Raw genomic sequence first — 57,671 nt, 5'->3', positions numbered from 1 at the left:
AGCAGCGTCATTTGTGTCATTTCTCCTAATACCCTCATTATCTCAGTTAAACACCTGCACGGCAATTCTTCCGGGCACCCAAACAATCGATTGACTATTTTCTGCTCATATGGATAGAATGGTTGTAAAAAGCGAGGTCCTTATGCTAACTCTTATTGGCGCAAAGCTGCTGCGACTCCTGCCTGATCCGTCATTAAAAAATCCTACGATTCCTCCACAGCCTGTAAAAACGAAAAAAGATTTTCTTGTTGATACGTCCGTCCAGCCAACTTACCTGTCTTTCTACTATCCGTTGGATACCGAAAAGGAAAAATTTCCTGTTTATATCAATTTCCACGGCGGGGCATTCATCATGAATGATAAAGAGCTGGACGACCCGTACTGCCGCTTCCTGGCGAATAGGACAGGTTGTGTAATTCTTAATATCGGCATTGCAAAAGCTCCGGAGTATCCGTTTCCAAAACCGATTGAACAAAGTTACGAGATTCTTCAATGGATGAAGAACAGAGCTGACGAGTTGAACATCGACCCGGACCAGATCATGGTGGGCGGGCAAAGTTCAGGTGCGAATATTGCAGCAGCCTTGTGTCTTTACCTTGAAGAGAAACCGGGCGATCAGCCTCTTCTACAAGTATTGTCTTGCCCGATGCTCGATTTTGTCACGCCGCACGCTGACAAACCCGAACCAAAGTGGCTGCGAGCCCGGTATCCTCAAGTCGCGAACTTTTTGAACATGTGCTACCTGCCTGACCCGGCCCAAGCTTCCAATCCGCTCGCTTCTCCTGTCTTCGCTGATGTTAGGAGCGGCTTAGCCCCGGCACTTTTTCTCATTGCTGAACACGACGCATTCAGACCGGAAGGCGAAGTCTATGCCAAAAAGCTAAAAGCTGCCGGGATCAAAGTCCATGTTGAGCTATTCGATGGCGTTTCTCATGCCTTTACACATATAGGCCCGAATGATAAGGCTGAAAAAGCTTGGAAACTTGTAGCAGAAAAGATCAAGGAAACGATTGCTTCCTATGAGGATCAAAAAATTACTTGAATAATTATTAGCAGGATACTCCTTTATGCCATTCAAATAATGCTCCTTCTTTTTTCAGCAATTAAAAATAGCCGTCCTCAGAATGGATTGATTCCACTGAGGACGTTTTTATAATTTTGAACCTCTTCACGTCACAACCTGCAGCGTTTACTTTACACTGACCCGCTTATCTAGCTAAACAAGTTTTTCGCGTCGCCTAAACGGAGCTGATAAAAATGCAGGCAGAGACTCCATCCACTTTTGGAATAGCCCTCCATTTTAAATCCTCTAAATTTCAGGCCTCATCCGGTATGTTAATCCCAGGTGCATAACGGGTATAGCATATTCAGAACGTCATCAAAATGGAGGAGGAAGCAAAATGAGCTCGACGATCTGGCTATACATAGCGCTCGCAATCTTCATAGTGGCGCTAATCATTGCAATTATCGGAGTCGTAATTTTTGTAAAAGGAATTAAGGAACCAATCAAGAAAATGAAAGGCTCTGCAGACAACTTAAAAGGCCGTATGGCCAACCTCCAACTGGAGACAACGAGTCTGCAGCATCGTGCAAATGAACTGAAAGAAGACATGGCAGCGAAATCCGAAAGAGTCAGCATACTGATTGATGCAGCAAAAGGCACAAAGAATTCGGTCCTCGACTTGAATTCGTCGGTCCGTGTGATTACAAGCGGCATTGCGACTAACGTGAGCCAGGATAGAAGAAATGTTGCACAAGTCAACCAATTGAGCAACTTGACAATCGGCCTTCTCGATTTAGTGAAAGATTTAAAATATGTCAAAGAAGACGTCACCCACCCTTCACAACCACCTATGCTTGGTAACGAAAGACGGTAAAAACCTGGAAAAAGAGCTGTTCCGAAAGGTTATTTCTTACAACCTTTCCGAACAGCTCTTTTCTTTATTCTTTATTTTTTATATTATTAGAGCCGCATAGTTGAATAGAATGAACTCGGTTGTTTTAAATCATGCTTTTACTAAAGAAACGATTTCCAAAAGTCGAAAGGTACGGTATGGAATTTTTTCAAACAAAAAAGCAGATGGTTCAATTAACACCATCTGCTTTCTTTTAACCCCAGTATTCCATTAAATTATTTTGCTAACTTACTCTTCATTTTCTTTGTCTTCTTCATCTTCTTTGTCTTCTTTAATTTCAAACTCTTCTTCTACCTCGAGTTCTTTCCCGTTCATAAATTCAACTTCAATTTCCAGCTCTTCAAACTCCGTAACACCGAAAACTTCTTTTACTTTTAACGTCAATTCTTCTGCTGTAATGCCGTAGGACAATGACAACCGTTCAACAATTGTTCGAGTATCGGCAATGCCTATGCCGTCTTTGATATCCACTGTCATTTTATGTTTCTTCAACTTGTATTTTAGCTTAAATTTATCGCCTTCTGCGTCTTTTAATGCAATAGATAGCTTTTTCACTTCATTGGCATTAACAATTCCATCACGGTCTTTGTCTTCTTTGCTGTCTTTGATTCCGTCGCGGTCGCTGTCAGCACTGACCGGATTGTAATCAATAGCGAATTCAAGTGCATTTCCAAGCGAATCTTTGTCTTTATCTTCTTCGCCGTCCACTATGCCGTCCTTGTCTGAATCGGCCACCAGCGGATTTGTCCCTACAATATACTCTTCCTTCGTATATAATTCATCATGGTCGTTGTCCTCGTTTGCATCTTTGATGCCATCTTTGTCCGAATCCGCTTTTTTAGGATTCATTTTCGCTTGAATTTCTTCGAGGTTGGTCAACGAATCTTTATCATAGTCTTCTTTTCCATCAAGCAATTTGTCTTTATCGGTATTTTTGGAATTCGGGTTCAGATTAAGCTGATATTCCTGCAAATTGCTTAATCCGTCTTTGTCTTTATCTTTTGACGCGACATTTTTCCCGTACCCAAGATTGTATTTTTTCTGCCAGCTATCCGGGATCCCGTTCTTGTCTTTATCCGCTTGAACAGCTTTTGCGTTTTTAACTGGTTGCGCCGCTTTATCAGCAGCACTTGCGATACTCACCCCTTGTGACAAAATCAGCGAGGTCGCCAAAGTAACTCCTACAATTTTCTTCACTTTCATCCACTCCCTTTTGTTTTCAAAAACATGGCAACTGGCTGGCATAATAGGTCTTGTTCGATGGCCCATCGCTTTACCTTTCGTGTTTTACATCGTACGCCATTAACAAAAGTATAGCTTTCTAAAGGAAAGTTAGATATCGACTATATATCTATTATTAAGTAATATGTTTACAAAAAAATATTACTTATTCTGTTTTAGTTGTGTAATTTTGCCTACCACGCAAAACTTTTTACTTAGCCTTTTATTGTTGTGGATTCCGGGTATAAATGCAGTTAACAATAAACGTGAATTGCTTTACTTCAATTCCAGTAAAGGGTATGGTATTTATATAAGTGCACTTTAACAATTCAAGCGGCTTCTTTACATCACGGTTATAAGCTGCTATGAAAATATCGGTAAAATATTCCAGACTTTAGCGCTGGCAATAACGCCAAAAAGAATGATCATTCTTTTTGGCGTTATTTTTTACTTCTTTATGATAAAGATAGAAAAAGGCTTCCTTTAAACGGAAAAATTTCTAACGTTTTGCAAGTCTTCATTTGCCTTTCTTTTGTATAAACATAAAAACGTCTTTGTTTCACATTAGAAGTAAAAGGAGTGTTCCCGATGTCCAAGAAGCAAAATATTCAAAGTACTATTTCCCGCTATATGGAAGATTTTTTTGAAGAGAATTTCGGCGAGAAGCCGGACGAAATAGCAGTGACCTTTCATTCGCCCTTCCTTCTTATCCACTTGTCGGGATTTTTGCTTGCCTCTGAAAGACTGTTCGTCGAACGCCAAGAGTTGAATCGAGTTCTTGAAACCCGGGATTTGCTGATCCTTTCTCTAAAAGATGAATTGATGGCGGGGCTACAAGAACAGATTGGCCAAAACATAACGGAGTTGTATGCGGATTGGAACCTTTCCAAAAAGAGCGGATTGCTGATTGCCACACTGGAAAAGGACCGTGCACAAGAGGAATTTCCCTGGCCAGAAGCCGTGGATCAGGATATCCTCCGGGAAATTATTCTGTTAAACAGCATGCGTACCCAAAAGCAGCCGGACCAGACAGCGTTCTACTGGCTAAGCGACCAAATCCTCCTGATCGAGCGTTTTGGCATCCTTGTGGATATTGAAAAACAGTTGATCCAAAATGGAGTCATCGAAGAGCTGCGTTTAGCGAAACGGCCTCTGGAACATCGGATCACCCAATTGTTTAATCTGGAATCTCTGTTGAGAGGCCAAGTGAAGGATTTGTTTGTAGATTGGAACTTTCAACAGGATTCGAGTTATATGGTCCTTTTATTGGAAAAGCAGCAGACCTGAATTCACTTTGAAATCAAAACATTCTTGTACATGGCAGGCTGCCATCCAACCGAGAAGGAGCTGCTCGTTATGCCCAAAGAAAGAACCATACAAACCGAGCTGGGCGGTTACATTTCTACCGTATTGCGAAAGCATTTTGGTAAAGGGCCCACCTCTGTTTATGTGACTGTCCAACGGCCTTACCTCGCTATTCACTTTAGAGGATTTATCAGTCCGATTGAAAAGATTCTGCTCAAGCAAAATGAATGGAAAAGGGTATTGAAAACCAGGGATCTGTTGGTCAATGAATTAAAACCACAAATACTAGCGGAAATTCAAAAAGTTACGGAACTGGAATTCAAGGAATTGTACGCGGACTGGAACCTGCCTTTAGAAACCGGGATGTTTCTCGCTATTTCGGATGAAAAGCCTGCTTCCAAAAATCTTGAATGGCCAAAAGATCTCAACAAGAAACTTTTCCATCAAAAAATCGAACAAATCAATGAAACTGCGGAAAAAAAGCCTGGATATATTGAAAGCTATTGGCTAAGCAACCGGACATTGGTCATGAAACGGTCCGAAATACTTGTCGGCATTGAGAAAGCATTAATCGATGAAGGATACACTGAAGTTCTAAAATTAGCTAAACGCCCTCTTGAACGGTCTCTTTTGGAACAGGCCGGTTTAGAGAATGTTTTGCGGCGGGACATAATAGAAACTTTTATGGATTGGAATTTTGATCAAGACGTGGGTTTTGTTCTATTTCTATTAGAATCGGAATTCCGCGGTCAAAAATAATTGGGAAGACACATAAAACAGCCAGCACTCCAATAATGGAATGCTGGCTGTTTTTAATGCTTCGCTTTTTATGTACGAGTCCCTTTCAAGCTAAAGCCTCTATCCTTGAAAGGAAGATTGCTTCAACATTTCTTTAAAGGCATCCAAATTCTTTTCCATCAACGAGAAATATGTTTCATCCTGATTATTTTTTCATGGAAGCCTCCTTCTATCGAACCCGTTTCTCTTGCTCGAACCTTTTCAAGGCTAATTCTTCACGGCTTCTTTTCTTCCAAAAATAGTGGACTGCTGCTCTACCAGCTGGCTTTTCTCACGCCAGGGAGCTGGCCTTTATGGGCAAGTTCCAGGAAAAATCGATATTCACTTCACTCATGTCATTGACTATGACAGCAACTTTCAGCCCTTGCCTGTTATTTAAGATATTATTCAACAATGTGGTCTTTCCTGAACCCAAATAGCCGCTTAACACGGTTATAGGAATTTTGTTTTTCATGTACATTCCCTCCTTCTGAGTAAGTTTTTATAATATAAATAGTAATTATTACGTTTTATAGCATACTGCTTAATCGAAATATCTGCAAGTCTTTTTATCAGTTTTTATCAGTTGCCTCTTTCATTGAACAGCAAAACCTATGAGATCACTAGAATCCCTCCTTTTTTGCTGATATAAAAGCTGGTATACTGCCAGTATAAAAGTGATTTTCCTAGCACCAATGAAACAGTTAAAACTATGTTCAGCAGCGGATTTGAGTAATTTCCTGTTTCTGATTTGATGTATGAATTAAAAAATCGAATATGTTTTTGGAGGTGCATCTATGGACATCTTGATCATTGGAGCCGGCATTGCCGGGTTAACATTGGCCGGTGAGCTTGAACGGAGCGGACACGCTGTCCAAGTGGTTGAAAAAGCGCCTGGCCTTCGGACTGAAGGCTATATGATTGATTTTTTCGGCGCCGGTTACGATGCGGCGGAACATATGGGCTTGCTCAAAGAGCTTGAAGAAATCCATTACCCGATTTCGGGGCTGTCGATCAAGCGGAGCGACGGCTCTACACGGTATTCCGTTCCTTATCCAAAACTCCGGAAACTGGCGGATGGCCGCCATTTCAACTTTATGCGCGGAGACCTGGAACATGTGCTGTTCAAGCGCCTTCAAGGACGCGTTCCTGTTTTATACCGCGCGACAATCCAATCGTTCCAGCAAGACGACCATAGTGTTTACGCCCAACTCTCGAACGGCAGCGAATGGAGTGGGGACTTGCTTGTGGGAGCAGATGGCATCCACTCCAGAGTCCGAAAGCTTGTTTTTGGGGAACCGGAGGGGTTTATCCGCTCTTTGAAGCTTTGGACGGCCGCGTTTACGTTCGAACGGACAGCCTTGTATGCAGATATTCAAAATAGCTTTGACCTTTTAACGGAACCCGGCCGCCAAATAAGCATTTATCCCTTGACCGGAGACCGGATCGCGGTATTTTTCCTGCTCCGAAGCAACAAGTTGAATGCCCGCCCTACGCGGGAAGAGGCACTTCACGAACTCGCAACTCGTTTTGGCGATATGGGCTGGCTAGTTCCGGACATTCTCCAAAGGAGCGGAACCGCAGCTGACTTTTATTTTGATGCCGTGGCGCAAGTGGAAATGCCCCAATGGACAAAAGGCCGCGTTGCACTTGTTGGAGATGCTTGCCACTGTGTCTCCCTTTTGGCCGGCCAAGGCGCTTCGTTAGCGATGGCCGGGTCTTATACGTTGGCACAGTGTCTAACGGAAAATGATGCTATGACTGCTTTAACAGTTTACGAAAATAGCCTAAAACCCCAAATTACCGAGGTGCAAAAGTCAGCCAGGAAAGTTGCCAGCTTCTTTTTTCCAGATACCAAGTTCCAACTGCTCCTTCGGGACATCAGCATGCGGGCATCTGTCGTTCCTGTCCTTCAGCCGTTCTTTAAGTTCAAAAGCATCCGCCTTCCCGCTCATTCCAGCAAAACCTATACCTAAGGAGATGTGTAACTTGCCTTTTTCTGCAAATAACAGTGAGATTGAACCAAACCCTTATCAAGCTGACTGCATGAATTGTTTAGGCTTGTGCTGCGTGGCGTTGCCTTTCGCCAAATCCGCAGATTTCGCATTCACCAAAGCTGGTGGCACACCTTGCCACAACCTGCAGGAAAATTTCCTCTGCGGAATCCATGAAAACCTTAGAGAAAACGGATTTCGGGGCTGTACCGTCTATGAGTGCTTTGGCGCTGGACAAAAGGTCTCACAAATCACATATAACGGCATCGATTGGCGGAATAACCCGTTATCTGCGCATGAGATGTTCCAAGTGTTGCCGATCATGCAGCAGCTGCACGAAATGCTATATTATTTGGCTGAAGCGCTAAGGTTGGAAGATGCAAAGCCTCTCCACAATGAACTGCAGGAAGCGCTCGTTGAAACGGAGCGCCTCACCTTGCTCGAGCCGCATGCGGTTATGGCCATTGACATTCCAGCTCACCGCTTCATCGTCAACCGCTTGTTTGTTAAAACAAGCGAACTGGTGCGCTCAAGCACTCCACGTTCTTTCACTCCACAGCGAAAAAGCACAAAAAAGACGACCATCAAAAGCAACATGATGGGCGCAAAATTAAAAGGAGCCGATTTGCACGGAGCTAATTTGCGCGGTGTTTTCTTGATTGCAGCCGACCTCAGCGGTGCCGATATGAGAAAAACCGATTTGATCGGCGCTGACTTGAGGGACGCCAATTTAAGCGGCGCTAACCTTACAGGTTCTCTTTTCCTAACCCAAGCCCAAGTCAATTCGGCAACCGGCGATTCCCAGACAAAACTGCCTTCAGGCTTGGCGATTCCCCGCCACTGGTCGGGGAAATAAAAGATATAGTTTACCTTATTTAAAATCCATAATTGGTGGAGCCGAACCGGCATCTCCTTTGGAAATGTCCTGTTCCACTTTATTAAATAGTTAGCGCAATAAAAGCCTTCCGCTTTGGAAGGCTTTTTTATACTTGAACCCAATTGAAGTTACTTAGATTACATAATTAATATATTTTAGATATAAGTGCATGATTATATAACAAAAATAAACTGAGTTTTATTTTCACTATTTTAGTTAACATAACTATTTTATTTATTATATAAGTATCTTCTTATATATTAACGAAGTGCGCCATACCTAGGTTAAGTTCAGAATTCTCTCCTCCCTTCCCTTTCTAGACAAAGAAAAAAGCGGATCCGAAATAGGGATCCGCTTCTGTATCTTTATTAGATTTCTTTTCCAGGTTCATCTTTTTTATAGACAGCTACGACTTTTCCATCTGTCCCTTCATCGAGAACAAACGAGCCATTGGAGTATCGATCGACCGGTTTCAGGTTGTTGACGGCAACTGTCAGCCGGACGCCTTTCTCGGTAACAAGAAGCACTTCATCTTTTCCAGTCGTGTTGACTACAGCGACTACCCGGTGCGGGTTCGATTTGATTTCCCGCAACATGATGACGCCGCGTTTTGCACGGCTCCCTGTTTCAAATTCTTGAAGCTTCATTTTCTTCGCAGCTCCACGATGCGTCACCAGAACCAAGTCTTGCTTTTCTTCCAGGTTTAGCATTGCCGCAGAAACGACAGCGTCGCCTTCTTTTAAATTCACGCCTTTTACGCCTCCGGTCCGAAGCCCGGTAATCGGAATTTCATCAAGTGGGAACCGGACACCATATGCATGGCTGGTTGCCACAAACAATTCAGTTTCGTTTGTCATGACACCGGCGAATATCATTTCATCGCCGCTTTTCAAGTTCATCGTCTTGATGGCGCGCGAATAACGTTGGACATGGTAATCTTTCAACGCAGATCGCTTAGCCTGTCCGAATTTCGAAACAGTGACAATGCTTGCCTCCGCTTCAAAATTTTCAAACGGATACACAGCAAGGATGGATTCATTCGGCTCTAGCGGTACGATACTCGATAAATGCTGGCCCAGGTCCTTCCATTTGATATCCGGCAATTCGTTGATCGGCTGATAGACAAAGTTGCCCGCCGTCGTAAAGATAAGGATGGTGTGCTGGGTATTCAAGTTCCCTTCAAAGAGCAGATGATCCGTTTCTTTCATCGCGAAATCCTGGCCGTTTGATGCAGCATGTGAACGGATGCTTGTACGCTTCACATACCCTTCTTTTGTTACCGATACGACCACTTCTTCACTCGGAATCATGACTTCGCGCGTGATGGTGATTTCTTCGATTTTGTCTTCAATTACCGAACGGCGTGGTTCTGCAAATTTCTTGCGAATGCCCGCGAGTTCTTTTTTGATGACGTTTTTCAGTTTCGTTGCACTTGTCAAAATCCCAGTCAACTCATCGATGAGCTTTCTCAGATCATTTTCTTCTTTCCGAAGATCGGTGATGTCTGTATTGGTCAACCGGTAAAGCTGCAAGGAAACGATTGCTTCCGCCTGCGCTTCCGAAAAATCGAACGATGATATCAAATTGTTTTTAGCGTCGCGCTTGTCTTTTGAAGCGCGGATTGTCCGGATCACTTCATCAAGGATCGACAACGCTTTGATCAAACCTTCCACAATATGCATGCGGTCGTTCGCTTTTTGCAAATCGTATTCTGCCCGCTTTGTAATGATTTCTTTTTGGTGGCCGATATATGCATCAAGCAGCGTCGGCAGCGTCATCATCGTCGGACGGCGTTTATAGATGGCCACCATATTGAAGTTGTAGCTGACTTGAAGATCGGTATTTTTATAAAGATAGTTCAAGATACCGTTCGCTTGGACATCTTTTTTTAACTCGATGACGATTCGGAGTCCGGTGCGGTCGGATTCATCGCGAACTTCTGAAATTCCTTCAAGCTTGCGGTCAAAACGGAGATCGTCCATTTTTTTGATCATGCTCGCTTTGTTGACTTCAAATGGAACTTCCGTGATGACGATTTGTTCTTTGCCGCCTTTGAGCGGTTCAATTACAGCTTTTGAACGGACGATGATTTTCCCTTTGCCCGTTTCGTAAGCTTTTTTGATGCCATCGACACCTTGGATAATGCCACCGGTCGGGAAATCCGGGCCTTGGATGACAGTCATCAGTTCTTCAACGGTCGCTTGCGGATTGTCGATGCGCATCAAAACCGCATCCAGCACTTCATGCAGCGCATGCGGCGGAATATCCGTCGCATACCCTGCAGAAATCCCAGTTGACCCGTTCACGAGCAAGTTCGGAAAATGCGCCGGCAGAACGGTCGGTTCCATGTCGGAATCATCAAAGTTCGGAATAAATTCCACTGTGCGCTTATCGATATCACGCAGCAATTCAGATGAAATCGCCGACAGCCTAGCTTCCGTATAACGCATCGCAGCAGGCGAATCGCCGTCCATCGAACCGTTGTTGCCATGCATTTCAACGAGCATATGCCGGATTTTCCAATCCTGGCTTAAGCGGACCATGGCTTCATAAACGGAACTGTCCCCGTGCGGGTGGTAATTACCGATAACGTTCCCGACGGTTTTCGCCGATTTCCGGAAAGCTTTGTCGTTTGTATTGCCTTCGCGGTACATGGCATATAGAATCCGGCGCTGAACCGGCTTTAAGCCATCGCGGGCATCCGGCAGCGCACGGTCTTGAATAATATATTTACTGTAGCGCCCGAACCGATCGCCGATGACTTCCTCTAATGCTAAATCTTGAAAACGTTCGGTTGGTGTCATACAAGTTCCTCCTCAGCGTGCAACAATTCATTTTCGAGAATATTGTCGTCTTCTTCCAAGCCGAAGTCCACATTCTTTTCGATCCACTTCCGTCTTGGTTCCACTTTATCGCCCATAAGCGTTGTAATGCGGCGCTCTGCACGCGCCCCGTCTTCTATCGTCACGCGGATCAATGTCCGTGTGTCGGGATTCATGGTCGTTTCCCATAATTGGTCGGCGTTCATTTCACCAAGTCCCTTGTAGCGCTGGAGCATATACCCTTTGCCGACTTTTTTCGTCGCCGCTTCAAGGTCCGCTTCTGTCCATGCATACTCGATCACTTCTTTTTTGCCCGCACCGCGGGAAACTTTATACAGCGGTGGAAGGGCGATGAAAATTTTCCCTGCTTCAATCAGCGGTTTCATATAACGGTAGAAGAACGTCAAAAGCAGTACCTGGATGTGCGCCCCGTCCGTATCCGCATCGGTCATGATGATGACTTTGTTGTAAGCGATGTCGTCAATCGAAAATTCTGGCGACACCCCTCCGCCAATGGCATGGATGATGGTCGAAATTTCTTCGTTCTTCATGATCTCTTCCAATTTCGCTTTTTCCGTGTTGACAACTTTACCGCGCAGCGGCAAAATCGCCTGGAAGGTACGGTCGCGCCCTTGTTTTGCCGAGCCGCCGGCCGAGTCGCCCTCCACTAGGTACAATTCGTTCTTTGCCGCATTGCGGGACTGTGCAGGCGTCAATTTTCCGGACAATAACACATCCGATTTTTTGCGTTTTTTGCCGTTCCGCGCATCTTCCCGCGCTTTTCGCGCGGCGAGGCGGGCCTGTGAAGCGCGTATCGCCTTGCGCACAAGCGAGGCGCTCAGTTCCGCATTTTCTTCCAGGAAATACATCAGTTTCTGTGATACAACCGCATCCACGATGCTCCGTGCTTCGCTTGTTCCGAGCTTGCTTTTCGTCTGCCCTTCAAATTGCAGAAGCGCTTCCGGAATACGGACCGAAACGATGGCCGCCAATCCTTCACGGATATCGGAGCCTTCAAGGTTTTTGTCTTTGTCTTTCAATAGATTGATCTTCCGTGCATAGTCGTTGAACACACGGGTCATAGCCGCTTTGGCGCCGGTTTCGTGCGTACCGCCATCTCGTGTCCGGACGTTGTTGACGAACGACAAGATCGTTTCGGAATAGCCGTCGTTAAACTGGAACGAAAACTCCACTTCCAGCTCTTCTTGCTTGCCTTCAATATATGCGACCGGATGCAGCACGTCTTTTTCTTCATTCAGATAAGTGACAAACGCTTCGATGCCGGTTTCATAGAAAAACAGGTCTTGCTGGCCCGTGCGTTTGTCAGCCAGTTCGATTTTCAGGCCTTTTAACAGGAACGCCGATTCGCGGAGCCGTTCGCTGAGTGTGTCGTAATTGTATTTGGTTGCCGAGAAAATCGTATTATCAGGCAAGAAATGGATCAATGTGCCGGATTCTTTTGTCGCCCCGATTTCTTCAAGCGTAGTGACCGCTTTGCCTCCGTTTTCAAAACGCTGGCGGTATTTCCGGCCGTCGCGGTGGATCGTCACTTCCAAAAAGCTTGAGAGCGCGTTCACGACCGACGCCCCTACACCGTGCAAGCCACCGCTTGTCTTATAGCCGCCTTGGCCGAATTTTCCGCCCGCGTGAAGCACTGTCAAAATGACTTCCGGCGTCGGTTTTCCGCTGCGGTGCATCCCGGTTGGCATCCCGCGCCCATAGTCGCGCACGCTGATGCTGTTGTCTTCATGGATGGTCACGCTGATTTTGTCGCCATATCCGGCCAATGCTTCATCGACGGAATTGTCGACAATCTCATAGACCAAGTGGTGGAGCCCACGGGTATCGGTCGAGCCGATATACATTCCCGGACGCTTTCTCACGGCATCTAAGCCCTCGAGTACCTGGATCGCTTCTTCGTTGTATGCCGTATTTTGAATTTTAGCCATCAATTTCCCTCCAACAAACATTTGTTCGTATTTGTTCTCTTATAATCGTATGCCATAACGCGCCCATCTGTCAATAATCATAGAAAAAGAGCGCTAGGCGCCCTTGTTCTAAGAAATGCCTTATTATTTCAAGATGGCGTGTTCCACTTTGATGCAGCGGTCCATAATGACTGTATAGCCTGCATCGGCCAACTCGTTGAAAACTTCTTCGTCCACTACGTTCAATTGTGTCCAAAACACCGGACACTCGATTTTTTTAAATTCTTCGGCGATGCCTTTTAAGAACTCACTGCGTCTGAAGACATTGACGATATCCACTGGATGCGGAATTTCAGCCAGCGATGCGTAGCTCTTTTCACCGAGTATGCTTTCCGCTTGCGGATTGACCGGAATGATCCGGTAGCCGGCTTTTTGCATCGCTTCCGATACCATATGCGATGTCCGGTCCGGATTTGGGCTAAGGCCGATCACAGCGATCGTCTTCGCTTCATCTAACACTTGTTTGATTTTTTCGCGGCTTGGATTGTTCATTGCAATCACCTATCCTTTTCATTCTATCATATTTGAAGTTTTCGTGTTTGTGCCGAAAGAAATTGCTTCTATTGTTTAACGATTGCCCTTCATGGTAAACTTGAAACATAAATATCAAAGTTTCAAAGGAGTTCAATATGGATATACTGCTTCCCGTAATTATAGCTTATTTGCTTGGCTCAATTCCATCTGCTTTGTGGATTGGGAAAATTTTTTACAAAACGGACATCCGGACGAAAGGAAGCGGAAATTTAGGCGCCACCAATACATTCCGGACACTCGGCGCAAAAGCCGGCATTGTCGTTACGGTATTGGATATCTTAAAAGGGACGGCCGCTACCCTCTTGCCCATGGCAATGGATACGCCGGTCCATCCGTTAATTCTTGGATTGATTGCGGTTATCGGACACATTTTCCCTGTGTTCGCAAAATTCAAAGGCGGAAAAGCTGTGGCGACATCCGGAGGCATTTTGCTTGGCTACCAATGGCCGCTGTTTTTAGTGGCGGTTGTGGTGCTGCTGATCGCATTGAAAATCACCAAAATGGTGTCACTTTCTTCTATTATCTTAGCAATTGTATTCATCATTTACACCACCATTTACGCAATTAACACCGGAGATTATCCGTTTATGATCGTCATCATCATTTTGGCGTCATTTATTATTTTCCGCCATCGGGCAAATATTTCCCGAATACGGAACGGCACAGAACCAAAAGTGAAGTGGTAACCAACAGATCGGAAGGGTGTGCAGCGAGTGGAGATTATTATAAGCGAAGATGCAATGCAGTGGTTCAAAGAGGAAATGGAAGCAACGGCTGGCGAACAGGTCCGATTTTTCGTCCGCTATGGCGGCGCGAGCAAATTGCAGCCAGGATTTTCACTTGGTGTGACAAAAGACCAGCCGCATGAATCGGCAGTCGAAACTTCCCATGACGACATCACGTTTTTCATCGAGAAAAGCGATATCTGGTATTTCGATGGCCACAATCTGCATGTAACCGTGGACGATAAACTGAATGAATTGGCGTATGCATATGAAAAAGCGTGAGTTTCCTCACGCTTTTTTTATATTGAATTTTTTCAGTTGTTCCGTTATGCCTTCAGCGGCCAAGATTTGGCTTTGCCGATCCCCGAACAAATCAAAATGCGGATAATCCCCCCGCAAATCCATCCATTCCGGACGCAAGCCGTATTGCCGCCCCCACGCACCGAGCTTCTCCAAATCACTGCAGCCGACTTTTGTGACGGTGTTGCAGCCCGGGAACCGCTCATCAACCCAATAATGCGTCAAAAAGGCAATCTCCCCGGCTTCCACCGACTGTTTCCAGCGCTGCACTTCATCGCGTTTAACTCCGAACGCCATGGGAATCCTTCTTGATTTCTTCATATTTTGCATGCCATTCCGGATAAACTTTGCTGAGCGACACCGGACGGAACGAATCTTTCTTGACTACTACGTGTTCGGACGTCGCTGTCGCCGAAACTGTGCCATCTTCATGCAGTATTTCGTAGCCATATGTGGTCCGCAGCCGGCCATGGTCTTCCACCCAAGTCCGAACGATGGCTTTTTGGCCGTAGCGAAGCGGCGCTTTGTATTGAACGGAAATGTCGGTAACCGGAGACAAATAGCCTTGGTTTTCCATTTCTGCATACGTAAAACCGACATCTTCGATTAACTTGGTGCGTCCAAGTTCCAGCCAAATTACATAATTGGCGTGGTAGACAACCCCCATCTGATCTGTTTCCGCATAGCGGATTTCAACTTCTTTTTCACTAATATACATTTCTTCTTTCACCTCTATGTAAGTATACAAAACATTGCCCGATTAATAAAAAATAAAAGGCTGTACAATGGCAGCCTTTTATTTAGATTGTTCTATATAGAAAGTTTTCTTAATGCTATTTCGCAAAACAGCTCCGCTTTCCGCGGGCTTGCGCCGAACTAACTTAAAACAGGTGCTCCTGTCTCTGCACCGCTCCGCTAGCTTCGAGACATGAAAAAGCGCTGTATCGCTGCGCTAGCTTCGTCGCAAACGATTCGCGCAAGCGCAAATCGCTTCCTGAGACCCCACAAGGAGCGCAGCGACTGAGGAGGCTCAGGCCACGCCCTGGCTGCTGTTATCGCGACGTCCTGTCGCAACAGCTGCATGACCCACATCCTGTGGGCCCGAAAGTGTCCGCCTGGAGCGAAATAAAAAAAAGGCTATTGAGAATTTCTCAATAGCCTTTTCATCATTATTTATCTTACGCTTCCACTAATTTTCTGCGTAGTACCATTTGAAGGATACCACCGTGGCGGTAGTAGTCGACTTCCACTTCGGAGTCAAAACGTGCAAGTGCTTGGAATTCAGTTACTTTTCCGTCTTCAGCAGTTGCTGTCACTGTCAGGATGTCGCGTGGTTTCACGTCATCCGTCAAGTTAACGGAAATGGTTTCGCGTCCTGTAAGCCCAAGTGATTCAGCGTTTTCTCCGTTGATGAATTGCAACGGAAGAACACCCATCATCACAAGGTTTGAACGGTGAATACGCTCATAGCTTTCCGCGATAACTGTCTTGATGCCAAGAAGGAAAGTACCTTTGGCAGCCCAGTCACGTGAAGAGCCCATGCCGTAATCTTTGCCGGCTAAAACAACTAGGCCAGTGCCACGGTCTTGGTAACGCATCGCTGCGTCGTAGATTGCCATTGTTTCGCCAGTCGGCCAGTAAGTTGTGTAACCGCCAGTTGTACCTGGTGCGACTTGGTTACGGATACGGATATTCGCGAACGTTCCGCGCATCATGACTTCGTGGTTACCACGGCGCGATCCGTAAGAGTTGAAGTTGCGAGGCTCTACGCCTTTTTCACGAAGGTATTTCCCTGCAGGTGTATCTTTGCCGATTGCGCCTGCCGGTGAAATGTGGTCAGTCGTGATGGAATCAGCGAATTTCGCAACTACGCGCAATCCTTCAAGCGGCTGGATCGCTTTCGGTTCTGCTGAAAGCCCTTGGAAGAACGGCGGGTTTTGGATGTAAGTCGATTCGTCATCAAATGCGTAAAGTGAATCGTCATTTGTTTCGATCGCATTCCATGTTTGGTTTTCGTCAAACACACGCGCGTATTCTTTGCGGAACAATTCAGGTGTAACCGTGCTTTTCACCACTTCGTTCACTTCTTCAGTTGTCGGCCAAATATCGCTCAAGTAAACGTTATTGCCTTCTTTGTCTTGTCCGATTGGATCGTTTTGAAGATCGATATCGACTGTTCCGGCAAGTGCGTAAGCAACAACAAGCGGCGGTGAAGCCAAGTAGTTTGCTTTCACTAGCGGGTGGATACGGCCTTCAAAGTTACGGTTACCGGAAAGGACAGAAGTCACCAACAAGTCGTTGTCCAAAATCGCATCTTCAATTTCAGGAAGCATCGGGCCTGAGTTTCCGATACATGTTGTACAGCCGTAACCAACCAGGTTGAAACGGATTTGCTCAAGGTATTCAAGCAAGCCAGCTTGTTTCAAATAGCCTGTAACGACTTTTGAACCTGGAGCCAATGAAGTTTTCACGTAAGCAGGCGGCATTAAGCCTTTTTCAGCCGCTTTTTTCGCAACTAAACCAGCGCCAAGCATTACGTATGGGTTTGATGTATTGGTACAAGAAGTGATTGCCGCAATACCGATTGCGCCTGTTTTCATAACGGCAGTAGAGCCGTCTTTGAAGTTAACAGTAGCAGTTTTGTTGATTTCGTCTTCGCTCAAAGCGAAACCGTGAGGGCCTTCAGGTGCAGTGACCGCTTTGTTGAATTCTGTCTTCATTTGTGACAACGGAATCAAATCTTGCGGACGCTTCGGACCTGATAGGTTCGGCTCAATTGTTGAAAGGTCAATTTCAACTGTGTCCGTGTAAACTGGATCTTTTTCTGCATCGAAGAACATATCGTTCGCAATTAAATAAGCTTTCACGATTTCGATGTGGTCTTCTTCGCGGCCAGTCAAGCGCAGGTAATCCAACGCTTCTTCGTCAACCGGGAAGAAACCGCAAGTAGCGCCGTATTCAGGAGCCATGTTGGCAATTGTCGAACGGTCAGCAAGCGGCAAAGTTGTAACGCCAGCTCCGTAGAATTCGACGAATTTGCCGACTACGCCTTTTTGGCGAAGCACTTGTGTAACTTTAAGAGCCAAATCCGTCGCAGTCGCGCCGTTTGGTAATGCGTTCGTCAATTTAACGCCGACTACTTCCGGAATTGGGAAGAATGAAGGCTGTCCAAGCATACCAGCTTCCGCTTCGATACCGCCAACGCCCCAGCCAAGTACACCAAGGCCGTTGATCATTGTTGTATGCGAGTCAGTTCCGACTAGTGTATCTGGATACGCTTCGAATGTTCCGTCTTCGTTTTGGATCGCATGGACAACGCTTGCCAAGTACTCAAGGTTAACTTGGTGGACAATTCCGGTTTCAGGCGGAACCGCACGGTAGTTGTCGTATGCTTTTTGAGCCCAGTTCAAGAACTGGTAACGCTCTGCATTCCGTTCAAATTCAAGTTTCGTATTGATTTTAAGTGCTTCGTTTGTTCCGTAGCTGTCTACTTGTACAGAGTGGTCAACGACCAAGTCTACTGGAACATCTGGATTGATTTTGTTTGGATCTCCACCCATTTCAGCCATTGCTGAACGAAGTGCAGCCAAATCAACTACTACTGGAACTCCTGTGAAATCTTGAAGGATAACGCGTGAAGGTTTGAACGGAACTTCCGCTTCCTCGTTCGCGTGCTCTCCCCATTTCGCTAGGTCTTCAACGTGCTCGTCTTTGATAACATAGCCGTCATGCTGGCGAAGTACAGATTCCAAAAGAATTTTAATGGAATAAGGAAGGCGTGATACTTTCGCGATTCCTGCTTCTTCTAACGCTGCTAAACGGTAGTAGTTGAACGTTTTGCCATTTAGCTGAAAAGAAGTGCGGCTGTTGTGCAAACTGCTTTTTGCCATGATCATGTTCCTCCTTTAAATCTTCTGAAAAGGCTCGGTAATAGCGTCTTTTCTCCTCTTCTATCATAACGAAAAGTAAAGCATAAGTAAATTACATTAAAATTATAGAATGTGATAAGTTTTTCGAATTACTCCATTCCAATCAAGAAAGTTGCTTTAATGTTTTTTCAAGCTGTTTCAAATGCCGTTTCTCATGCAAGCCAACAAATGGAAACCATTGCGATAAAGGGACTTTCCCAAAAACCGGATGAGGCATCGACTTTTGGTCCAGCATTTCTTTTTCTGCTCCATCATACACGCCATTCAAAAAGATGCGCGAAGCTGCCAAACGTTTTTTCATCTCTTCCAAGGAAATAAACTCCTCACCGGGAACAACATGTTTCGGCGCATCCACCTTGATCATTCGGCTGACTGTCAGCCCAATTGGTTTTTTTGAAGCTTTTTCAGCCGTTTCGCTTGCCAACTGTTTGGAAATACTTTTAGCAATGGCGGTCTCCATCAATTGCAGATGATCAAGAATTTGTATCGGAGTCCAAGCGCCTGGCGACGGTTTTTGGTTCAGCAAGCTGTCCGGCTTTCCTTCAACCGCATTCAGCACAGCTTTTCTAATTCTGTCATTTTCTTCTTTGAACACAGTTATTCACACTCCCTAACTTCAAAGCACTTTCTTTAATGGAATACCCTCTTTTTCTTTTTTCAACGCTTCCTTTTTTCCAGAACTTTTCATTCTATATTATCTTGTTGCTTCTTTGGTTTTTTATATTTCCTTATGTAAAATACTACATTTGCTAAGAAAAACAATGTTTCTTGCTGGTTTCGCGAAAAGCCCATCATAAAGAGGTTTATAAAGGGAAAGTACGTTCTACTCTGGCCAAATAATGGTATAATTAATTCAGAATCTTAAGAAGAGGTGATGCTTTATGCCATACGGTTACGAAAAATATCGATTAGATAAAGGCATCAGCCCCAATACGGTGGTTCATGAAGTTCAACTGATCCGGGCGCTTTTTGCCTATCTTCGCAAGACTTACAAAAAACAGGTCGAACCGCACGAAATTCGTCCATCTGATATACAGAAATTTTTGTTGCAGCAACAGGAAACTGGCATCAAAGACAGTACGCTCAACCGCAAGCTCAGCTATATCCGCCAATGGTTCGATTATATGTGGCGGATCGGACGCGTTCCTGTTGATTTTATGCCCAAATTCCAGTTTTCCGAGAAACTGGATTTGACGCCAGCCGATATCCATTTGGACTATGAGGCATTGTTGGCAAAAAAACCGGCCGTCCTTGAAACAGATGAGCTTTCACTGACTGCCAAAATCCTATTTCTTCTTTATATGCGCGGACTGCGCCTCCGGGATATGATTGCCATTGAAGTGGATAATTTCGAGGATCACGGCGATAAACTGACGCTTCTAGTCGAAAAGAAAGACGGCTTTACCTGCCATCTTGAGTTTACCGGCCAGGAAGTGCCGGTGCTTCGCGACGGCATCAACCGGGCAATTTTCCGCACTACCCCGTATCTTTTGTCGTCCAAAGTCAAAAACGATTATACGGTATTCCAACTCGGTTCCCTTTCCGATTATACCGAGGCCTTATCGGCGTTTGTCGGTGTGCCGATGCGCTCCGGTAATATCCGTTTTGCTTACGTCCATTATTTATATTCGGTTGAACGCAAAAACTTGGAAGACATCCAGCGGATTCTGGGCGTCAGCCTTGATTCCGCTTCCCGGATTTTAAAAGAGTCGCTTACACGCCTGAAAGCTCCAAAAGAATAAAAATAAAAAATAACCTGCCCCCTTTTACTGGGAGCAGGTTATTTTCTTTACATGAATACATTAAAGTCGATTGCCAGGTTAAAGATGATAAGTGTGTGGATGATTACAAAAATCATCCCTTGCCGGTTTAATTGTTCGACGTTTTCGTACTTCATCATTATCATCTCCTTTCTTTTTATTATACTGAATTGTCAGTCTATTTTCAATATTCCTGTAACGTGTTTGTAATATTTTTTTATTCTTTAATAGTCCTTTTCCCGATTTTCTTCTGTTCCACTGCTAAATTACTTTTTCAAATATAATTTTTTTCTTTTTTATTTTCCCCAAATTCCCTTGGTACACCGGCACTTTCAGCTGTTATCGTATAAGGAATCGGAAACAAAAGGCCTATGTTTTTTTAAGTTTATGTTTTAAAAAAATGAAATGAGGATATATCTAGAGTGTAGCACTTATAACTTACTAAAAAGGAGATGGATCACATGGGCTTTATTCTTTACTTAATCGTAGGCGGTATCATCGGATGGTTAGCCGGCCTTATTCTTGGAAAAGACATTCCAGGCGGCATCATCGGTAACATCATTGCAGGAATCATCGGAGCTTGGCTCGGTGGGGAATTGCTTGGAAACTGGGGACCTTCATTAGCAGGTATCGCTATAATTCCAGCTTTAATCGGCGCTTTAATTCTTGTTTTCGTCTTGAGCCTTATTCTTGGGTCAATGCACAAAGGCAGAAGAAGAGCATAAAAAAAGAGGACCCTATGGGTCCTCTTTTTTTATGGCGTTTTAAATTCTTTTTCGTATAGGCGATAATAATGTAAAATGTCGTCGACATAGCGATCGCTGTGATTGTATTGATAGATAGCTTTTTCCAAATCGCCATCAGCCGCCCCGTTTTGAGAAAGATAGTTGGCGGCGCTGTAGAGTGCATCTGTTAAATTGTATGGATCAGCTTTTCCATCACCATTTCCATCGACCCCATATCCACCGTACGCACTGATTACTGCCGGATCAGTTTTTTCTTTCTCCGGAATATCCCCTTTGCCAAGACCTGAACAGCTCGGATAGGTCCAGCCGACAAACGTGCAAGGCATGAATTGCATATGCCCTTCTGCCCCGACAGGAGATAATAGCGGATCCATAGTCGAAAATTTCGTTTCGACCCGATGGTGCGCTGCCAACAGCGTCCACGGAACTCCGTACTCTTCTGCTGCTTCTTTGTATAGCGGGACATATTCCGCCGGCACTTCCATTTCGAATAACCCTTTTGGCGAGTCTTTGAGTGTTTCCAAAAGTTCTGGCGGCTTTATTACATAAAATACTGCAATTAAAACTGTCGCCAATACCAAAAATGCCGGAAGCACAAAAAGCGCCATGAGCACTCGTCCCCACCTAATTCTTTTGGTGTACTTCTTTTTCTTCATCGCTTCCACACCTAATAATTCATTTTTCACTATTCTACCATATCAACTAAAACTTTACTGTTTTCTATTGAAAGCAACGATGCTATTTTATTTTGTTGAATTGCATCACTTTTACTGAAGGGGTTTTATTCGAGGGGCGGTAAATGTACACTGAACTTTAGGGAGGTGAACAAGTGTGTGGAATGAGTTCAAAAAATTCGCCATCAAGGGCAACGTTATCGATTTGGCGATTGCGGTAGTTATTGGTGCCGCTTTCGGGAAAATCGTCACTTCTCTTGTTGAAGATTTGATTATGCCGGCTGTCGGCATTTTGCTTGGCGGCTTCAGCGTTGCACAACTTTCTTATTCTTTCGGGGATGCAGAACTCCGGTACGGCGAGTTTTTGCAATCGGTCATTGATTTTTTCATCATATCATTTTCTATTTTCCTTGCGATCCGGTTGTTCTCGAAATTGCAGTTTAAGCCAGAAACCGAAGAAGAAGAAGAAGAAGAACCTTTGCCTGTTCTTGATGCAAAAGAACAGCTGCTTACGGAAATACGCGATTTACTGGCAAAAGAAAAAACCGGTCAATGACCGGTTTTTATTGTTCCTCTATTAGTTTCTCCAGTTCGGTGATAATGTCCTCCACCGGAACGTGTTGGTAGCCGTCGTAGTTTGCACGGACCTCACCTTCTTTATCGACCAGGTAAAACGAAGTGCCGTGAATTACTTGATCGCTGTTCGGGTCATTTTTGATGAACGTATTGAAATTGTCTTTTGCATACAAGGCAATTTCTTCTTGTCCGTAGCCCGTCAGCAAATTCCACTTGGATTCATCCGGAACGGAGTAGTTTGCCAAGTACTCTTGCATTTTTTCCGGAGTGTCCGCTTTTGGGTCCACGCTGAACGCGACGATTTTATAGCCTTCTATCCCTTGTTCCACTAACTCTTCTTGAATAGCCGCCAGATTGAAGGTCATCGGCGGACAGACCGTTTCGCAATTCGTAAACACAAATGTTGCAAGCCAAGGGGTCCCTTTCAAGCTTTCGGATGAAACAGTTTCTCCTCTATGGTTTGTATATGAGAAATCCTCAATGCTGTCATTGCTGCACGCTGATAGGATTAACACTAGCCCCAGCACCATTGCCGCTAACTTTCGTTTCATGCTGTCGCCTCCACTCTTTCGTAGCCTTAATGTTATCGAAACGGGCGCATGAACACAACATGGAAAAGAGCCGTCTTTGTCACAAATCTGTGAATCCAGGGCTATATTTTCATCGTCACGAGCGCTTCGTGAATGGCCACAAGTTTCGTTTCGACCCGGTGCATCAAATAAAAAGACACAAACATCGGAAATCCCACTTCTTGGACCAATCGCATCCATTCATCCATCTTCTTCACCTCCTATTTAAAAAAGCTCTCCCGATTCAGGAGAGCTCGCGTTTTCTATAATTCGTATTCCACAACATTCCGCTCAATAATGCGCGCCCCTTTTGCAAGAGCAAAAGAAGCCCCTTCCACTTCGAAAATATTTTGCGTGATGATCGATTGCATGCCGGCCAAAAGTTCTGATGCCGTAACATCTTCACGCGGCTCTTCTACAGACAACGTAACCCCTTTTCCGGCAACTGTCTCAAATATCAATTCCAATGTTTTTGCCATCCCTTAATTCCCCCTTAGTCAGTCATTACGCATAAATCGTTTCGTCTTTTTGTTTCTCCAAGAACATTAGCGGCTTTGTGCCAAAACCACCCAATACACGGGCCACTTCAAAAATGGCGTCCGCTCCAGCAGTTTCCGTTACGTTATGGTACACTTTCACTTTCTTTTTCGGTTTGCCGTTTTCATCCAGCCCATTATCGAATGTCAGGCGGATGCTTGCGTTTTTAAAATCGCTGTTTGCCATGCTGATCACCTCCTTTCATTCGCTATATAGACACAAATGAAAAAAAGGGATACCTTTTTAATGAATTTATTTTAAATTGCTTTTATAATGGAAGTAAGGCAAAAACGAGGTGAAACAACGTGCAATTAGATGGTTGGTTTTTATGGTTTATCCTGTTTTGGGTAACGGTGCTTGTCGGGTCTTTTGCGATTGGCGGTTTTTTTATGTTCCGAAAGTTTTTGAAATCGATGCCGAAAAAAGACGGGCTTTCTGACTTGAATTGGGAAGAATATTATGTGGATAAAACCATCCACTTGTGGGGCACTGAAGAAAAAGAATTGCTGAATGAACTTGTCCAGCCGGTTCCAGATTTGTTCCGCCCTGTGGCAAAACAAAAAATCGCTGGAAAAATCGGGCAAATTCTCCTTGAGGAAAAAGCGAAAAAGATGAAGCACGAACACATTATCCGCGGCTATATTCAAGCAACGCCAAAGCGTGACCATAAGTTTCTTCGCAAAAAACTAAATGAACTCCATATCGACGTCACACCGTACGAACATTATTTCGAAAAGTAAAAGCGCCGTCCCTTAACTCGGGACAGCGCTTTTTGTTTTGTCAGCCAGCTTTTTATATTGGAGATACATCGCAAGACGCCATGGAACAATCATGCCGAACGCCAATATCCAGAACATGCCGCCAAGTTCACCGACATCGACCGTTGCGCTCAAGGCGACTTTTCCGACAAGCCGGACGATCAATAAGCCGATTAATATAAAGATGAACGCTTTGGATTGCTTTAGATAAATATCGCCATCCCTAATTTCAAACTTCGAAGTCCAGATCAATACGGTAGAAAAAATCATACCCACAACAAGTGCTTCGAATATCTGCATCGGGTGCACCCGGAAAAACGGAAAGATGAACATCAATGCGCCGGTTGACATAAATAATGGCGGCAAGACGATCTTTTTCACAGAAGCCGGTTTTTTAGCAGATTTTGTCCGCATAATCATAACAAATATCCCCATGACCACCGCTCCGACCGATGTCACAGCTAACAACAGTTCCGGTGGAATCATTTCAAACATGTAACCCTTCCTCCAATTCATCCAACTTACGCCGCAGCTCTTCAATAGGAACAAACCGCGCAAATCGGTGGATTTCTTTGCCTTTGCAGAACAAGAGAACTACCGGTGCGGTGAACAGCAGCAGATTGCCGGCAAGTTCCGGCAAATGAGCAGTATTTGCTAAGTAAAACGGCAGGCTGTATTCTTTTTCAAAATGTTCAACTTGCGGACGCAGCCCTTCACAAACTGAACAATTATCGGTTTTCACGAACAATAGAAAAGACTCCTTCTGATCGATCTTTTCTTTGTATTCATGGATTTTTGTAATGCTATTCATAAGTACCACCTGCTTTTTGTCTGTTAAAATCCTTGGAAATCACCGAAGACCGGGCTGAGAACTCTGATCAAATACGTCATGCCGTTGAAAAATAGCAAAACGCCGACAGCAATCATGATATAGCCGCCTGCATTCATGATGGCTTTGTTGTGTTTTCGCAGCCACCCCATGCGGGTGACGAAAAATGACAAGACGAAAAACGGAATCGCAAACCCAAGAACATATGCGATCATATACCAAACTCCAGATCCCGGATTAGTCGCTGCCAGTGCATAAATTGCAGCAGTAATCGGTCCTGTACAAGGCGTCCAGCCCGCTGCAAACGCCAAGCCGATGACAAATGTCCCCAAAAAGCCCGTCGGCCGGTTTTTGAATGAGAACTTTCGGTCCTGCATCAAAAATTTCGGCGTGAATACACCAACAATCATTAGCCCGAAGAAAACGATGAAAATGGCGCCGACTTGGCGGATCAGATCATCGTAACGAAGGAACCATTCGTAAAAGAAAGAAGTGCTGAATCCAAGTGCGATAAAAATAGTCGAAAAGCCGAGCAAGAAAAAGAGCGTATGGAACATGCCTCTTTTTTGCATGACCCCTTTGTCGTTTTTAATCTCATCAATCGTCATGCCGGTTATATAAGATAAGAATGCCGGGTACAGCGGCAACGTACAAGGCGAAACAAAACTTAAAAACCCTGCGCCAAACGCTAAAAATAAATTGATATCAGTTGCCACAATTGTCACTCCTTCTATATGCTCTTCCTATCTTACCAAAAACACCAGCCAAACACTGCCGTTTAGTTTGTGAAATCTTTATGACAGCTTGGTTTTGCCGTTTTTTCTTTCTTGCGGCTGATTTTTTTTTAATGGCTTTTCCTTATGTAAAAATTTACATTTATTCTTTGAAACATACAAACTGTTCTCCTTTGTGCATGCTCAGCCGGCAACCAATAAAAAAGGACGGCCGCAGCCGTCCTTTTTTATTCCACTATGCCGTTTTGCAGCAAATACATCTTATGGTAGAGGCCTCGATTTGAAAGAAGTTGCTGATGTGTGCCCCGTTCGACAATTTCGCCGTGGTGCAGCACCAAAATCAGCTCAGCATCCTGAATCGTGCTAAGCCGGTGGGCGATGGCGATGGTCGTGCGCCCGCGCCGCATCTTTTCTAAGCTCGTCTGGATTGCCACTTCTGTTTCGGTGTCGATGTTTGCAGTTGCTTCATCTAACACCAGAATTTTCGGATCAGTCGCCATTGTCCGCGCAAACGCTACAAGCTGGCGCTGGCCGCTTGAAAAAGTCGATCCGCGCTCGGTAACTGCCTGCCCATAAGTATCCGGCAAGTCCTCAATAAACCGGTCCGCTTGGACAAATTCGGCCGCTGCCCGAACATCGCTGTCGGTCATTGAATGGTTATGCAAACGGATATTGCTGTCAATTGTCCCGTAAAACAAGAACGGGTCCTGCAGGACGAGGCCCATCTTGGAACGAAGCTCTTTCGCACTATAGCTCTTCACCGACTTGCCGTCGATCAAGATATCGCCGTTCTTGAATTCATAGAAACGCATGAGCAAGTTGATGATGGAACTTTTGCCGCTTCCAGTATGCCCGACAAGCGCAACAGTCTGGCCGGGTTCCGCTGTGAACGATATGTTTTTCAAGACATCGTTTTTACCATCATAAGAAAATGTCACATTGCGAAATTCAATTTTACCGGACGTAATCGTGCCAAGCGCATTTTCTTGGCGCGGCGCCAAATCTTCTTCATCGAGCAACGCAAAAACGCGCGAAGCCGCGACAATCGCTTGCTGGAAAATGGATAACCGCTGCATCACTTGGCCAATCGGTTCGAAAAAGCGGTCGACATATGTAACAAATGCGTAAATTACGCCGACTTCCACGGTGCTTGAAAACGACATGACGCCGAAATAACTGAGCAGCATGATCAAGGCGATAGCATAGACAATATCAATCGCGGGCCGCAGCAACAAACCGTCGAGTTTAATGTTGCGCCGGCCTGCCGCCCAATGTTTGTCATTGATATCATTGAATTCGTCCTGCAGCCGCTGTTCCTGGCCGAATGCCTGGATCATGCCCATCCCTTGGATCGATTCCGACAATTTGGCATTCAGCTGGCCGAGCCGCTCGCGCAAATCCTGATAAAAGACCGAGCTGTATTTGCGGTACAAAAACATGATGCCAAACAACAGCGGCAACAAGACCAATGTCATGAGCGCCAACCGGACGTTCAAGAAGAACATCGCGGTATAGACACCGACAATCAAAAACGCACTTTGGATAAAGCCGATCAGCACACTGACGAACATTTCCTTAATGGCTTCGGTATCGTTGGTAACGCGCGACACCATGCTGCCGGCAGGAGTTTTGTCAAAATAGCGCATGCCGAGATTCTGCACTTTCGTGAACACGTCGATGCGCAGCTGCTGGATGATTTTCAATGCAGCTTCCTGGAATTTCAGCAGCTGGAAATAGCTGATGATGACGTTGCTCACTTGAATGAATAAATAGCCGAGTGCAAGGCCGGCTACGGGCCCTGTCGGAAAAGTGCCGGGCGTCAAGTAATCGTCGATGAACGTCTTGATGAGCAACGGCCCGAGGACATCCCCGAGAACCGTCAGCGCCAAAAGCCCGAGCGCTAAAAACACCATTTTCTTATGCGGCACCAGATAATGCATGAGCCGTTTAAAGACAAGCCACTGGGCTTTGCCAGTCAGTACTTTTTGTTCTTCCATCACGCTTCGCCTCCTTGCTCGACGAGCGCTTCGAGCTGCTGCAACTGGTACATCTCGTAATAACGCCCTTTTCTCTCCAATAATGCTTCATGCGTGCCGATTTCCGCGACAGAGCCTTCATGCATGACCAAAATTTGATGGGCATGCTGGATGGCACTCAAGCGGTGCGAGGTAATGATCGTCGTTTCACCGGTCCGTGTTTTTTTCAAACTTTCCAAAATGGCTTCTTCTGTTTTAGCATCAACTGCTGATAAGGAATCATCCAAAATCAGCAATTCCGGCCGCATCATGAGCGCCCTAGCGATGGAGATCCGCTGCTTTTGCCCGCCTGATAGCGATACGCCGCGCTCTCCGACTACAGTATTGTAGCCGTCCGCAAAATTCAAGATATCGTCGTGGATGTGTGCCAGCTTCGCCGCCTGCACCACTTCTTCCATTTTAGCGTTTGGCCTGGCGAATGCAATATTCCCGGCTACTGTTGTCGAAAACAAGAAATGGTCTTGCGGCACATAGCCGATCGCTTCCCGCAGCCGCTGCTTTTTATAATCCTGGATCGGCACATTTCCAAATGTAATTTCGCCTTCATAACGATCAAATTCCCGCAGCAAGAGCCTTAAAATAGCTGATTTGCCGGAGCCGGTTTTTCCGGCGATGCCGAGCGTTTCACCGCGTTTCAGCATGAAATGGACATCGCGAAGCGCCGACCGCTCATCTCCAGGAAACTGGAACTTCTCTACGGAAACGACAATATTGCCTTCCGGGCGTTTGTCGAGAGCGTTTTCCCGGTCATCGATATCCACCGGCTCAGCAAGCAGCGAGCGGATCCGGTCATAAGATGCCCGCCCGCGCTCGACGATATTGAACAGCCAGCCAAAAGCAAGCATCGGCCAAACCAGCAAGCCAAGATACGCTGTGAATGCCACCAAATCGCCGATGGTCATTTCGCCTCTTGTGACGAAATACGAGCCGAAACCGATCGTCAGAAAATAACAGACTCCGATAATGGCGGAAATCGTCGGATCAAATAGGGAATCGACGCGGGCAACCCGGATGTTCTCTTCAACCACTTTACCGGACAAACGCTGGAAGTCTTCAATATCTTCCTGTTCCTGACCGAACGTTTTGATGACTTTCATCCCGGAGATGCTTTCCTGGGTCTTGTCGTTCAAACCTGAAAACGATTCCTGGGCTCTATGGAAACGTTCATGCAATAGTTTGCCGTAATAATTGGTCAAATATGCCATCAGCGGCATAGGCAATAAGACAATCAGCGTCAGTTTCCAGTTGATGGTGAATGCCATTGCAGCAATGACAAAACCGCCGGTCGCAAACGAATCGACCAATGTCAAAACGCCAGGCCCTGCAGTTTGCTGTACCGCTTGCAAATCGTTTGTGGCATGTGCCATCAAATCACCGACCCGGCGTTTTTGGTAAAAAGCCGGAGACATCCGCGTTAAATGGTCGAACAATTGCTTCCGCAAGTTCCGGGCCAGCAATACAGAGGAACCGAAGATCATCTGTCGCCAAGCATAGCGGAGGACGTACATCGCGCAAGCCGCAGCCGCCAATAGTCCGAGCCATTTCATCAAAAAAGCAGGGGTCAATGATCCGCGGCTGATTTCATCGACGACAAAACCGATGATCCGCGGCGGCAGCACACCTAAAAAAGCCACAATCAGCAACATCAAGACGCCAATCAAGTAATGCTTTTTCCGTTCTTTAAAAAACCAACCCAATTCCAAAAATACGCGCATAGCTCTGTTCCCCTTGCTGTAATGTATGTACTTAATTCTGTTTTATTTTACCAAACATCGTTCTACGAAAAAAGAAAATAATTCGAGTTTTGAAATAAATCAGTCTTCTGGCGGAAGGCGGACTTTTCCTGACTGGTGGCCGCCAATCAAATTGGCGCGTTCACGGGCGGTTCCGGCCTCCGTATAGGAAACAGCCCGGAGCACAGCGGTTGAGCCATATTTGTCGCGCAGTGCATCCATCGCCGCACCAAGTTTTCGGATCTGCCATTTGCGCTGTTCAAACAAGCTGAGCTGCATGCTCGTTTCGTCTTCAAGCTTCGACAAAGAGATGGCCAGCTTCCTCGCCGCACGGCCGTCATAAAATTCCGTAAGGAGCTCTTTGCAGACAGTATAGATTTTCATCGTATCGTTCGTTGCCTCACCAATTGTCCGCGACCGGTGGAATCCACCGCCAAACGCATGCATGCTGTAGCCGACCGACAGCGAGACAGTGCGCCCCGCCTTCCCGGCATCGCGCGCACGCCGCGCCACATCTTCAGCCATCTCAAGCAGGACCATCAGAATTTCCTCTGCGCTCGTGTAATCACGGTACAGCATCTGCCCTTTTCCGAAACTTTCCTGTCCATCAATCAAGGTCGAGCCTAGTTCCGAAAGGTCAATGCCCCAGGCATGGTGGTAAAGCTGATTGCCAAGAATCCCGAACTTTTCTTCCAACTTGGCCAAATCGCTTTTCGCCAAATCGCCGACCGAAAAGATGCCCATGTTGTTCAAGGTTTTTTCCAAGCGCGAACCGATGCCCCACATCTTGCTGAGCGGTGCCACTGTCCATAGTTTTTTCGGCACATCGCTGTATGTCCATTCGGCAAATCCCGTCTTTTTGGCATCAAGATCGAGCGCCAATTTAGCCAGCAGCATATTAGGGCCGAGGCCGATTGCGGAAGGCAGGGAGAACTGCCGGATGATGTCATCCTGAAGATGGGAAATGATCGCCCTTGGTGTTCCCCAAATTTTCTCTGTTCCGCTCAAGTCGACAAAGCTTTCATCGATGCTGTATACATGAATCGCTTCAGCCGGCACATACTCGCGCAACAGGCGGGTAATTTCAATGGACACCCGCATGAAAAAGTCCATCTTCGGCTCGATTTTCAAGATGTGGGGATCATCTGGAATTTCAAAAAGCCGGGTGCCTGTGCGGACGCCGAATTCTTTTTTCAGCACCGGGGATGCCGCAAGCACTACACTGCCTTTTTGTTCCTGGTTGCCGATGACTGCGATGCAGGCGTCCAGTGGATCAAGCCCCAAGTCAACCGCTGCGCAGCTTGCATAAAAACTGCGCATATCCAAACAGATAATGGGCCGTTCTTCCAATCCTTCATACATAACGCTTTCTCCTCCCCGTTAACCATCGTCTTACATAAGGATATAAGAACACCTGTTCTTAATCAATAACCGCTTTTGCAATAAATGAAACACTGGCGGATTTTCAACAGGGCAGCGGAATCTTAATATAAAAATCGGTTGATGGCTCGGTTTGATTTTTTTCGCGCCATTGCGATTGGCTAAAATGTACCAGTCCAGAAAAAAGGCCGGCTGTTTTTTTAAAAACAGCCGGCCTTTCGCTCTTTGTTTTGAACATGATTCTAGGCAAACAATTGATGCACACCGTAAATTGATAACGTCCTGAAGCCTTTAGTCTTTTCAGGGCTTCCTTTGTCCTTGCTGCTGTCAGCTGGCGGCTAGCTAACGCCGGATTCTGCGCTTGGCTGACTTAAAGTTGGAAACTAAAAATCTTCGTATTGCCTGGACTGGGCGTACATGGCTTCCGCTTTGCCATTGCACCCATTCAAGAGCCAATAGGCAAAGAATCAGCCAAATCGTTCCAGCCGAGTAACCGGCAACCACATCGCTCGGAAAATGAGCTCCCAAATAAATCCGGCTGGTTCCGATTAAAACGACCAAGACGCCTAAAATAATGAGGGAAAGTATTTTCATTCCTTTTTTTAGTCTGCTTCGCACAATAAAATAGGCGATAAATCCGTAAAAGATAAGCGAGCCCATAGAATGGCCGCTCGGAAAACTAAAACCGATCGCATCAATTTCTTCATTGATAGAAGGGCGTCCTCTTTCGTATAAATTCTTCAACAGCACAGAAAGAAGGGCACCCCCTCCTACTGCGATGATGAAAAAGAGGATTCCCCATTTGTCTTTTGCTTTCAACCAAAGCAGTGAAAGAGTAATCACCGACAAAGTCGTCAAAAACCAGACAGACCCTAATTCGGTAATGACTATGTACCCCTTATCAAGTGCGGGATTTTCTATTGACCGGAAAAAACTGATGACGGCCCCGTCAAAACTTTTTAATTCGTTTTCCAGCAATTCTTCCGCCAGTTCTGCAAACAACCAGATGAAAAAGCTCATTACCCCCAGGCCCAGCATCAACAAAAAGGCGGGAAAGCCGGCTTTCTTATTTTCTTCTTCCATAGAACATTTGCTCCTTTCGCAACAACTAGGCCATCAGGCGGCTGTTAATTGTTTCGCGCTTTTATATATTAGCCACAGCAATTCCCAAAACTTCACTAGTGGAACAGCAGGGGGACAAGTTACTTCACCAACAAAAAAACAAGACTTCCCACTGCACTTCCCACTGCAATCGCTTTTCCTCCCTTTACCCTGTCAGAAACAATTTATCCATAAAACCGGCCATCCTGAATAGCTTATTACGCCAACAATCAGCGGCTATCCCCTAAAAGCAAAAGCCGGATTTCCCAGGGAAGGAAATCCGGCTTGAAAATATTATTATTGAAATTGGCTATGCCATCAGTTTTTCAATGCTCTTTGCCTTTCATCGAACCAGCGGAGCGCCCGCTGTTCCATATCCTGGACAAATGCTTTTTTGGCTTTGCTGTAGTAGCCCGTGTCATCATGGCGCCCGGCCAATTCTTCTTTCAACTGCCCATAGCGTTCCGCTTCTTCCGGATGGCTTCTTAAATAATCGCGGAACACAAGATGCCGTTCGATTTGCGAATGGTCAAATTGATAGAAATGGATATGGTGGCTTCTGTTGTCCCCGCCTTTGCGAAACAGTCGCCGTCCCTCTATTCCCCAGTCGCCAGCCACGTCATAGCCGAGGCAAAGCATCCTTTCATTAAACGCATCGATCTTGCCGATTTCTTTGACGAGGCACATCATGTCAACTACCGGTTTTGCTTTCATGCCAGGAACAGAGGTGCTGCCAAAATGCTCAAATCGAAGAATTTCGTCCCCAAAAACTTCTTTTAGCCTGCCCGATTCCTGTTCGAACATCCGAACCCAATTTTTATCGTATTCCGTAAGCCGCACCTTCACACCAATCTCTCCCAACTTTGAAAATCAAAATCGCTTTTTGTGATTATATCGAAAGGGCGGGCCTTCCTGCAACGGGATTTTCTACGAAAATACAAAAAGACCGGCTTTCCTAGGGGGGAGGAAAGCCGGTTCCAAAATGGACTTATTGCCCGATAAGTTGCTTGGCGAGTCCGAGTTGTTTGCGAACTTGATCAAAGCCTGTGCCGCCGAGCGAGTTGCGGCGCTTGACTGCCGTTGCCGGCTGCAAGGTTTCGAAGATGTCTTCTTCAATGAGCGGGCTGGCGTCCTGAAGATCCGCAAGCGGCAAGTCTTTCAGGAAATAGCCTCGCTGGATGCACGTGAAAACAAGTTTTCCGGTGACATCATGCGCTTCACGGAACGGCATGCCTTTGGCCGCCAAGTAATCGGCAAGTTCAGTCGCATTCGAGAAATCCGAGTGAACCGCTTTTTCCATCGAATCGGTGCGGACAGTCATCGTGCGAACCATGCCTTCGAAAATCGGCAAGGAACCCGCAAGCGTCTGGACCGTATCGAACATGCCTTCCTTGTCTTCCTGCATATCCTTGTTATAGGCGAGTGGCAATCCTTTCAGCGTTGTCAGCAAACCGAACAGATTGCCATAGACGCGTCCCGTCTTGCCGCGGATCAGTTCGGCCATATCCGGATTTTTCTTTTGCGGCATGATGCTCGATCCTGTCGAAAACGCATCGTCAAGTTCGATAAAGCGGAATTCTTCACTTGACCAAAGAATGATTTCTTCAGCAAAGCGTGACATATGCATCATCAGCAACGACGCATTGCTCAAAAATTCGACGATAAAGTCGCGATCACTCACAGCGTCCAAGCTGTTTTCGTAAACACCCGAAAACCCGAGAAAGCTCGCCGCAAGTTCACGGTCAATCGGAAACGTCGTGCCGGACATGGCGCCTGCGCCGAGCGGCGACAAGTCGATGCGCTTCAGCGATTCCGAAAGGCGTGCTTTATCGCGTTCAAGCATCCAGAAATACGTCAGCAAATGATGGCCGAATGAGATCGGCTGAGCCCGCTGTAAATGCGTATAGCCTGGAACAATCGTTTCTACATGCGCTTCCGCTTGTGTCACGATCGCCCCTTGGAAGGCAGCTACTGCTTCAATGATTTCCTGGACGCGGTTTTTCAAATACAGGTGCATATCCGTCGCCACTTGGTCATTGCGGCTGCGGGCTGTATGAAGCTTGCCGCCGACTGGGCCGATTTCGTCGATCAGCAGTTTCTCCAGGTTCAAGTGGATATCTTCATTGGATACACTAAACTCCAACTGTCCAACTTTCGCTTTTTCTTTAAGCGCAGCCAAACCGGAAAGGATGAGCGCCGCTTCTTGTTCGGTGAGGATCTGGCAGGCCGACAGCATTTTCACATGCGCCGTACTGCCTTCTAGATCTTCCATCACTAATTGCTGGTCAAATGAAATCGATGCTCCGAATTCATCCACCCATTGTTCGGCCGATTTCTGGAAACGGCCTCCCCACAATTTGGTCATGATTTCACCTGTTCTTTTGCTACTGGCTGTTCTTTTTTATTGACCATGGAGTTGACAACTGTCGGAAGGCCCCAAAGTTCGATAAAGCCGACAGCAGAAGCATGGTTGAATGTGTCTTCAGTAGAGTACGTAGCCAACTGCTCGCTGTATAGAGAATTTGGCGATTTACGCCCTTCGATGATGGCATGCCCTTTGAACAGCTTCACGCGGACCGTGCCATTGACATAAACTTGTGTTTCTTGCAAAAATGCCTGGAGTGCGGTACGCAGCGGCGAGAACCATAAGCCTTCATAAATCAATTCCGTCAACTTCTTTTCGATGACCGGCTTGAAATGCGCCATTTCCTTCACTAATGTGATGTCTTCCAATTCTTTATGTGCGGCAATCAGTGTCATGGCTGCCGGAGCTTCGTAGATTTCACGCGATTTGATGCCCACAAGACGGTTTTCAACATGATCGATTCTGCCGACGCCGTGTTTTCCGGCAATGTCATTCAATTCAAGGATCAATTTTGCAAACGTATAAGAAACGCCGTTCAATTGCGTCGGCACGCCGTTCACAAATTCAATTTCAACAATATCCGGTGTGTCCGGTGTGTTTTCAAGCGCAGTGGTCACGTCGTATGCTTCTTCCGGAGGCGCAGCCCACGGGTCTTCCAATACGCCGCATTCGTTTGCGCGGCCCCAGAGATTTTGGTCAATCGAGAACGGGCTATCCAAATTCACTGGAATCGGCACATTATGTTCTTTGGCATAAGCGATTTCCTCATCACGCGACCATGCCCATGCACGGACCGGCGCAACCACTTCCAAATTCGGATTGAGGGATTTGATCGACACTTCAAAACGCACTTGGTCATTGCCTTTTCCGGTGCAGCCGTGCGCTACAGCCGTCGATCCTGTTTCCTCGGCGATTTCCACTAACTTTTTCGAAATGAGCGGGCGTGATAATGCCGACACCAACGGGTATTTGCCTTCATATAAGGTATGGGCCTGCAGCGAAACCAATGCGTATTCATTCGCGAATTCTTCTCTTGCATCGATCATATAGCTTTCAACCGCTCCCACTTGAAGCGCTTTTTGTTTGATAAAGTTCAAATCTTTTCCTTCTCCAATATCAAGGCAGACCGCAACTACGTCATAGCCTTGTCCTTTCAGCCATGGAATGGCCACTGATGTATCTAGTCCGCCTGAATATGCAAGTACGATTTTTTTGTTCATGTATGAATACCTCCAATGTATTTTTATGCACTAATTAATATGAATATACACATATTAGCACGCCCAACTGTTAAGTGCAAGGATATTCAATCAAAAAAATGCATAAAAAAAAGCAGCCTAAGCTGCTTTTACTTTCCGCCGATTGTATATTCATGTGTATCAAGGTCAATTCTAACTTCAGAAACATCCCCAGTTTCCATATTGCTGAACAAAAAGCCGATTTCGTTATCGCGGACAATGGGCTGCCCCATCATAAGAAGGCTTGATAATTGCTCCTTGTTGATGAACACCTGGAGTGCTTCCGAACGCTTTGTTGATTCCTCATCAGTCAAAATCGTCAAAGTCTCCGCTTCACCTTCCATTGGGAACTTTTCAGCAAGAGGCCCTTGGTAATCGACGCTCACTTTCATCCCTGTGCGGATATCGCTGATTTTGCTGTCTGATGTTTCAGTCCCGTTATCCGATTGGACCGCCACTTTGTCGTTGATCGTGAAATAGATATTGTTTACTAGAATTTGCGATTCGGTCACTTGTGTGATGAATCCTTCTTCTGTCATTTCTTTCTGTTCTGCTGCCACTTCTTCTTTTTTTGGCTCTTCTGTTTCGGTTTGTGCTGCTTGATCGTTCGAGCATGCCGCCAATAACAGGAAACTCGCCATCAATACCGTCAATTTCTTCAACTAACCCATTCCTTTTCGCATTATTCTCAAGATGCCCCGTTCACACTTCCGTCATTCCAGACGCGTCTATTGTAACCGGAGAACGGAATTGTTGCAATACAAAAAATAGCCGAACAACTTACGCTTCATGGTAATAAAAGACGCCATTTTCAGCCATTCTTTCGGTGATCAACCCGTCTTCCAGCAAGTAATCGATCTGTCCGATTGTTTCCGAAAGCGTCAAGCCAAGCTCTTTCTCGTATGCATGAGGAAACAGTTCCTGCGTCAGCTGATAGACCGTCTTTTCATCGCCTTTAAGCATGTCGAGCACTTTCATGGCGCGCTGATGCTGTTTTTCCAATCGGGATGTGACCAATTCTGTAACATTGCGCACTTCTTTTCCATGTCCGCTATAAATCACATCGATCGGCATTTTTAATAGCCTGCCTAAAGACGCGTTGTATTGCAGCAGCGACTTCGGACGGCCATCTGCCGGATTGAGCGGTGGCTCAATCAACGGATTAGATGATACTTTTGCAATTACGTGGTCACCCCCGATCATCTCACGCGTTTCGGCATCCCAAAATGACAAATGGCTTTGGGCATGGCCAAGCGTCTCCATGACTTGCCATTCTGGATGCCCCGGAAGCACATCGCCTTCATTGATGGTCATGTCAAGTGGACGGCTGCCCATCAGATTGAGCGGCCGCTTCATTTTTTTCACCCAAAACAACAACTCTTCCGGAACGCCTTCTTCTTGCAGGCGCTCCAAGTAAAACGCGTCATGGTAATCAAAAAATGCCTGATCACGGCGCATCCATAAATCGTTATAAGGGTGCCCGTATAATTTTGCACGTTCAAAACCGTCGACCCAGCCGGCATGGTCGGGATGGTGATGGGTCAAAACCACTTGTTCGACGTCTTGGGGTTTGACATTCACATCCAGAAGCCCTGCTTTCAAAGCCTCCCATGCTTCAGGCGTTTTTGGCCCGGCATCGATCAGCGTCAGCATATCTCCTTTCAACAAATAGGAATTAACATCCCCAACAGCAAATGGCGTCGGAATAATAATTTTATGTAAACTCACTTCTCCATCTCCCCTAAAACTGAATGACTATTCATCTATCATACCGTGTATTGGCAGCTGCGTCACGTTAAAAGAAGGTTTGACAACGGTATCTGGCTTCTTCTATAATTCATGTACATATAAAAGCGTAGAAAAGATCAGTACAGACGGTGAAGGTGCAAAGAGAGTGTTGCTGCAGCTGAAATGCACACCCCCGCTCCTGTCTCGAACCTGCTTTTTAGCTGCCGTGCAAACACGGCCGTCATTCCGCGTTAAGGAAATCGAGTAGTGCCGTTTATCGGCAAACTTAGGTGGTACCGCGGAAACTGAGCGTTTTCGTCCTTGCAAAAGCAGGGACGAATGCGCTTTTTTTATTGAAATGCGCAGGCGCCTATGGAGCCCCGACAAGCGCTGGAGGGCTTGGAGGTCATGGCGCTTTTTGCCATGGCAGCCAAGACCGAAGCGACCTCGAGGGGCTAGGCGCTGCAGCTGGACATTGAAATGCGGAAACAGCCCTTCAGTTGTGACAGGCATTTCAGCTGGAAAAGCGGTTTCTTTTAGCTTGAAAATTTATCTTTCCTATCTATAAAAAGGATGTGTTGAACATGAAAATTGTATGTGTCGGTGCCGGTTCTATGGCTGAGTCGATGATCCACGGCTGGATCAATAAGCGCATTTTACAGCCGGAAGATATTTCGGTTATGAACAAATCGGATCTTGCGCGACTCGAATTTTTGCGGGATGAATACGGCGTCAATATAGTAGAAGAAGAAAGATTGGAACTCCGGGAAGCCGATTTTGTGCTGCTTGCTATGAAACCGAAAGATGTGGCTGCAGCTGTCGGAGCGATCAAAGAAAAACTGACGGCTGCCACCGTCGTTCTATCGGTTGTCGCAGGTGTTTCCATAGAAACAATTCAGAAGCACGCCGGAATTTTGGCTGTTGCACGCGCGATGCCGAATACGTCCGCCAGAATCGGCAAATCTGCGACGGGTTTAGCCTGGAGCCGGCAAGTGACCGTCGACAAGCAACATCAATTGCGCACACTGCTGTCCTCAATCGGAGGCGTGACCGTCGTTAAAGAAGAACAATTGCATGCGGTAACGGCAGTTGCAGGAAGCGGCCCTGCCTATGTCTATTATATGGCAGAAGCGATGACGGAAGCCGCTGTCGCCCAAGGGCTGTCACTAGCCGATGCAACCAAACTCGTGCGCCAGACTTTTGACGGGGCAGCGGACATGCTGCAGCAAGAGGATTTTGGTGAATTGAGAAAAAAAGTGACAAGTCCGAATGGTACGACTGCAGCCGGAATTGCTGCGCTAGACAGCCTCCAGTTCAAGAAGACGGTCAGTGCCTGTGTCGAAGCAGCCGCTGGCCGGTCCCAAGAGCTTGGACGAGAATTCGACTGATTTCTTCTGTTATACTAGAATTCGAGAGTTCAAGGAGGGAAACCAATGGTAAAATTATTCGAGCCAATGACCATCAAAGATGTAACATTTAAAAACCGCATCGTTATGGCACCGATGTGCATGTACCAAAGCGATAAAGAAGACGGCAAAGTGACGGATTGGCACCGGGTGCATTATCCGACGCGAGCAGTTGGCCAAATTGGCTTGATCATCGTTGAAGCGACAGCTGTCCAGGCTCAAGGGCGCATCTCAGCCCGCGACCTTGGCATTTGGGAAGACAGCCATATCGATGGCCTTGCAGAAATTGTCCGGCTAATGAAAGCCAATGGTTCCAAAACCGGCATTCAATTGGCCCATGCAGGACGCAAGGCAGATATTGAAGGAACCATTTATGCACCAAGCGCACTCGCGTTCAGCAAACACTATCAAACGCCGGCTGCGATGACTATTGAAGACATTCGTGAAACAGTGCAGGCGTTCAAGGACGGCGCGATCCGCTCCAAAAAAGCCGGCTTTGATGTGATTGAATTACATGCGGCCCATGGCTATTTGATCAATCAATTCCTTTCGCCGTTAACCAATAAACGCGAAGATGAATATGGTGGTTCTGCTGAAAACCGTTATCGCATTTTACGCGAAACCATCGATGCCGTTAAAGAAGTATGGGATGGTCCTTTATTTGTCCGGGTTTCCGCACATGACTATGCAGAAGGCGGCATGACGCCCGAGCGTTATGTGGAAATGGCACAGTGGATGAAAGAACAAGGCGTCGACTTGATCGATGTAAGCTCTGGCGCAGTTGTGCCTGCACGAATCCATGCTTTTCCAGGATACCAAGTACCGTTTGCCGAAACATTGAAAAAAGAAACCCCGATTGCGACAGGTGCGGTAGGCTTAATCACCAACCCGCAGCATGCCGAGGAAATACTGCAAAACGGGCGTGCAGACATGATTTTCCTGGCCCGTGAACTGCTTCGTGACCCTTACTGGGCTTACCGGGCAGCAAAAGAATTGGGAGCCGAATCGGACGTCCCTGTGCCATATGAACGAGGCTGGGTATAAAGCAGTTGCAAAATGAACGAGATTTAGTATACTAAAAGTAACGCAAAAATGCCGGATGCGCGAACATCCGGCGAGCTGTATCCCGCCTCGAGAGCGGTTGGCTTAGAAAATAGGTTTCAGAAATAACCGTCTTTCCTTGCCCGGGGGACGGTTATTTTTTTTTGTCCGCAAGCATTATCATCGAAACGATCAAGGCCAGTCCGCTAAAGGTGAGGCCAATGCTCATGAACACAAGCTCGAATGTTTCCGATATAGACATACTACCACCCCCTTTCCCGGGGAATGGCCGAACCGCCCTCCTACAGCTGTACCTTTATTTTATCATAAGTCGAACGTATGTTCTATTATTTCCATTGTTTTTTTTCTTTTCACCAGAAAAAGCCATCCAGTCGGATGGCTTTCCTATATTTTCCTCATTTTCTGGCTGTGCTGGTTCCACGCAAATTCCGAAAAATCCTGGGCGATTGCAGTATTGGAATGGATGCTCCGCGCTTGCTGAAGCAGCCTTTTTTCGTCTTCAGGCAAAAACCGCGCAGAAATATGGTTGGCGACCAATAATTTTGCGCTTGCTAATCGGGCTGTTTCAGCCGCTTCTAAAATAGTGGAATGCCCATATTCTCCCGCAAGTTTTTTTGTTTCCGCGTCAAATGTCGCTTCATGGACCATCACATCGGCACCATGGCTCAACTCAGCAGCCGCTTGGCAAAAACGGGTATCTCCGAGGATGGAGACAATAAACCCGCGGTTGCCAGGCTCTGTCACTTCATCACTTTTTACGGTAGTGCCATCTTCAAGCACTACATCTTCCCCATTTTTCAATTTCGCAAGCAAAGGGCCTTTGGGGACACCGAGCGCAGTCGCTTTGCCTATTTGAAGTTTAGGGGGCAGCGGTTTTTGCGTAATCCGATAGCCATACGACGGAATAACATGATCTAAGAGCGCCGTTTCGACCAACATTGCGTCATCTTCGAAAATGACGCCTTCCAGTTGTTCGTGAAAGCGTATCGGATATGATAGATGTGTCCGGCTTAGACGCAGCATGGTTTCTACAAATTCACGGATGCCTTCCGGGCCATACAAGTCCAGAGGCTCGTCTCCGCCTTGGAATGATCTTGAACCAAGCAATCCCGGCAGCCCGAAAATGTGGTCGCCATGCAAATGGGTGATAAACACCTTCTCAATTTTTCTAGGTTTTATCGACGTGCGAAGAATTTGATGCTGGGTAGCTTCCCCGCAATCAAACAGCCAGACACTGCCCCGTTCTTCCAATAACTTCAGGGCAATCGCCGAAGTATTGCGCTGTTTGGACGGCATGCCCGCACCGGTTCCCAAAAATAATAATTGCATAATCCCCCTACTTTCTCTCATGATCATGGTCATCCAAAAAATCCTTGCTGAAACTCGTCTCCGAGCCTGTCGCTGGACGCCTTAATTTCGCTTCTTTTGCGCCCTTTACAAGTACCCGTTTGCCAAAACGGCTTTCGAGCTTTGACATCAGATCGAGAATCGGCTCTTCTTTGGCATGTTCCTGAAAATTAAAAATCGATAATTGCTCCGTCAGTTCACCCTTGTCGGCTACGTTGGAAACCGTCACGCCAACAAGCCGCAGTGCTTCTCCGTTCCAATGCTTCAAAAACAGCTGCCAGGCTGTCCCGTAGATATCTTCCGCTTTCCATACCGTATTTTTCAATGTAATGCTGCGTGTCCGGTTTTGCCAATCAGAGCTTCGCGTCTGAATTGTCACAGTTGGTCCCGCCAATTCTTTAGCTTCCAGGCGGTTTGCGACTTTTTCGCAAAGGCCGCGGATGACAATTCGCAAATTCTCTTCCTCTGTTTCATCAACTGGCAGCGTAGTCGAAGTACCGACGCTTTTGGTGTCATAAATAGAGTCCGGATCGACGGGCCGGTCATCGATGCCGTTTGCCCGCGTCTGCAGCCGTATACCGTTCTTACCCATTTTCTCCTTGATTAACCCGGGATTTGCCAACGCCAGATCACCGATGGTCATGATTTTCAACCCGTTCAGTTTTGCCGCTGTGCTTTCGCCCACACCATGCATATCGATGACTGGCAGCGGCCATAGTTTTTCACCGATGTCTCGCTTTCTTAAAATGGTGATGCCTTGGGGTTTTTTCATATCCGATGCTGTCTTGGCCAGAAATTTGTTTGGTGCAATGCCGATGGAACATGGAAGGTCCAGTTCCGATAAAATGCGTGTTTGTATTTCCTGAGCAATTTCCAGTGCGTGGCGTTCAGCCGCAAGGTCTGTCACGTCAAGATAGCCTTCATCGATTGATACCGGCTCAACCTTGCTGGTGTAGGACCGCAATATATCAAACATCGCCTTTGAAGCAATTCGGTAGCGGTCAAAGTTCGGAGGCAATAAAATCAAGCCCGGAAATTTGCGTTTCGCTTCATGCACTTGCATTGTCGTGTAGATGCCGTGAGCACGTGCTTCGTACGAACATGTTACGATAATGCCCCGTCGTTCTTGCGGGTTTCCCGCTATGGCAATCGCCTTCCCTTTCAATTCCGGATTGTATGATTGTTCGACAGACGCGTAAAAACTATTCATATCAATATGAAAAATCACTCGGCTTGCCATAGAAATCGCTCCAACATTGTTTTCTTCCAGTTTACCATAAGAAAAGCGCAGGATAAAAAAGAGAGAACATTCTCGATGTTCACTTGAAGTTGCCTTTTCCCCAAACTTATACTTTATGCAAAATAAAAAGCTGCCGAGTAATCTCGACAGCTTAAAGGAACCGATGCTCCCTTGCTTTACTTTTGGATAAATTGCTGCGTCCAGTAATTGCCGGACGCCGTATAGCCGACCCCAATATGTGTGTACTTTTTGTTGAGGATGTTTGCACGGTGCCCTTGGCTGTTCATCCAGCCTTTCATGACTTCTTTCGGTGTTTTGTAACCGCGGGCGATGTTTTCTCCTGCGGATCTATATTTAATCCCAAATTTTTTCATCATATCAAAGGGGCTGCCGTAAGTACCGGTATGGCTCATTTGTTTTCGTTTTTTCATATCGTCTGATTTCAACCGAGATACTTTTGAAAGATTAGTGTCTACCGCAAGTGCTTTAAGTCCAGCTTTTGTTCTTTCCTTATTGACCAAAGTTACGATTTCCTTTTCATAAGCTGATAATGCATAAGCGGCAGCGGCTGCTTTTGCAGAATCTTTTGCTGCGACAGTTGAAACCGAAGTTTCCGTATGTACATCATTTACAGTTAAGCCAGTTGCTCCTACAGAAGCTGAAGCTGGGAAAATCAATGCTACAGATAAAGCTGAGGCAATAATCTTTTTGTTCATATCCACAATTCCACCCATCATTTTTTTAATATAATTTGCTACTTAATTAATATAACACGAGTAAAGTAATGATACAATGTCAAATATTTGGTAATAAAGATGAAAAAAGAGAGTCCGCCGGAGCAGACTCTCTTTTTTAAGTTTTTACATTCCATGCATCCGCCAGCTTTATTGAAGGGTTGTTTCTTTGACGATTTCCACCAGTAATTCCGTGAGCTTTTCAAGCTCTTCGATTGGCATGCGTTCGTTTTTTGTGTGAATTTCTTCATAACCGACACAGAGATTGACTGTCGGGATGCCAAAACCGTTGAATATATTGGCGTCACTGCCTCCACCGCTTGTCAAGACCGGAGAAGGCCGCCCAATATTCGAGGCCGCTTTTTGTGCGATTTTCACCACGCGTTCCGTCTCTTCAAAATGGAAGCCTGGATACATCAATTTCACAGCGGTTTTAGCCCTGCCGCCCAGGCTCTCAGCAACACTCTCGAAAACGGATTCCATATGCGTTGTCTGGTCTGCCAATTTATCTTCCCGGATTGAACGAGCTTCTGCTAATATCGATACTTCATCGCAGACAATATTGGTCGCGCGCCCGCCTTCAAAACGACCAATATTGGCGGTCGTTTCAGCATCGATGCGCCCGAGCGACATTTTTGCAATCGCTTTTGCAGCAATTGTAATGGCCGAAACGCCTTTTTCCGGCGCAACTCCAGCATGGGCGGTTTTTCCGTAGATTGTCGTCCATAACTTTGCCTGGAATGGCGCAGAAGTGACAATCCCGCCCACTTTACCGTCGCTGTCAACCGCATAGCCATATTTGGCGAACAGCAGGGAAGGATCGAACTCTTTCGCACCCGCCAAACCGCTTTCTTCGCCTGCAGTGATGACGAATTGGATATCGCCGTGCTCGATCCCTTGTTCCTGGATGGTGCGGATCATTTCGAACAGCGCGGCGATGCCCGCCTTGTCATCCGCTCCCAGAATTGTCGTGCCGTCTGAATATACATAGCCATCGCGCACTTCAGGTTTGACGCCGACGCCTGGGACGACTGTATCCATATGGACAGTAAAGTAAATCGCGGGAACCTCAGTTGCAGCCCCTCTTAATGTCGCAATAATATTGTTGGCGCCATGGCCGTTTCGCAAAGAAGAATCATCTTCCGCCACATAGAATCCAATCGATTCCAATTTGTTTTTTAAAACTGAGGCGATGTCTCCTTCGTTTTTCGTTTCGGAATCGATTTGCACCAATTCCAGAAACTCGTTCAATAAGCGCTCATTGTTCATGTTCTGCACCTCTTCTTATAATGGCATATTGCCATGCTTTTTCGCTGGTCGCGCATCTTTTTTGGTGCGCATCATTTCCAGCGCTTGGATCAGCTTGATGCGCGTTTCGCGCGGATCGATCACATCGTCCACCATGCCGCGTGCTGCAGCGACATACGGATTGGCGAATTTCTCACGGTATTCCTCAATTTTAGCAGCGCGCGTTTCTTCAGGGTTGTCGCTCGCCGCTATTTCACGGGCAAAGATGATATTGGCGGCCCCTTGCGGCCCCATGACCGCAATTTCCGCGTTCGGCCACGAATATACAAGATCTGCGCCGATGGATTTTGAATTTAACGCTACATAGGCGCCGCCGTAAGCTTTGCGCAAAATGACCGTCATTTTCGGCACGGTCGCCTCGGAATAGGCATATAAAATCTTCGCCCCGTGGCGGATGATGCCGCCGTGTTCCTGCTTGATGCCCGGGAAAAAGCCGGTGACGTCTTCGAATGTGATGATCGGGATGTTGAACGAATCGCAGAACCGGATAAAACGGGCAGCTTTATCGGAGGAGTCGATATCGAGTCCGCCTGCCATCACTTTCGGCTGATTGCATACGAGCCCCACCGTCTCCCCTTTTATGCGTGAAAGCCCGATGACGATATTTTTTGCGAATTCCGGCTGCACTTCCATAAAGCTGCCTTTATCCACCACTTGCTCGACCACTTTGCGGACGTCATATGGGCGGATCGCTTCATACGGCACCACATCAGCCAGTTCTGGACGGTAGTCATCTTCATCAGCCGCAGCTTCACGTGGTGGCATTTCCTGGTTGTTTTGCGGCAAATAGCCGACCAATCGGCGCACCATTTCCAGCACTTCTTGTTCAGTAGCCCCCCGGAAATGGGCATTTCCGCTGATAGCGGTATGTACTCTCGATCCCCCTAGGTCTTCTGAGGATATTTGTTCTCCTGTCACCGTCTCAATCACTTTCGGTCCGGTGATGAACATTTGGCTCGTTTTATCGACCATGAATACAAAATCAGTGATGGCCGGCGAATAAACCGCTCCCCCCGCTGATGGTCCGAGAATCACTGAAATTTGCGGTATGACTCCTGAATAGATGGAGTTCCGGTAAAAAATATGGCCATAGCCATCAAGAGACAAGACCCCTTCTTGAATGCGGGCGCCGCCTGAGTCGTTTAAGCCGATAAACGGAGCCCCGTTTTTCGCAGCCATATCCATGACGTTGACGATTTTTTGCGCATGCATTTCACCAAGCGCGCCGCCAAAAACTGTGAAGTCCTGGGAAAACAAGTAGATTGGCCGGCCATTCACTTTGCCGTATCCCGTGACCACTCCTTCGCCAGGCCCATTCGCCATGCCGAAATCAGTCGTGCGGTGCTCGACAAAAGGATTTAATTCAACAAATGAGCCTTCGTCCACAAGCAGTTCAATCCGCTCGCGTGCCGTCAACTTGCCTTTTTCATGCTGTTTGTCGATCCGCTCCTCGCCGCCGCCGAGTTCAATTTCGCGCTTGCGGTCGTACAATTCATTGATTCTTTCATAAATGTCCATTTCCCCACTCCCTCTGCTACTGCTTTTCACACAATTCGTATAGTACACCGTTGGAGGATTTCGGATGCATAAAAGCGACCAATGCACCGCCTGCTCCCTGTTTTGGCTGTTCGTTCAACAACCGGACACCTTTCTCCCTGAGCTCAGCCATTCGCGTTTCAATGTTTTCTACCCCAAATGCGATATGGTGGATGCCTTCACCCCTTTTTTCCAAAAATGCAAAGATAACGCTTTCTTCGCTCATTGCTTCAAGAAGTTCGAGTTTGATATTTCCTGCATCGATAAATGCGACCCGGACATTTTCCGACGCAACTTCTTCGATTTTCAAGAGCGGGCAGCCCAGTGTTTCCGTATAATAAGGAAGAACAGCGTTCAAATCCCGGACTGCAATTCCAATGTGGTCGACCCTCTTCATCGTTGTTCACATCCTTTTTCAGCTTCTCCTTTATTGTACCCATTCGCAAATGAAATCTCTAGTTCTACTCGAATATTTGGAAAACGCCGTTCGTTGTTCTTCAGTTCGGAAGGGAATTATGATATGATTTCAACAAGAACACTTGATAACGAAGGAGTTACACAACCGATGAGAAATAATTTTTTCCGCAAATTTGTCGTCTACGCTATGATCGTGTTGATGCTATTATCTAGCTTGATGATGGGAATCAGCTTTATCATCTAACTCTATAAACAAAAAAAGGCGGCCGAGTTACACTTCGGCCGTCTTTTTGTTGTGAAATCCTTTATACGATTGTTTGATCTGCAAGTAAGTTTCCATTTCTTGAATCACTTGATAAAGGGAAGCCATTGCTAAGAACGTTTCATGGTTTTGAGGCAGCGGCAAGTTGGCAAAGTCCGCCTTGAGCGCTTCCAATTTGTTGATATAGTGTTGGGCGGTGTTACCTGAATGCACGTGCTCCCCTAGATCTTCGAGAAAATCTGCAACGAGGCCCGAGTGCCCGACCATCACCGGAAGAGCGGTGATTTTCGGCAAAATGCGTTCGATGATGTCAAATTGCTGTTCGCGCATATCAAAATACCGGTAGTACTTGTTTTCAAGGCGCGTAACATGGTTTTCAACATCTTGATAGGCCAATGCTTTTGCTTTCCTCAGAATTTCGGCCGCTTCCACTAATTCTTTACCGCTCCAATCGGTATCGCCTTGCCTCAGGTAAACTACAATTTCCTTAAAAATCCCAGAATACAGATCTTCTATGTCTGAGCGGTAAGAATCCAACTTCCGCTCGATGCTAGGCATATACATATTTACTAGAAGCGCTGTACCAAAACCGATCGCCATGAGCATCAACTCATTGACGAATAGGCCTCCGGTCAGATTTTTGGAATCGTAAATATGCATTAGAATGACTGAGCTTGAAACAAAACCCTCCGTAAAGCCGAGCGATACCAATAGCGGAATGAAGAGTAAAATCAAAACGCCTAAAACAAGCGGATGATAGGCAAGGCCTTCAAAAAAGACTAAAGCGTAAGCAATGGCAATCAAACTGGCGATAAAACGAGAAAACGCCGCTTTAATGGATTTTTTCTTGGTTGGCTGTATACATAAGATAGCCAAAATGCCAGCTGACACATAGTAATCGAGCTCAAAAAGCTGCGCCAGCGAAATAGCGATGGCTGCGCCGGCCGCCGTTTTCAGCGTTCGGTAGCCAATGGAAAAACGCTTTAACTTCATGCTTGCCTCCAATTTCCGACATGAAAAAAATGCCCCTCTGAAGGGGCATTTGGATTTAGATTTCTTTGCAATGCTCTTCAAACAACGCTTGGATATGCGTGATTACAGACATTGGGTCATGTCCTTCAATTTCATGGCGGCCGATTTCGCCAACCAATTCACCATCTTTTAAAAGAGCGAATGATGGTGATGACGGAAGGTGGTCATCCCCGAAAATTGCACGTGCCTGGGCAGTTGCTTCTTTGTCTTGTCCTGCAAACACTGTATACAAATTGTCAGGGCGCTTATCATAATGAATCGCATGAAGAGCTGCTGGACGCGCAATACCGCCTGCGCAACCACAAACTGAATTGACCATCACAAGGCTAGTCCCCGGTTTTGAAAACGCTTCAGTAACTTCTTCAGCTGTTTCAAGCTGTGTATATCCGCCGTCGGCCAATTCTTGGCGGGCAGTAGTGACGATATCATTCATCAAAAAATTAAAATCCATTGCCATTAAGCTCACTCCTCATATAGTACTCTATTAATAATAGCATCCCTTGAAAAGACATGCAAAAAAGCTTACTCGAATAAGAAGGAAATAGCCTGAGATACAGTCAATTCCCCATCAAGCACTTGCTTTTCCAATTTTTTCACCATGTCGCGTTTGGCGGGATCTTCAAAAAAACGGCTATGCAGTTCATCCGCAATCATCGAACGGAACCAATCTTTTGTCTGGGCTTGCCGCCGCTTTTCCCAATGGCCGCTTTCCTGAACCACTTCTTGAAACTGCAGGACAATCTGCCAGGCTTCATCAATCCCTGTTTTTTCAAGCGATGAAGCGGCAACGGCCTCGGTCCTCCAGCCGGCAGTTGCCGGCTGCAAAAAATGAAGCATCCCTTTATATTCCGCCACCGTTTTTTGGGCGAGCTTTGCATTTGCCCCGTCCGCTTTATGGACAATAAGAGCATCTGCCAGCTCCAAGATGCCTTTTTTCATTCCTTGCAGCTCATCGCCGGCTCCAGTCAGCACCAGCAGCAAAAAGATGTCCACCATGCCGCGCACAAGCGTTTCGCTTTGCCCGACTCCCACCGTTTCCACGAGTATAACATCATATCCGGCCGCTTCACAAAGCAGCATCGTTTCCCGCGTCTTTTTATGGACGCCGCCAAGCGTACCGGCTGTTGGTGACGGCCGGATAAACGCTTGTGGATTCCGTGCCAATTGCTCCATGCGGGTTTTGTCCCCGAGGATACTGCCGCCGGTCAAAGACGAACTCGGGTCGATGGCAAGAACGGCAACGCGGTGGCCAAGTCCGGTCAACAATTCCCCGAACGTTTCAATAAATGTACTTTTTCCTGCACCAGGAACGCCCGTGATGCCGAGGCGGACGCTATTGCCCGTAAATGGCAGCAGCCGGTTTAAAAGTTCCTGCCCTTGCTTCTTATGGAACGGATTTGAACTTTCAAGCAGCGTGATCGCTTTTCCCAGAAAAAGCCGGGAACCGTTTCGCACTCCTTCGGCAATTTCCGCGAGGTCAATTGTTTGTTCACCAGGTTTCCTGAATTTTTTCCGAGGCGGTGCGGTCATTCCGTCATGTGCCGACGGAACACCTTTTAACACATGCCTCGTCGTCTTTTCCTGATCCATCAGTCCGCCACTTCCTCATAGCCGAGGCGTATATAAATTTCCTCAATCACTTTCTGGGCCGCCACTGGAATTACGGTGCCAGGGCCAAAAATCGCACTGGCGCCGTTTTCGCGGAGGAATTCGTAATCCTGTGCCGGTATCACGCCCCCTACAACGATCAAAATATCTTCCCGGCCGATTTTTTTCAATTCGGCGGCTAAATCCGGAACCAAGGTCATATGCCCGGCAGCAAGTGAGCTGACGCCGATGACATGGACATCGTTTTCTGCCGCTTGTTGCGCCGTCTCTGCAGGCGTCTGGAACAGCGGCCCGATATCAACATCAAACCCAAGATCGGCAAAGGCGGTCGCAATGACTTTCGCTCCTCTGTCATGGCCGTCCTGACCCATTTTAGCAATCAAAATACGGGGGCGTCGGCCTTCGTTTTCCATAAAATCTTCGGTCATTTCTTTGACGATTTCAATTTCTTCCTGATTGGAAAAATTGGAACTGTATATACCGCTCACAGAACGGATTACCGCCTTATGCCGTCCGGACGCCACCTCAATGGCATCCGATATTTCACCGAGGCTTGCCCGGTGGCGTGCTGCTTCCACCGCACAAGCCAATATATTTTCTTCTCCCGAAGTTGCCGCTGCCGTCAACCGTGCAAGCGCTTTTTCGACTTGTTCATTGTCCCGTTCTGCCTTCATGCGTTCCAGCCGTTCGATTTGTTTTTTACGGACAAGCGTATTGTCGATATTTAAAATATCAATCGGGTCTTCCTGCTCCAGCCGGTAACGATTGACGCCGATAATCACTTCTTCGTTGGAATCGATCTGCGCTTGCTTTTTCGCTGCTGCTTCCTCGATGCGCATTTTTGGCAAGCCCGTCTCAATCGCTTTCGCCATGCCGCCGAGATTTTCAACTTCCTCGATCAAATCCCACGCTTTTTCCGTCAATTCATTGGTCAGCGCTTCGACATGATATGAGCCACCCCAAGGATCGATTACTTTCGTCATCATCGTCTCTTCCTGTAAAAACAATTGTGTGTTACGGGCAATCCGCGCGGAAAAATCTGTCGGAAGCGCAATTGCTTCATCCAGTGCGTTCGTATGGAGCGATTGCGTATGGCCCATCGCGGCCGCGTTCGCTTCAATCAGTGTCCGTGTCACGTTGTTGAACGGATCTTGTTCGGTCAAACTCCAGCCTGAGGTTTGGGAATGTGTACGCAAAGCAAGGGATTTATCGTTTTTCGGATCAAACGATTTCATCATTTTCGCCCAGATTTCCCGGGCCGCCCGCATTTTCGCGATTTCCATGAAATAGTTCATGCCGATGCCCCAGAAAAACGACAGCCTCGGCGCGAACGAATCGATGCCAATTCCAGCAGCAAGCCCGGTACGCACATACTCCAAGCCGTCGGCAAGTGTATAAGCCAATTCTATGTCGGCTGTCGCGCCGGCTTCTTGGATATGGTAGCCGGAAATGGAAATCGAATTGAACTTCGGCATTTTTTCCGAAGTGAATTGGAAGATATCCGCTATGATTTTCATCGACATGGCCGGCGGGTAGATATACGTGTTGCGCACCATGTATTCTTTCAAAATATCGTTCTGGATCGTGCCTGCAAGCTGTTCAGGCGTTACGCCTTGTTCTTCCGCAGCAACGATGAAAAATGCCATAACCGGCACAACCGCGCCGTTCATTGTCATTGATACCGACATTTGGTCAAGCGGGATGCCATCAAACAGAATTTTCATGTCTTCGACGCTATCAATGGCCACCCCCGCTTTTCCGACATCCCCTACAACCCGTGGGTGATCGGAATCATAGCCACGATGCGTGGCAAGGTCGAACGCGACCGATAAGCCTTTTTGGCCCATCGCAAGGTTCCGGCGATAAAATGCGTTGCTTTCTTCTGCGGTTGAAAAACCTGCATATTGCCGTACCGTCCATGGCCTGGAAACATACATCGTCGGGTAGGGTCCCCGGACATTCGGCGCGAAGCCCGGCATGCTTTCTTCATGAAACGCGATATCTTTTTCTGAGTAAACCGGTTTTATCGGGATGCCTTCATTGGTCATGAACACTTCTTCGTTTTTCAAACCGCTTTCCTGCACGGCTATTTTCTGGATATTCACTTTGGAAAAATCGGGTTTGGTCATATCAAAAAGCCTTCTTTCCTAAGCTTAAAATTTGTTCGAGTTTATCTGTAATCGGTTTGCCGCTATGAATTGAATCCTGTATTCCAAAACGGTTCCACTCAAACAGCTGTTCAGCCGGATATTTTCCTGCAACATCAATCGCCGCCTCCGAGGACAGTCCCGGAATCAAATCTGCGAGCTTTTCCTTTGTCCCGCACAGCACTGCATAGTCAATATCATGTTCAGCCATAAAACTGTTGATATCAGCTGATGAGGCAAGTTCCGGGCTTATAAGCGGTTCTATGCCGCCAACCGCTAAGAATCCGGCGACAAAATCCGATTGGCGCTTCACGTCTTTTAACGGCCCCGCATGCAAAACCGCTGTTTTCAAGAGCCTTTCTTTGGCTTGTGCTCTCAGCTTTTCAAAAGGGGTAGCCAAACGCTTCGCTGTTGCATATTCCAAATGGCTGTATTCGATTTCCGCATCTTTGACCGGTTCTTTTGGATTGGCGTAAATGTTCGTGCCGATGAGCGAAGCTTTCCGAGTAGCAATATCGGTTTCGCGCTCCAGCCATTTCGCTTGGATATCGTCCGTCAGCCAGCCTGATTTCATCGCTTCCGAGTAGCCGCCCGCCTCCTCGATTTCCAAAAAGTATTTCCACGCCGCGTCTACGTATTCTTTTGTCAGCGTTTCGATAAAATAAGAGCCTGCTGCAGCGTCCAAGGTATGCGAGACATGCGCCTCTTCTTTAATGACCAATTGGACATTTCGGGCGATGCGCCGGCTGACCGGATCGGAATTTGTCAAAAAATTGTGTGGCAGGACCGTATGGGCATCCGTGCCGCCAAGCACCGCAGAAAAGGTCGCATTGCCGGCCCGCAGCAAATTGACGTACGGATCCAGCTTCGAATAAGAACGCACCGATGTTTCGGTAAAAATTGGAACTGCAGGTGCCACTTGCCCGTAGGCGCTTGAAAAAGCCGTCCATAAGACACGGAAAGCGCGGAGCTTTGCAATTTCCTGAAAAAAATGGGTATCGACTGCAAAACGGACCCAGAGGCGCTCCGCTTTCTCAGCAAAATCGACTTCCTTCATAGTTTCCGCCAGCATGCTAAGCGCGACTCCCAGCTCATGAATGATCGTGCCACCAGAATTATGCACTGGCAGCAGATCAATCCGTTCCGTCCTGATATTCACTGGCGCATTTACCGGTTCTTCCGAAAAAATGACACCTTGCACTTTTTCCGAATGGCCACTTTCAATCCAATCAAAAACGCGTAAAATTCCACGGTCTTCTTTCTCCAGTTTAAAGTAAATCGGATGATTGCTTATCAAGTCTGCCAGTTCTTTCAGTTCGTGGTCCTGCCATTCTAGTTTTTTGGAACTCGTGTAAACGATCATTTCATTGCCACGCGCAACCGCTTCTTTTGCTTCCACCAGAAAATCAGCAGCAGAATCAGCTTCAACCTCCTGGGCTACCAGCCAGCCCGGCTTTTGCTTGCCATTGCGTATGGCTTGTACCTGCACCGGCAAGAAAGCGCCTAAACTTTCCAGCATTTCTTTTGTATAAAGCGGCTCTAGCAAGACGCCCTCAGTTGTGAGCGTTTTCATTTCATCTTCAAAAGGTTTGCCTTTTAGGGCTTGCTCGGCCGCTTGCCGCCATTGCATATATGTAGGTTTCGAAAATTTCGTCTTTTTCATCGATTCGATCGTCACGTTATTCCCTCCCCGAGGCTATCTCTTTCCATTTTACCTGAGTATTCTTTTACATTAAAGGAATAAAAGCTTGAAGTCCTAGGACCCCAAGCTTTTCACCATCTCGCTCAATAAACGGAAGTGTTTTCTTTGGACATGTTCTCCAAAATCTCTTTCACACGAGCCAGGAATTGCCCACAAACCAAGCCATCCAGCACACGATGATCAAGCGACAAACACAAGTTAACCATATCGCGCGCAGCAATCATGCCATTATTCATGATAACCGGGCGTTTGACGATGGATTCCACTTGGACAATCGCAGCCTGTGGATGATTGATGATGCCCATTGACTGGACAGATCCGAATGATCCGGTGTTGTTGACGGTAAACGTGCCGCCTTGCATATCGGCTGAACCCAGTTTGCCGTTGCGGGCTTTCAATGCTAAATCGTTAATATCGCGGCCGATGCCTTTGATGGATTTTTCGTCGGAATTCCGGATAACCGGTACGAATAAAGCATTATCAGAAGCAACAGCGATTGAAATGTTGATGTCTTTTTTCTGGATGATCTTATCTCCAGCCCACATCGAATTCATCATCGGGAATTCTTTCAACGCTTGGGAGATCGCTTTCACGAAGAACGCGAAATACGTAATGTTGAACCCTTCTTTTTTCTTGAATTCGCCTTTGATGGAATCGCGGTAAGCCACAAGATCCGTCACGTCCACTTCGATCATCATCCATGCGTGCGGCGCTTCGTGCTTGCTCTTCAGCATGTTCGCTGCAATTGCACGGCGGACGCCAGTAACCGGAATTCCGATATCTCCCGGAGCACTTTCAATCGGCGCTGATTTTGGAGCAGGCGCAGCAGTTTGAGGTGCTTCGGCTTTAGGCGCTGCCGGTTGTTCAGCAACCGGCGCGGCTTGCTGAGCCGGAGCGTCGCCCGCTTTCGGGATATTGCCGCTTTCGATAATCGCCATCAAATCTTTACGTGTGATGCGGCCTTCGTTTCCGGAACCCGTAACTTGCGTTAAATCGATGTCGTTTTCTTGCGCCAAACGCAAAACGGCCGGTGAGTAACGGCCTTTTGCCCCCGCTGTCTTAGCAGGCTGCGAAGATCCTTTTTCACCCGTCATGCCTTTTGTCAATGCTGTATCGGCAGCCGGCATCAGGTTTTCTTTTCCAGCTTCAGCTGGTTTATTGTTTTCAGCAGGAGCAGAATCGCCGCCTTCGGTTTCAATCGTACAGACGATTTCCCCGACAGCCAACGTTTCGCCTTCAGAAGCGATCAGTTCCTTGATGGTTCCAGTGAATGAAGAAGGGACTTCCGCCGTTACCTTATCGGTGTTGACTTCCGCCAATGGATCGTACTTGTTGACGTGGTCACCTGGCTGGACAAGCCATTTTTCAATGGTCCCTTCTGTCACACTTTCACCAAGCTGAGGCATTTTTATGTTTTCTATAGCCAAAGGGATTCCTCCTTTATAAATCTAAGTGCGAAGAGATCGCTCCAGGCGGACGCTTTCCGCGGGGTGCGGCCTAAGCCTCCTCAGTCGCTTGCGCTCCTTCCGGGGTCTCAGGACTCACGCTATTCCCGCTGGAGTCGCCGCCTTCCGCTCTTTCTTCTTAAAGTAAATGATAGCTAATAAAGTCATTATGCGGAAAATCAATTAATTAAGAAGATACCCTTAGAGAATATCAACATTCTAAATCTCTATTGCAAAATCGTTGCTTTCATATAACTTCTATTTGTATAGAGTCTCTAATGCAGAACCTTTATCAGCGCCGGCGCGAGCATGAGGTGAGCGAAGTAAGAAGACAGGCGGTCTTTGCCTGGCTTCTTACAGGAGCCAAGGAGCGCCACGAATTTAAGGCGCCTCCTTTGCGACGAGCTTGCGCAGGAGCAGCGTCTTTGCTCTCCTCCGAGCGGCCGAAGCTGCATTTAATAGGGCAATAAATTTATGCGAATATTTTTAGAACTCCGCCAATTCCCGCATCGCTTTTTCTACTTTATCCGGGTTGATCATGAAGTATTTTTCCATCGTTGGTGCATAAGCCATTGCCGGAACATCCGGGCCTGCCAGGCGTTTGATCGGAGCGTCAAGATCGAACAAGCAGTTTTCAGCGATGATCGCTGCCACTTCCCCGATGATGCTTCCTTCTTTGTTGTCTTCTGTTACAAGCAATACTTTGCCGGTTTTCTTCGCCGCTTCGATGATGCCTTCTTTGTCTAGTGGATAGATCGTGCGAAGGTCAAGGACGTGTGCAGAAATTCCGTCTTCTGCCAGGCGTTCTGCCGCTTGAAGCGCAAAATGCACCGCTAAGCCGTAAGTGATGACCGTGATATCGTCGCCTTCCCGTTTCACGTCAGCTTTGCCGATTTCGATTGTGTAATCTTCTTCCGGCACTTCGCCTTTGATCAGACGGTATGCGCGCTTGTGTTCAAAAAACATGACCGGGTCTTCATCGCGGATCGCTGCTTTTAACAAGCCCTTTGCATCGTACGGCGTTGACGGGATAACGATTTTAAGTCCCGGCTGGTTCGCAAACACCGCTTCAACTGACTGGGAATGGTAAAGCGCGCCGTGGACGCCGCCGCCGAATGGCGCGCGGAAAACGATCGGGCAGGACCAGTCGTTGTTTGAGCGGTACCGGATGCGTGATGCTTCCGAAATAATCTGGTTGACTGCAGGCATGATGAAATCCGCAAACTGGAATTCAGCGATCGGCCGCATGCCATACATGGCTGCACCGATGGCCACGCCTGCAATCGCCGATTCAGCAAGCGGTGCATCTACTACACGGTCTTCGCCGAATTGGTCGTAAAGGCCTTGGGTCGCTTTGAACACGCCGCCTTTTTTCCCGACATCTTCGCCGACGACAAAAACGTTTTCATCGCGTTCCATCTCTTCTTTCATGGCAAGCGTGATGGCGTCAATATAATTCATAACTGCCATTATTCGTTACCCCCTTGTTCTGCGTAAACGTATTTCAAGGCATGTTCCGGTTCCGCATATGGAGCATTCTCCGCGTAATCAGTCGCTTCGTTGACGATAGCCATAATTCGCTTGTTGATATCAGCTTCAAGCTGGTCGTCCATAACATTATGTTCTTTTAAATAAGCACCAAATAAAAGAATCGGATCTTTTTCTTTTTGGGCAGCCAATTCGTCGGCTGAACGGTACTGGCGATGGTCATCGTCTGATGAATGGGCCGTCATCCGTTCCGAAACCGTTTCGATCAAGCTCGGGCCTTCACCACGGCGAGCGCGGTCAGCAGCTTCTTTCACATGTCTATAGACTTCAATCGGATCGTTCCCGTCAATTGTTACACCTGGCATACCATAGCTTGCTGCCCGGTCGGATACGTTCTTGCTCGCCACTTGGCGGTCAAATGGCACCGAGATGGCGTATTTATTGTTTTCAACCATGGTGATGATCGGCAATTTATGGACGCCTGCAAAGTTTAAGCCTTCGTGGAAGTCCCCTTGGTTGGAAGAACCTTCCCCAAGTGTAGTGAAGGTGATGAAATCCTGTTTTTTCATTTTGCCGGCCAGGGCTACACCCACAGCATGAGGCAATTGCGTCGTGACCGGCGATGATCCGGTCAAGATGCGGTTTTTCTTCTGGCCGAAATGCCCTGGCATTTGGCGCCCTCCCGAGTTCGGATCTTCTGCTTTTGCAAAAGCGGACAACATCAGGTCTTTAGGCGTCATGCCGAAATGCAAAACAACGCCAAGGTCGCGGTAATATGGCGCAATATAGTCTTTTTGGTTGTCCAATGCAAAAGCTGCACCGACTTGGGCCGCTTCTTGCCCTTGGCAAGAAATGACGAACGGAATCTTGCCTGCCCGGTTTAATAGCCACATGCGCTCGTCAACACGGCGCGCTGTCAGCATGGTTTCATACATTTTCAGCAAATCGTCGTTGGATAAGCCTACTTCTTCGTGTCTTGAAGCCATTAGATTTCCTCCTTTAACTATGAATCGCTTTGCCGTCGACCGCTAACGCCGCTTCACCCATGATTTCTGATAGCGTCGGGTGCGGATGGATCGTATCGGCGATTTCCCATGGAGTGGCATCCAGAACCATGGCCAGGCCAGCTTCTGAAATCATATCGGTAACATGGGGACCAATCATATGGACGCCTAGAATATCATTTGTATCTTTGTTTGCAATAATTTTCACAAAACCATCAGATTCGCCGTAAACAAGCGCTTTTCCAATTGCCTTGAATGAGAACTTGCCGACTTTGACATTATAGCCTTGCTCTTTCGCCTGCTCTTCTGTAATGCCAACACTCGCTGCTTCCGGATTGGAATAAACACAGCGCGACACCAAATCGTAATTGATCGCATGCGGGTTGTTGCCTTTAATATGCTCTACAGCTGTAATGCCTTCGTGCGAAGCAACATGGGCAAGCTGAAGGCCGCCGATAACATCGCCGATTGCGTATATATGGGATTCTTTTGTCTGGAATGATTCCTTAACTTTGATAAAGCCTTTTTCTATAACAATATCTGTATTTTCCAGGCCGATATTTTCAATGTTCGCTTGGCGGCCTACTGATACCAGCATTTTCTCAGCGTTGAACGACTCCATAATGCCTTTGATCTCTGCTTGGATCGTTATCCCGTTGTCGCCGGTTTCGAGTGTATCCGCTGTCACTTTTGCACCAACAGCGAACTTAATGCCCTTTTTCGCCATCAGCTTCTGCATTTCTTTTGATACGTCTTTGTCTTCAGTCGGAAGAATGCGGTC

54 protein-coding genes and 2 pseudogenes (1 of these 56 running past the window's edge) are annotated in these 57,671 nt (G+C 46.8%); 15 read left to right on the top strand and 41 right to left on the bottom strand.

Annotated elements, in window-relative coordinates; translation table 11 throughout:
• Window positions 1-142 precede the first annotated feature (142 nt).
• Window positions 143-1,042, top strand: coding sequence for an alpha/beta hydrolase (locus FQV28_RS06185; protein WP_146494694.1), 900 nt, complete (start codon window positions 143-145; stop codon window positions 1,040-1,042).
• A gap of 358 nt (window positions 1,043-1,400) precedes the next feature.
• Complete coding sequence (locus FQV28_RS06180; RefSeq protein ID WP_146494693.1) at window positions 1,401-1,877, top strand: DUF948 domain-containing protein; 477 nt, start codon at window positions 1,401-1,403, stop codon at window positions 1,875-1,877.
• 267 nt (window positions 1,878-2,144) lie between these two features.
• On the opposite strand, the gene FQV28_RS06175 is transcribed toward FQV28_RS06180, so the two are convergent.
• Window positions 2,145-3,113: a hypothetical protein gene (locus tag FQV28_RS06175; RefSeq protein WP_146494692.1), complete on the bottom strand. Its 969-nt coding sequence runs from the start codon at window positions 3,111-3,113 to the stop codon at window positions 2,145-2,147.
• Window positions 3,114-3,725: 612 nt separating this feature from the next.
• On the opposite strand from FQV28_RS06175, the gene FQV28_RS06170 reads away from it, so the two are divergent.
• Window positions 3,726-4,424, top strand: a complete 699-nt coding sequence (locus FQV28_RS06170) for a Na-translocating system protein MpsC family protein (protein ID WP_146494691.1) — start codon at window positions 3,726-3,728, stop codon at window positions 4,422-4,424.
• A 69-nt stretch (window positions 4,425-4,493) separates the two neighbouring features.
• Window positions 4,494-5,201: a Na-translocating system protein MpsC family protein gene (locus tag FQV28_RS06165; RefSeq protein WP_146494690.1), complete on the top strand. Its 708-nt coding sequence runs from the start codon at window positions 4,494-4,496 to the stop codon at window positions 5,199-5,201.
• Between the two features lie 352 nt (window positions 5,202-5,553).
• Here the strand turns inward: FQV28_RS06165 and FQV28_RS06155 are convergent.
• A pseudogene (locus FQV28_RS06155) lies at window positions 5,554-5,694 on the bottom strand (GTP-binding protein); the annotation flags it as partial.
• A gap of 322 nt (window positions 5,695-6,016) precedes the next feature.
• Between FQV28_RS06155 and FQV28_RS06150 the strand changes: the two are divergent.
• Entirely contained in the window at window positions 6,017-7,195 is a 1,179-nt protein-coding gene (locus FQV28_RS06150) for an FAD-dependent monooxygenase (protein WP_146494689.1), read from the top strand.
• A gap of 4 nt (window positions 7,196-7,199) precedes the next feature.
• A complete protein-coding gene (locus FQV28_RS06145; RefSeq protein WP_146494688.1) occupies window positions 7,200-8,069 on the top strand; it encodes a pentapeptide repeat-containing protein in 870 nt (289 codons plus the stop codon).
• 389 nt (window positions 8,070-8,458) lie between these two features.
• Here FQV28_RS06145 and parC read toward each other — a convergent pair whose 3' ends face one another.
• The 3 genes from parC to FQV28_RS06130 all read right to left on the bottom strand — a co-directional run bounded on the left by parC (window position 8,459) and on the right by FQV28_RS06130 (window position 13,398).
• The gene (gene parC / locus FQV28_RS06140; RefSeq protein WP_146494687.1) at window positions 8,459-10,894 is read right to left on the bottom strand and encodes a DNA topoisomerase IV subunit A; all 2,436 of its coding nucleotides are present in this window, start codon (window positions 10,892-10,894) and stop codon (window positions 8,459-8,461) included.
• Window positions 10,891-12,861, bottom strand: a complete 1,971-nt coding sequence (parE, locus tag FQV28_RS06135; RefSeq protein WP_146494686.1) for a DNA topoisomerase IV subunit B — start codon at window positions 12,859-12,861, stop codon at window positions 10,891-10,893. Before parE ends, parC begins: the two co-directional genes overlap by 4 nt.
• A gap of 123 nt (window positions 12,862-12,984) precedes the next feature.
• Window positions 12,985-13,398, bottom strand: a complete 414-nt coding sequence (locus FQV28_RS06130) for a CoA-binding protein (RefSeq protein WP_186763805.1) — start codon at window positions 13,396-13,398, stop codon at window positions 12,985-12,987.
• 131 nt (window positions 13,399-13,529) lie between these two features.
• On the opposite strand from FQV28_RS06130, the gene plsY reads away from it, so the two are divergent.
• Entirely contained in the window at window positions 13,530-14,120 is a 591-nt protein-coding gene (gene plsY / locus FQV28_RS06125) for a glycerol-3-phosphate 1-O-acyltransferase PlsY (RefSeq protein WP_146494684.1), read from the top strand.
• A gap of 27 nt (window positions 14,121-14,147) precedes the next feature.
• Complete coding sequence (locus tag FQV28_RS06120) at window positions 14,148-14,441, top strand: HesB/YadR/YfhF family protein (RefSeq protein ID WP_146494683.1); 294 nt, start codon at window positions 14,148-14,150, stop codon at window positions 14,439-14,441.
• 6 nt (window positions 14,442-14,447) lie between these two features.
• Here FQV28_RS06120 and FQV28_RS06115 read toward each other — a convergent pair whose 3' ends face one another.
• The 4 genes from FQV28_RS06115 to FQV28_RS06100 form a co-directional block, all read right to left on the bottom strand.
• Entirely contained in the window at window positions 14,448-14,756 is a 309-nt protein-coding gene (locus tag FQV28_RS06115) for a hypothetical protein (RefSeq protein WP_146494682.1), read from the bottom strand.
• Entirely contained in the window at window positions 14,740-15,177 is a 438-nt protein-coding gene (locus FQV28_RS06110) for an acyl-CoA thioesterase (protein ID WP_146494681.1), read from the bottom strand. The genes FQV28_RS06115 and FQV28_RS06110 overlap by 17 nt, the downstream gene beginning before the upstream one ends.
• A 460-nt stretch (window positions 15,178-15,637) precedes the next feature.
• Window positions 15,638-18,349, bottom strand: coding sequence for an aconitate hydratase AcnA (gene acnA / locus FQV28_RS06105; RefSeq protein ID WP_146494680.1), 2,712 nt, complete (start codon window positions 18,347-18,349; stop codon window positions 15,638-15,640).
• A 142-nt stretch (window positions 18,350-18,491) separates the two neighbouring features.
• Window positions 18,492-18,983: a DinB family protein gene (locus tag FQV28_RS06100; RefSeq protein WP_146494679.1), complete on the bottom strand. Its 492-nt coding sequence runs from the start codon at window positions 18,981-18,983 to the stop codon at window positions 18,492-18,494.
• Between the two features lie 286 nt (window positions 18,984-19,269).
• Here FQV28_RS06100 and FQV28_RS06095 point away from each other — a divergent pair, with 286 nt between their 5' ends.
• A complete protein-coding gene (locus tag FQV28_RS06095; RefSeq protein ID WP_146494678.1) occupies window positions 19,270-20,130 on the top strand; it encodes a site-specific integrase in 861 nt (286 codons plus the stop codon).
• A gap of 479 nt (window positions 20,131-20,609) precedes the next feature.
• Entirely contained in the window at window positions 20,610-20,873 is a 264-nt protein-coding gene (locus FQV28_RS06090) for a GlsB/YeaQ/YmgE family stress response membrane protein (RefSeq protein ID WP_146494677.1), read from the top strand.
• 29 nt (window positions 20,874-20,902) lie between these two features.
• On the opposite strand, the gene FQV28_RS06085 is transcribed toward FQV28_RS06090, so the two are convergent.
• Complete coding sequence (locus FQV28_RS06085) at window positions 20,903-21,550, bottom strand: lytic transglycosylase domain-containing protein (RefSeq protein WP_146494676.1); 648 nt, start codon at window positions 21,548-21,550, stop codon at window positions 20,903-20,905.
• Between the two features lie 175 nt (window positions 21,551-21,725).
• Between FQV28_RS06085 and mscL the strand changes: the two genes are divergently transcribed.
• Window positions 21,726-22,124, top strand: a complete 399-nt coding sequence (gene mscL / locus FQV28_RS06080) for a large conductance mechanosensitive channel protein MscL (RefSeq protein WP_146494675.1) — start codon at window positions 21,726-21,728, stop codon at window positions 22,122-22,124.
• A gap of 7 nt (window positions 22,125-22,131) precedes the next feature.
• Here the strand turns inward: mscL and FQV28_RS06075 are convergent, their stop codons facing one another.
• The 4 genes from FQV28_RS06075 to FQV28_RS06060 form a co-directional block, all read right to left on the bottom strand.
• On the bottom strand, window positions 22,132-22,695 hold the full coding sequence (locus FQV28_RS06075) for an SCO family protein (RefSeq protein ID WP_146494674.1): 564 nt from the start codon (window positions 22,693-22,695) through the stop codon (window positions 22,132-22,134).
• Between the two features lie 101 nt (window positions 22,696-22,796).
• On the bottom strand, window positions 22,797-22,922 hold the full coding sequence (locus FQV28_RS06070) for a YvrJ family protein (protein WP_146494673.1): 126 nt from the start codon (window positions 22,920-22,922) through the stop codon (window positions 22,797-22,799).
• A 54-nt stretch (window positions 22,923-22,976) separates the two neighbouring features.
• Complete coding sequence (locus FQV28_RS06065) at window positions 22,977-23,192, bottom strand: DUF2922 domain-containing protein (RefSeq protein WP_146494672.1); 216 nt, start codon at window positions 23,190-23,192, stop codon at window positions 22,977-22,979.
• Between the two features lie 25 nt (window positions 23,193-23,217).
• A complete protein-coding gene (locus tag FQV28_RS06060; RefSeq protein ID WP_146494671.1) occupies window positions 23,218-23,436 on the bottom strand; it encodes a DUF1659 domain-containing protein in 219 nt (72 codons plus the stop codon).
• A gap of 119 nt (window positions 23,437-23,555) precedes the next feature.
• On the opposite strand from FQV28_RS06060, the gene FQV28_RS06055 reads away from it, so the two are divergent.
• Entirely contained in the window at window positions 23,556-23,990 is a 435-nt protein-coding gene (locus FQV28_RS06055; protein WP_146494670.1) for a DUF2621 family protein, read from the top strand.
• Window positions 23,991-24,002: 12 nt separating this feature from the next.
• On the opposite strand, the gene FQV28_RS06050 is transcribed toward FQV28_RS06055, so the two are convergent.
• The 12 genes from FQV28_RS06050 to FQV28_RS05995 form a co-directional block, all read right to left on the bottom strand.
• Entirely contained in the window at window positions 24,003-24,503 is a 501-nt protein-coding gene (locus FQV28_RS06050; protein WP_146494669.1) for a CcdC family protein, read from the bottom strand.
• Window positions 24,496-24,819: a thioredoxin family protein gene (locus FQV28_RS06045; RefSeq protein WP_146494668.1), complete on the bottom strand. Its 324-nt coding sequence runs from the start codon at window positions 24,817-24,819 to the stop codon at window positions 24,496-24,498. Before FQV28_RS06045 ends, FQV28_RS06050 begins: the two co-directional genes overlap by 8 nt.
• 23 nt (window positions 24,820-24,842) lie before the next feature.
• Window positions 24,843-25,553, bottom strand: coding sequence for a cytochrome c biogenesis CcdA family protein (locus FQV28_RS06040; RefSeq protein WP_146494667.1), 711 nt, complete (start codon window positions 25,551-25,553; stop codon window positions 24,843-24,845).
• A 245-nt stretch (window positions 25,554-25,798) separates the two neighbouring features.
• Complete coding sequence (locus tag FQV28_RS06035) at window positions 25,799-27,568, bottom strand: ABC transporter ATP-binding protein (RefSeq protein ID WP_146494666.1); 1,770 nt, start codon at window positions 27,566-27,568, stop codon at window positions 25,799-25,801.
• Entirely contained in the window at window positions 27,568-29,322 is a 1,755-nt protein-coding gene (locus tag FQV28_RS06030; protein ID WP_146494665.1) for an ABC transporter transmembrane domain-containing protein, read from the bottom strand. Before FQV28_RS06030 ends, FQV28_RS06035 begins: the two co-directional genes overlap by 1 nt.
• Window positions 29,323-29,421: 99 nt before the next feature.
• Window positions 29,422-30,702: a Y-family DNA polymerase gene (locus FQV28_RS06025; protein WP_146494664.1), complete on the bottom strand. Its 1,281-nt coding sequence runs from the start codon at window positions 30,700-30,702 to the stop codon at window positions 29,422-29,424.
• Window positions 30,703-31,062: 360 nt separating this feature from the next.
• Entirely contained in the window at window positions 31,063-31,803 is a 741-nt protein-coding gene (locus FQV28_RS06020; protein WP_146494663.1) for a phosphatase PAP2 family protein, read from the bottom strand.
• Window positions 31,804-32,139: 336 nt separating this feature from the next.
• Window positions 32,140-32,667, bottom strand: a complete 528-nt coding sequence (locus FQV28_RS06015; RefSeq protein ID WP_146494662.1) for a GrpB family protein — start codon at window positions 32,665-32,667, stop codon at window positions 32,140-32,142.
• 142 nt (window positions 32,668-32,809) lie between these two features.
• Window positions 32,810-34,186, bottom strand: a complete 1,377-nt coding sequence (argH, locus tag FQV28_RS06010) for an argininosuccinate lyase (protein ID WP_146494661.1) — start codon at window positions 34,184-34,186, stop codon at window positions 32,810-32,812.
• Complete coding sequence (locus FQV28_RS06005) at window positions 34,183-35,406, bottom strand: argininosuccinate synthase (RefSeq protein WP_146494660.1); 1,224 nt, start codon at window positions 35,404-35,406, stop codon at window positions 34,183-34,185. Before FQV28_RS06005 ends, argH begins: the two co-directional genes overlap by 4 nt.
• A gap of 128 nt (window positions 35,407-35,534) precedes the next feature.
• Window positions 35,535-36,086, bottom strand: coding sequence for a DUF3221 domain-containing protein (locus tag FQV28_RS06000; RefSeq protein WP_146494659.1), 552 nt, complete (start codon window positions 36,084-36,086; stop codon window positions 35,535-35,537).
• Between the two features lie 118 nt (window positions 36,087-36,204).
• Window positions 36,205-37,152 (bottom strand): MBL fold metallo-hydrolase, encoded by a 948-nt coding sequence (locus FQV28_RS05995; RefSeq protein WP_146494658.1) that lies wholly within the window; start codon window positions 37,150-37,152, stop codon window positions 36,205-36,207.
• A gap of 584 nt (window positions 37,153-37,736) precedes the next feature.
• Between FQV28_RS05995 and proC the strand changes: the two genes are divergently transcribed.
• Together proC and namA are read left to right on the top strand one after the other, a co-directional pair.
• Complete coding sequence (gene proC, locus FQV28_RS05990) at window positions 37,737-38,540, top strand: pyrroline-5-carboxylate reductase (RefSeq protein WP_146494657.1); 804 nt, start codon at window positions 37,737-37,739, stop codon at window positions 38,538-38,540.
• 45 nt (window positions 38,541-38,585) lie between these two features.
• Window positions 38,586-39,602 (top strand): NADPH dehydrogenase NamA, encoded by a 1,017-nt coding sequence (gene namA / locus FQV28_RS05985; RefSeq protein ID WP_146494656.1) that lies wholly within the window; start codon window positions 38,586-38,588, stop codon window positions 39,600-39,602.
• Between the two features lie 402 nt (window positions 39,603-40,004).
• On the opposite strand, the gene rnz is transcribed toward namA, so the two are convergent.
• The 6 genes and pseudogenes from rnz to mce form a co-directional block, all read right to left on the bottom strand.
• A complete protein-coding gene (gene rnz, locus FQV28_RS05980) occupies window positions 40,005-40,949 on the bottom strand; it encodes a ribonuclease Z (protein ID WP_146494655.1) in 945 nt (314 codons plus the stop codon).
• 7 nt (window positions 40,950-40,956) lie between these two features.
• Window positions 40,957-42,207 (bottom strand): DNA polymerase IV, encoded by a 1,251-nt coding sequence (locus tag FQV28_RS05975; RefSeq protein ID WP_146494654.1) that lies wholly within the window; start codon window positions 42,205-42,207, stop codon window positions 40,957-40,959.
• A gap of 176 nt (window positions 42,208-42,383) precedes the next feature.
• Window positions 42,384-42,782: pseudogene (locus FQV28_RS05970) on the bottom strand (CAP domain-containing protein); the annotation flags it as partial.
• A gap of 309 nt (window positions 42,783-43,091) precedes the next feature.
• Window positions 43,092-44,210: a M20/M25/M40 family metallo-hydrolase gene (locus tag FQV28_RS05965; RefSeq protein ID WP_146494652.1), complete on the bottom strand. Its 1,119-nt coding sequence runs from the start codon at window positions 44,208-44,210 to the stop codon at window positions 43,092-43,094.
• Between the two features lie 15 nt (window positions 44,211-44,225).
• Window positions 44,226-45,767: an acyl-CoA carboxylase subunit beta gene (locus FQV28_RS05960; RefSeq protein ID WP_146494651.1), complete on the bottom strand. Its 1,542-nt coding sequence runs from the start codon at window positions 45,765-45,767 to the stop codon at window positions 44,226-44,228.
• A 16-nt stretch (window positions 45,768-45,783) separates the two neighbouring features.
• Entirely contained in the window at window positions 45,784-46,182 is a 399-nt protein-coding gene (mce, locus tag FQV28_RS05955) for a methylmalonyl-CoA epimerase (protein WP_146494650.1), read from the bottom strand.
• A gap of 123 nt (window positions 46,183-46,305) precedes the next feature.
• Here mce and prli42 point away from each other — a divergent pair, with 123 nt between their 5' ends.
• Window positions 46,306-46,446, top strand: coding sequence for a stressosome-associated protein Prli42 (prli42, locus tag FQV28_RS19135; RefSeq protein WP_255472818.1), 141 nt, complete (start codon window positions 46,306-46,308; stop codon window positions 46,444-46,446).
• Window positions 46,447-46,473: 27 nt separating this feature from the next.
• On the opposite strand, the gene FQV28_RS05950 is transcribed toward prli42, so the two are convergent.
• The 9 genes from FQV28_RS05950 to lpdA all read right to left on the bottom strand — a co-directional run.
• Window positions 46,474-47,457 carry an aromatic acid exporter family protein gene (locus FQV28_RS05950; RefSeq protein ID WP_146494649.1) on the bottom strand — a complete coding sequence of 328 codons (984 nt, stop codon included), beginning with the start codon at window positions 47,455-47,457 and terminating at the stop codon, window positions 46,474-46,476.
• 55 nt (window positions 47,458-47,512) lie between these two features.
• The gene (locus tag FQV28_RS05945) at window positions 47,513-47,953 is read right to left on the bottom strand and encodes a BrxA/BrxB family bacilliredoxin (RefSeq protein ID WP_146494648.1); all 441 of its coding nucleotides are present in this window, start codon (window positions 47,951-47,953) and stop codon (window positions 47,513-47,515) included.
• A 65-nt stretch (window positions 47,954-48,018) separates the two neighbouring features.
• Window positions 48,019-49,086: a methylmalonyl Co-A mutase-associated GTPase MeaB gene (gene meaB / locus FQV28_RS05940; RefSeq protein ID WP_146494647.1), complete on the bottom strand. Its 1,068-nt coding sequence runs from the start codon at window positions 49,084-49,086 to the stop codon at window positions 48,019-48,021.
• Window positions 49,086-51,233, bottom strand: a complete 2,148-nt coding sequence (gene scpA / locus FQV28_RS05935) for a methylmalonyl-CoA mutase (protein ID WP_146494646.1) — start codon at window positions 51,231-51,233, stop codon at window positions 49,086-49,088. The genes meaB and scpA overlap by 1 nt, the downstream gene beginning before the upstream one ends.
• 1 nt (window position 51,234) lies before the next feature.
• Window positions 51,235-52,929, bottom strand: a complete 1,695-nt coding sequence (locus FQV28_RS05930; RefSeq protein ID WP_146494645.1) for a methylmalonyl-CoA mutase family protein — start codon at window positions 52,927-52,929, stop codon at window positions 51,235-51,237.
• 107 nt (window positions 52,930-53,036) lie between these two features.
• Window positions 53,037-54,380, bottom strand: a complete 1,344-nt coding sequence (locus FQV28_RS05925) for a dihydrolipoamide acetyltransferase family protein (RefSeq protein WP_146494644.1) — start codon at window positions 54,378-54,380, stop codon at window positions 53,037-53,039.
• Between the two features lie 504 nt (window positions 54,381-54,884).
• Window positions 54,885-55,868 carry an alpha-ketoacid dehydrogenase subunit beta gene (locus FQV28_RS05920; protein WP_146494643.1) on the bottom strand — a complete coding sequence of 328 codons (984 nt, stop codon included), beginning with the start codon at window positions 55,866-55,868 and terminating at the stop codon, window positions 54,885-54,887.
• Window positions 55,868-56,872, bottom strand: a complete 1,005-nt coding sequence (locus tag FQV28_RS05915) for a thiamine pyrophosphate-dependent dehydrogenase E1 component subunit alpha (protein WP_146494642.1) — start codon at window positions 56,870-56,872, stop codon at window positions 55,868-55,870. The genes FQV28_RS05920 and FQV28_RS05915 overlap by 1 nt, the downstream gene beginning before the upstream one ends.
• 13 nt (window positions 56,873-56,885) lie before the next feature.
• Window positions 56,886-57,671 carry the 3' portion of a dihydrolipoyl dehydrogenase gene (gene lpdA / locus FQV28_RS05910; protein WP_146494641.1) on the bottom strand. The gene runs 642 nt beyond the window's last position, so 786 of the gene's 1,428 nt are visible here — the last part of the coding sequence; its start codon lies beyond the right edge, outside the window; it ends in the stop codon at window positions 56,886-56,888.

The organism is Planomicrobium sp. CPCC 101079, assembly GCF_007859275.1.
In the GTDB taxonomy this organism is placed as follows: Bacteria; Bacillota; Bacilli; order Bacillales_A; family Planococcaceae; genus Planococcus.
Note: the sequence above shows the minus strand (reverse complement) of the source record. Positions and strands in the feature narration are given on the sequence as shown.

What these genes read in the sequence shown, in the direction of transcription:
- FQV28_RS05915 (WP_146494642.1), bottom strand. Translation starts at nt 56,872, where the DNA reads ATGGCTTCAAGACACGAAGAAGTAGGCTTATCCAACGACGATTTGCTG.
- FQV28_RS06035 (WP_146494666.1), bottom strand. Translation starts at nt 27,568, where the DNA reads ATGGAAGAACAAAAAGTACTGACTGGCAAAGCCCAGTGGCTTGTCTTT.
- FQV28_RS06020 (WP_146494663.1), bottom strand. Translation starts at nt 31,803, where the DNA reads ATGGAAGAAGAAAATAAGAAAGCCGGCTTTCCCGCCTTTTTGTTGATG.
- FQV28_RS06070 (WP_146494673.1), bottom strand. Translation starts at nt 22,922, where the DNA reads ATGGATGAATGGATGCGATTGGTCCAAGAAGTGGGATTTCCGATGTTT.
- argH (WP_146494661.1), bottom strand. Translation starts at nt 34,186, where the DNA reads ATGACCAAATTGTGGGGAGGCCGTTTCCAGAAATCGGCCGAACAATGG.
- namA (WP_146494656.1), top strand. Translation starts at nt 38,586, where the DNA reads ATGGTAAAATTATTCGAGCCAATGACCATCAAAGATGTAACATTTAAA.
- FQV28_RS06180 (WP_146494693.1), top strand. Translation starts at nt 1,401, where the DNA reads ATGAGCTCGACGATCTGGCTATACATAGCGCTCGCAATCTTCATAGTG.
- parC (WP_146494687.1), bottom strand. Translation starts at nt 10,894, where the DNA reads ATGACACCAACCGAACGTTTTCAAGATTTAGCATTAGAGGAAGTCATC.
- FQV28_RS05960 (WP_146494651.1), bottom strand. Translation starts at nt 45,767, where the DNA reads ATGGACATTTATGAAAGAATCAATGAATTGTACGACCGCAAGCGCGAA.
- proC (WP_146494657.1), top strand. Translation starts at nt 37,737, where the DNA reads ATGAAAATTGTATGTGTCGGTGCCGGTTCTATGGCTGAGTCGATGATC.
- FQV28_RS06110 (WP_146494681.1), bottom strand. Translation starts at nt 15,177, where the DNA reads ATGTATATTAGTGAAAAAGAAGTTGAAATCCGCTATGCGGAAACAGAT.
- prli42 (WP_255472818.1), top strand. Translation starts at nt 46,306, where the DNA reads ATGATTTCAACAAGAACACTTGATAACGAAGGAGTTACACAACCGATG.
- FQV28_RS05950 (WP_146494649.1), bottom strand. Translation starts at nt 47,457, where the DNA reads ATGAAGTTAAAGCGTTTTTCCATTGGCTACCGAACGCTGAAAACGGCG.
- plsY (WP_146494684.1), top strand. Translation starts at nt 13,530, where the DNA reads ATGGATATACTGCTTCCCGTAATTATAGCTTATTTGCTTGGCTCAATT.
- FQV28_RS06090 (WP_146494677.1), top strand. Translation starts at nt 20,610, where the DNA reads ATGGGCTTTATTCTTTACTTAATCGTAGGCGGTATCATCGGATGGTTA.
- FQV28_RS06095 (WP_146494678.1), top strand. Translation starts at nt 19,270, where the DNA reads ATGCCATACGGTTACGAAAAATATCGATTAGATAAAGGCATCAGCCCC.
- FQV28_RS05945 (WP_146494648.1), bottom strand. Translation starts at nt 47,953, where the DNA reads ATGGCAATGGATTTTAATTTTTTGATGAATGATATCGTCACTACTGCC.
- rnz (WP_146494655.1), bottom strand. Translation starts at nt 40,949, where the DNA reads ATGCAATTATTATTTTTGGGAACCGGTGCGGGCATGCCGTCCAAACAG.
- FQV28_RS05965 (WP_146494652.1), bottom strand. Translation starts at nt 44,210, where the DNA reads ATGAACAATGAGCGCTTATTGAACGAGTTTCTGGAATTGGTGCAAATC.
- acnA (WP_146494680.1), bottom strand. Translation starts at nt 18,349, where the DNA reads ATGGCAAAAAGCAGTTTGCACAACAGCCGCACTTCTTTTCAGCTAAAT.
- FQV28_RS06050 (WP_146494669.1), bottom strand. Translation starts at nt 24,503, where the DNA reads ATGTTTGAAATGATTCCACCGGAACTGTTGTTAGCTGTGACATCGGTC.
- scpA (WP_146494646.1), bottom strand. Translation starts at nt 51,233, where the DNA reads ATGACCAAACCCGATTTTTCCAAAGTGAATATCCAGAAAATAGCCGTG.
- FQV28_RS06165 (WP_146494690.1), top strand. Translation starts at nt 4,494, where the DNA reads ATGCCCAAAGAAAGAACCATACAAACCGAGCTGGGCGGTTACATTTCT.
- FQV28_RS05920 (WP_146494643.1), bottom strand. Translation starts at nt 55,868, where the DNA reads ATGGCAGTTATGAATTATATTGACGCCATCACGCTTGCCATGAAAGAA.
- FQV28_RS06150 (WP_146494689.1), top strand. Translation starts at nt 6,017, where the DNA reads ATGGACATCTTGATCATTGGAGCCGGCATTGCCGGGTTAACATTGGCC.
- FQV28_RS06145 (WP_146494688.1), top strand. Translation starts at nt 7,200, where the DNA reads ATGTGTAACTTGCCTTTTTCTGCAAATAACAGTGAGATTGAACCAAAC.
- FQV28_RS06170 (WP_146494691.1), top strand. Translation starts at nt 3,726, where the DNA reads ATGTCCAAGAAGCAAAATATTCAAAGTACTATTTCCCGCTATATGGAA.
- FQV28_RS06185 (WP_146494694.1), top strand. Translation starts at nt 143, where the DNA reads ATGCTAACTCTTATTGGCGCAAAGCTGCTGCGACTCCTGCCTGATCCG.
- FQV28_RS05975 (WP_146494654.1), bottom strand. Translation starts at nt 42,207, where the DNA reads ATGGCAAGCCGAGTGATTTTTCATATTGATATGAATAGTTTTTACGCG.
- FQV28_RS06045 (WP_146494668.1), bottom strand. Translation starts at nt 24,819, where the DNA reads ATGAATAGCATTACAAAAATCCATGAATACAAAGAAAAGATCGATCAG.
- FQV28_RS06030 (WP_146494665.1), bottom strand. Translation starts at nt 29,322, where the DNA reads ATGCGCGTATTTTTGGAATTGGGTTGGTTTTTTAAAGAACGGAAAAAG.
- parE (WP_146494686.1), bottom strand. Translation starts at nt 12,861, where the DNA reads ATGGCTAAAATTCAAAATACGGCATACAACGAAGAAGCGATCCAGGTA.
- FQV28_RS06005 (WP_146494660.1), bottom strand. Translation starts at nt 35,406, where the DNA reads ATGAACAAAAAAATCGTACTTGCATATTCAGGCGGACTAGATACATCA.
- FQV28_RS06065 (WP_146494672.1), bottom strand. Translation starts at nt 23,192, where the DNA reads ATGGCAAAAACATTGGAATTGATATTTGAGACAGTTGCCGGAAAAGGG.
- FQV28_RS06025 (WP_146494664.1), bottom strand. Translation starts at nt 30,702, where the DNA reads ATGTATGAAGGATTGGAAGAACGGCCCATTATCTGTTTGGATATGCGC.
- FQV28_RS06075 (WP_146494674.1), bottom strand. Translation starts at nt 22,695, where the DNA reads ATGAAACGAAAGTTAGCGGCAATGGTGCTGGGGCTAGTGTTAATCCTA.
- FQV28_RS06115 (WP_146494682.1), bottom strand. Translation starts at nt 14,756, where the DNA reads ATGGCGTTCGGAGTTAAACGCGATGAAGTGCAGCGCTGGAAACAGTCG.
- FQV28_RS06060 (WP_146494671.1), bottom strand. Translation starts at nt 23,436, where the DNA reads ATGGCAAACAGCGATTTTAAAAACGCAAGCATCCGCCTGACATTCGAT.
- mce (WP_146494650.1), bottom strand. Translation starts at nt 46,182, where the DNA reads ATGAAGAGGGTCGACCACATTGGAATTGCAGTCCGGGATTTGAACGCT.
- FQV28_RS06085 (WP_146494676.1), bottom strand. Translation starts at nt 21,550, where the DNA reads ATGAAGAAAAAGAAGTACACCAAAAGAATTAGGTGGGGACGAGTGCTC.
- meaB (WP_146494647.1), bottom strand. Translation starts at nt 49,086, where the DNA reads ATGGATCAGGAAAAGACGACGAGGCATGTGTTAAAAGGTGTTCCGTCG.